61 protein-coding genes (2 of these 61 cut by a window edge) are annotated in these 56,588 nt (G+C 55.7%); 7 read left to right on the top strand and 54 right to left on the bottom strand.

The window, feature by feature from the left end:
- The 14 genes from ffh to WMW72_RS29280 form a co-directional block, all read right to left on the bottom strand.
- Positions 1 to 1,143, bottom strand: partial view of a signal recognition particle protein gene (gene ffh / locus WMW72_RS29345; RefSeq protein ID WP_341419143.1) — the 5' portion only. 225 nt of this gene lie to the left of the window's left edge; only the first 1,143 of its 1,368 coding nucleotides appear in the window; the start codon lies at positions 1,141 to 1,143; the stop codon falls past the left edge of the window.
- Positions 1,144 to 1,180: 37 nt separating this feature from the next.
- Positions 1,181 to 1,531 (bottom strand): putative DNA-binding protein, encoded by a 351-nt coding sequence (locus WMW72_RS29340; protein WP_341419142.1) that lies wholly within the window; start codon positions 1,529 to 1,531, stop codon positions 1,181 to 1,183.
- A 141-nt stretch (positions 1,532 to 1,672) separates the two neighbouring features.
- Entirely contained in the window at positions 1,673 to 2,668 is a 996-nt protein-coding gene (gene ftsY, locus WMW72_RS29335) for a signal recognition particle-docking protein FtsY (protein WP_341419141.1), read from the bottom strand.
- 105 nt (positions 2,669 to 2,773) lie between these two features.
- Complete coding sequence (smc, locus tag WMW72_RS29330; RefSeq protein ID WP_341419140.1) at positions 2,774 to 6,349, bottom strand: chromosome segregation protein SMC; 3,576 nt, start codon at positions 6,347 to 6,349, stop codon at positions 2,774 to 2,776.
- A gap of 129 nt (positions 6,350 to 6,478) precedes the next feature.
- Positions 6,479 to 7,183, bottom strand: a complete 705-nt coding sequence (rnc, locus tag WMW72_RS29325) for a ribonuclease III (RefSeq protein WP_341419164.1) — start codon at positions 7,181 to 7,183, stop codon at positions 6,479 to 6,481.
- Between the two features lie 110 nt (positions 7,184 to 7,293).
- Positions 7,294 to 8,532 carry a beta-ketoacyl-ACP synthase II gene (fabF, locus tag WMW72_RS29320; protein ID WP_341419139.1) on the bottom strand — a complete coding sequence of 413 codons (1,239 nt, stop codon included), beginning with the start codon at positions 8,530 to 8,532 and terminating at the stop codon, positions 7,294 to 7,296.
- A 153-nt stretch (positions 8,533 to 8,685) separates the two neighbouring features.
- Positions 8,686 to 8,919, bottom strand: a complete 234-nt coding sequence (gene acpP / locus WMW72_RS29315; protein ID WP_072334722.1) for an acyl carrier protein — start codon at positions 8,917 to 8,919, stop codon at positions 8,686 to 8,688.
- A gap of 172 nt (positions 8,920 to 9,091) precedes the next feature.
- Positions 9,092 to 9,832, bottom strand: coding sequence for a 3-oxoacyl-[acyl-carrier-protein] reductase (gene fabG, locus WMW72_RS29310; protein WP_341419138.1), 741 nt, complete (start codon positions 9,830 to 9,832; stop codon positions 9,092 to 9,094).
- Positions 9,833 to 9,904: 72 nt separating this feature from the next.
- The gene (fabD, locus tag WMW72_RS29305) at positions 9,905 to 10,846 is read right to left on the bottom strand and encodes an ACP S-malonyltransferase (protein ID WP_341419137.1); all 942 of its coding nucleotides are present in this window, start codon (positions 10,844 to 10,846) and stop codon (positions 9,905 to 9,907) included.
- A gap of 35 nt (positions 10,847 to 10,881) precedes the next feature.
- Complete coding sequence (locus tag WMW72_RS29300; RefSeq protein WP_341419163.1) at positions 10,882 to 11,868, bottom strand: beta-ketoacyl-ACP synthase III; 987 nt, start codon at positions 11,866 to 11,868, stop codon at positions 10,882 to 10,884.
- A gap of 2 nt (positions 11,869 to 11,870) precedes the next feature.
- Positions 11,871 to 12,872 carry a phosphate acyltransferase PlsX gene (gene plsX / locus WMW72_RS29295; RefSeq protein WP_341419136.1) on the bottom strand — a complete coding sequence of 334 codons (1,002 nt, stop codon included), beginning with the start codon at positions 12,870 to 12,872 and terminating at the stop codon, positions 11,871 to 11,873.
- Positions 12,856 to 13,473: a transcription factor FapR gene (gene fapR, locus WMW72_RS29290; RefSeq protein WP_341419135.1), complete on the bottom strand. Its 618-nt coding sequence runs from the start codon at positions 13,471 to 13,473 to the stop codon at positions 12,856 to 12,858. The genes plsX and fapR overlap by 17 nt, the downstream gene beginning before the upstream one ends.
- 175 nt (positions 13,474 to 13,648) lie before the next feature.
- On the bottom strand, positions 13,649 to 13,822 hold the full coding sequence (gene rpmF, locus WMW72_RS29285) for a 50S ribosomal protein L32 (protein WP_341419134.1): 174 nt from the start codon (positions 13,820 to 13,822) through the stop codon (positions 13,649 to 13,651).
- 44 nt (positions 13,823 to 13,866) lie between these two features.
- A complete protein-coding gene (locus WMW72_RS29280; protein ID WP_341419133.1) occupies positions 13,867 to 14,391 on the bottom strand; it encodes a YceD family protein in 525 nt (174 codons plus the stop codon).
- Positions 14,392 to 14,522: 131 nt separating this feature from the next.
- Between WMW72_RS29280 and WMW72_RS29275 the strand changes: the two genes are divergently transcribed.
- Complete coding sequence (locus WMW72_RS29275; protein ID WP_341419132.1) at positions 14,523 to 15,827, top strand: nucleotidyltransferase; 1,305 nt, start codon at positions 14,523 to 14,525, stop codon at positions 15,825 to 15,827.
- Here the strand turns inward: WMW72_RS29275 and WMW72_RS29270 are convergent.
- Entirely contained in the window at positions 15,794 to 16,882 is a 1,089-nt protein-coding gene (locus tag WMW72_RS29270) for a SepM family pheromone-processing serine protease (RefSeq protein ID WP_341419131.1), read from the bottom strand. The genes WMW72_RS29275 and WMW72_RS29270 overlap by 34 nt on opposite strands.
- A gap of 111 nt (positions 16,883 to 16,993) precedes the next feature.
- On the opposite strand from WMW72_RS29270, the gene WMW72_RS29265 reads away from it, so the two are divergent.
- Positions 16,994 to 18,274, top strand: a complete 1,281-nt coding sequence (locus WMW72_RS29265) for a nucleoside recognition domain-containing protein (protein ID WP_341419130.1) — start codon at positions 16,994 to 16,996, stop codon at positions 18,272 to 18,274.
- Between the two features lie 19 nt (positions 18,275 to 18,293).
- Here the strand turns inward: WMW72_RS29265 and coaD are convergent, their stop codons facing one another.
- From coaD to WMW72_RS29250, 3 genes are all read right to left on the bottom strand, one after another.
- Positions 18,294 to 18,815, bottom strand: coding sequence for a pantetheine-phosphate adenylyltransferase (gene coaD, locus WMW72_RS29260; protein WP_341419129.1), 522 nt, complete (start codon positions 18,813 to 18,815; stop codon positions 18,294 to 18,296).
- Positions 18,815 to 19,393, bottom strand: a complete 579-nt coding sequence (rsmD, locus tag WMW72_RS29255; protein ID WP_341419128.1) for a 16S rRNA (guanine(966)-N(2))-methyltransferase RsmD — start codon at positions 19,391 to 19,393, stop codon at positions 18,815 to 18,817. The genes coaD and rsmD overlap by 1 nt, the downstream gene beginning before the upstream one ends.
- Before the next feature lie 531 nt (positions 19,394 to 19,924).
- Positions 19,925 to 20,254 carry a DUF6262 family protein gene (locus tag WMW72_RS29250; RefSeq protein WP_341419127.1) on the bottom strand — a complete coding sequence of 110 codons (330 nt, stop codon included), beginning with the start codon at positions 20,252 to 20,254 and terminating at the stop codon, positions 19,925 to 19,927.
- 369 nt (positions 20,255 to 20,623) lie between these two features.
- Here WMW72_RS29250 and WMW72_RS29245 point away from each other — a divergent pair, with 369 nt between their 5' ends.
- Positions 20,624 to 21,370 (top strand): winged helix-turn-helix domain-containing protein, encoded by a 747-nt coding sequence (locus tag WMW72_RS29245; protein ID WP_341419126.1) that lies wholly within the window; start codon positions 20,624 to 20,626, stop codon positions 21,368 to 21,370.
- 283 nt (positions 21,371 to 21,653) lie between these two features.
- On the opposite strand, the gene WMW72_RS29240 is transcribed toward WMW72_RS29245, so the two are convergent.
- From WMW72_RS29240 to WMW72_RS29190, 11 genes are all read right to left on the bottom strand, one after another.
- Positions 21,654 to 22,661 (bottom strand): FecCD family ABC transporter permease, encoded by a 1,008-nt coding sequence (locus WMW72_RS29240; protein WP_341419125.1) that lies wholly within the window; start codon positions 22,659 to 22,661, stop codon positions 21,654 to 21,656.
- A complete protein-coding gene (locus tag WMW72_RS29235; RefSeq protein ID WP_341419162.1) occupies positions 22,658 to 23,626 on the bottom strand; it encodes an ABC transporter substrate-binding protein in 969 nt (322 codons plus the stop codon). Before WMW72_RS29235 ends, WMW72_RS29240 begins: the two co-directional genes overlap by 4 nt.
- A 70-nt stretch (positions 23,627 to 23,696) precedes the next feature.
- Positions 23,697 to 24,038 (bottom strand): c-type cytochrome, encoded by a 342-nt coding sequence (locus tag WMW72_RS29230; RefSeq protein WP_341419124.1) that lies wholly within the window; start codon positions 24,036 to 24,038, stop codon positions 23,697 to 23,699.
- Positions 24,039 to 24,130: 92 nt separating this feature from the next.
- Entirely contained in the window at positions 24,131 to 24,364 is a 234-nt protein-coding gene (locus tag WMW72_RS29225; protein WP_341419123.1) for a hypothetical protein, read from the bottom strand.
- 89 nt (positions 24,365 to 24,453) lie between these two features.
- The gene (locus WMW72_RS29220; RefSeq protein ID WP_341419122.1) at positions 24,454 to 26,724 is read right to left on the bottom strand and encodes a heavy metal translocating P-type ATPase; all 2,271 of its coding nucleotides are present in this window, start codon (positions 26,722 to 26,724) and stop codon (positions 24,454 to 24,456) included.
- Positions 26,725 to 26,953: 229 nt separating this feature from the next.
- Complete coding sequence (locus WMW72_RS29215) at positions 26,954 to 27,232, bottom strand: hypothetical protein (RefSeq protein WP_341419121.1); 279 nt, start codon at positions 27,230 to 27,232, stop codon at positions 26,954 to 26,956.
- A 28-nt stretch (positions 27,233 to 27,260) separates the two neighbouring features.
- Positions 27,261 to 28,340, bottom strand: a complete 1,080-nt coding sequence (locus WMW72_RS29210) for an ABC transporter substrate-binding protein (protein WP_423227615.1) — start codon at positions 28,338 to 28,340, stop codon at positions 27,261 to 27,263.
- A gap of 281 nt (positions 28,341 to 28,621) precedes the next feature.
- The gene (locus WMW72_RS29205; RefSeq protein WP_341419120.1) at positions 28,622 to 29,407 is read right to left on the bottom strand and encodes a glycoside hydrolase domain-containing protein; all 786 of its coding nucleotides are present in this window, start codon (positions 29,405 to 29,407) and stop codon (positions 28,622 to 28,624) included.
- 351 nt (positions 29,408 to 29,758) lie between these two features.
- Positions 29,759 to 30,034 (bottom strand): hypothetical protein, encoded by a 276-nt coding sequence (locus tag WMW72_RS29200; RefSeq protein WP_341419119.1) that lies wholly within the window; start codon positions 30,032 to 30,034, stop codon positions 29,759 to 29,761.
- A 17-nt stretch (positions 30,035 to 30,051) separates the two neighbouring features.
- Entirely contained in the window at positions 30,052 to 30,303 is a 252-nt protein-coding gene (locus tag WMW72_RS29195) for a YolD-like family protein (protein ID WP_341419118.1), read from the bottom strand.
- Between the two features lie 117 nt (positions 30,304 to 30,420).
- The gene (locus WMW72_RS29190) at positions 30,421 to 30,963 is read right to left on the bottom strand and encodes a hypothetical protein (protein ID WP_341419117.1); all 543 of its coding nucleotides are present in this window, start codon (positions 30,961 to 30,963) and stop codon (positions 30,421 to 30,423) included.
- Between the two features lie 271 nt (positions 30,964 to 31,234).
- Here WMW72_RS29190 and WMW72_RS29185 point away from each other — a divergent pair, with 271 nt between their 5' ends.
- Positions 31,235 to 31,456 (top strand): hypothetical protein, encoded by a 222-nt coding sequence (locus WMW72_RS29185; RefSeq protein ID WP_341419116.1) that lies wholly within the window; start codon positions 31,235 to 31,237, stop codon positions 31,454 to 31,456.
- Between the two features lie 77 nt (positions 31,457 to 31,533).
- On the opposite strand, the gene WMW72_RS29180 is transcribed toward WMW72_RS29185, so the two are convergent.
- Entirely contained in the window at positions 31,534 to 31,653 is a 120-nt protein-coding gene (locus WMW72_RS29180) for a YjcZ family sporulation protein (protein ID WP_341419115.1), read from the bottom strand.
- A 132-nt stretch (positions 31,654 to 31,785) separates the two neighbouring features.
- The gene (locus WMW72_RS29175; protein ID WP_341419114.1) at positions 31,786 to 32,751 is read right to left on the bottom strand and encodes a 3'-5' exoribonuclease YhaM family protein; all 966 of its coding nucleotides are present in this window, start codon (positions 32,749 to 32,751) and stop codon (positions 31,786 to 31,788) included.
- Positions 32,752 to 32,993: 242 nt separating this feature from the next.
- Between WMW72_RS29175 and WMW72_RS29170 the strand changes: the two genes are divergently transcribed.
- From WMW72_RS29170 to WMW72_RS29160, 3 genes are all read left to right on the top strand, one after another.
- Positions 32,994 to 33,761 (top strand): sulfite exporter TauE/SafE family protein, encoded by a 768-nt coding sequence (locus WMW72_RS29170; protein ID WP_341419160.1) that lies wholly within the window; start codon positions 32,994 to 32,996, stop codon positions 33,759 to 33,761.
- 222 nt (positions 33,762 to 33,983) lie between these two features.
- Entirely contained in the window at positions 33,984 to 34,826 is an 843-nt protein-coding gene (locus WMW72_RS29165; RefSeq protein ID WP_341419113.1) for a hypothetical protein, read from the top strand.
- Between the two features lie 94 nt (positions 34,827 to 34,920).
- Complete coding sequence (locus WMW72_RS29160) at positions 34,921 to 35,109, top strand: hypothetical protein (protein ID WP_341419112.1); 189 nt, start codon at positions 34,921 to 34,923, stop codon at positions 35,107 to 35,109.
- Positions 35,110 to 35,255: 146 nt separating this feature from the next.
- Here WMW72_RS29160 and WMW72_RS29155 read toward each other — a convergent pair whose 3' ends face one another.
- The 23 genes from WMW72_RS29155 to WMW72_RS29045 form a co-directional block, all read right to left on the bottom strand.
- Positions 35,256 to 36,047, bottom strand: coding sequence for a (2Fe-2S)-binding protein (locus tag WMW72_RS29155; RefSeq protein WP_341419111.1), 792 nt, complete (start codon positions 36,045 to 36,047; stop codon positions 35,256 to 35,258).
- 174 nt (positions 36,048 to 36,221) lie between these two features.
- Positions 36,222 to 36,353 (bottom strand): hypothetical protein, encoded by a 132-nt coding sequence (locus tag WMW72_RS29150; protein ID WP_341419110.1) that lies wholly within the window; start codon positions 36,351 to 36,353, stop codon positions 36,222 to 36,224.
- A gap of 287 nt (positions 36,354 to 36,640) precedes the next feature.
- Complete coding sequence (gene gloA2, locus WMW72_RS29145; protein ID WP_341419109.1) at positions 36,641 to 37,030, bottom strand: SMU1112c/YaeR family gloxylase I-like metalloprotein; 390 nt, start codon at positions 37,028 to 37,030, stop codon at positions 36,641 to 36,643.
- A gap of 19 nt (positions 37,031 to 37,049) precedes the next feature.
- Positions 37,050 to 37,484 (bottom strand): DUF350 domain-containing protein, encoded by a 435-nt coding sequence (locus WMW72_RS29140; RefSeq protein WP_341419108.1) that lies wholly within the window; start codon positions 37,482 to 37,484, stop codon positions 37,050 to 37,052.
- Positions 37,477 to 38,796 (bottom strand): glutathionylspermidine synthase family protein, encoded by a 1,320-nt coding sequence (locus WMW72_RS29135; protein WP_341419159.1) that lies wholly within the window; start codon positions 38,794 to 38,796, stop codon positions 37,477 to 37,479. The genes WMW72_RS29140 and WMW72_RS29135 overlap by 8 nt, the downstream gene beginning before the upstream one ends.
- 82 nt (positions 38,797 to 38,878) lie before the next feature.
- Complete coding sequence (locus WMW72_RS29130; RefSeq protein ID WP_341419107.1) at positions 38,879 to 39,157, bottom strand: hypothetical protein; 279 nt, start codon at positions 39,155 to 39,157, stop codon at positions 38,879 to 38,881.
- 36 nt (positions 39,158 to 39,193) lie between these two features.
- Entirely contained in the window at positions 39,194 to 39,643 is a 450-nt protein-coding gene (locus WMW72_RS29125) for a hypothetical protein (protein WP_341419106.1), read from the bottom strand.
- A gap of 194 nt (positions 39,644 to 39,837) precedes the next feature.
- Entirely contained in the window at positions 39,838 to 40,320 is a 483-nt protein-coding gene (locus tag WMW72_RS29120) for a YhjD family protein (RefSeq protein ID WP_341419105.1), read from the bottom strand.
- Positions 40,317 to 41,585: a DNA polymerase IV gene (locus tag WMW72_RS29115; protein ID WP_341419104.1), complete on the bottom strand. Its 1,269-nt coding sequence runs from the start codon at positions 41,583 to 41,585 to the stop codon at positions 40,317 to 40,319. The genes WMW72_RS29120 and WMW72_RS29115 overlap by 4 nt, the downstream gene beginning before the upstream one ends.
- Positions 41,582 to 41,947 (bottom strand): YhjD family protein, encoded by a 366-nt coding sequence (locus WMW72_RS29110; RefSeq protein WP_341419103.1) that lies wholly within the window; start codon positions 41,945 to 41,947, stop codon positions 41,582 to 41,584. The genes WMW72_RS29115 and WMW72_RS29110 overlap by 4 nt, the downstream gene beginning before the upstream one ends.
- 280 nt (positions 41,948 to 42,227) lie before the next feature.
- Positions 42,228 to 42,668, bottom strand: coding sequence for a hypothetical protein (locus WMW72_RS29105; protein WP_341419102.1), 441 nt, complete (start codon positions 42,666 to 42,668; stop codon positions 42,228 to 42,230).
- Between the two features lie 81 nt (positions 42,669 to 42,749).
- Positions 42,750 to 44,147, bottom strand: coding sequence for a sensor histidine kinase (locus tag WMW72_RS29100; RefSeq protein ID WP_341419101.1), 1,398 nt, complete (start codon positions 44,145 to 44,147; stop codon positions 42,750 to 42,752).
- Positions 44,144 to 44,824 (bottom strand): response regulator transcription factor, encoded by a 681-nt coding sequence (locus tag WMW72_RS29095; protein WP_341419100.1) that lies wholly within the window; start codon positions 44,822 to 44,824, stop codon positions 44,144 to 44,146. Before WMW72_RS29095 ends, WMW72_RS29100 begins: the two co-directional genes overlap by 4 nt.
- A 222-nt stretch (positions 44,825 to 45,046) precedes the next feature.
- Positions 45,047 to 46,381, bottom strand: coding sequence for a right-handed parallel beta-helix repeat-containing protein (locus WMW72_RS29090; protein ID WP_341419099.1), 1,335 nt, complete (start codon positions 46,379 to 46,381; stop codon positions 45,047 to 45,049).
- 157 nt (positions 46,382 to 46,538) lie between these two features.
- Entirely contained in the window at positions 46,539 to 46,796 is a 258-nt protein-coding gene (locus tag WMW72_RS29085; protein WP_341419097.1) for an AbrB/MazE/SpoVT family DNA-binding domain-containing protein, read from the bottom strand.
- A gap of 208 nt (positions 46,797 to 47,004) precedes the next feature.
- The gene (locus WMW72_RS29080) at positions 47,005 to 47,859 is read right to left on the bottom strand and encodes a carbohydrate ABC transporter permease (RefSeq protein ID WP_341419096.1); all 855 of its coding nucleotides are present in this window, start codon (positions 47,857 to 47,859) and stop codon (positions 47,005 to 47,007) included.
- On the bottom strand, positions 47,856 to 48,731 hold the full coding sequence (locus WMW72_RS29075) for a carbohydrate ABC transporter permease (protein WP_341419095.1): 876 nt from the start codon (positions 48,729 to 48,731) through the stop codon (positions 47,856 to 47,858). Before WMW72_RS29075 ends, WMW72_RS29080 begins: the two co-directional genes overlap by 4 nt.
- Before the next feature lie 68 nt (positions 48,732 to 48,799).
- Complete coding sequence (locus WMW72_RS29070; RefSeq protein WP_341419094.1) at positions 48,800 to 50,107, bottom strand: ABC transporter substrate-binding protein; 1,308 nt, start codon at positions 50,105 to 50,107, stop codon at positions 48,800 to 48,802.
- 91 nt (positions 50,108 to 50,198) lie between these two features.
- On the bottom strand, positions 50,199 to 51,779 hold the full coding sequence (locus WMW72_RS29065; RefSeq protein WP_341419093.1) for a response regulator: 1,581 nt from the start codon (positions 51,777 to 51,779) through the stop codon (positions 50,199 to 50,201).
- Positions 51,780 to 51,811: 32 nt separating this feature from the next.
- A complete protein-coding gene (locus tag WMW72_RS29060) occupies positions 51,812 to 53,623 on the bottom strand; it encodes a sensor histidine kinase (RefSeq protein ID WP_341419092.1) in 1,812 nt (603 codons plus the stop codon).
- A 215-nt stretch (positions 53,624 to 53,838) separates the two neighbouring features.
- Positions 53,839 to 54,126: a stage VI sporulation protein F gene (locus WMW72_RS29055; protein WP_341419091.1), complete on the bottom strand. Its 288-nt coding sequence runs from the start codon at positions 54,124 to 54,126 to the stop codon at positions 53,839 to 53,841.
- A gap of 113 nt (positions 54,127 to 54,239) precedes the next feature.
- Positions 54,240 to 56,294 (bottom strand): ATP-dependent DNA helicase RecG, encoded by a 2,055-nt coding sequence (gene recG, locus WMW72_RS29050; protein ID WP_341419090.1) that lies wholly within the window; start codon positions 56,292 to 56,294, stop codon positions 54,240 to 54,242.
- A 92-nt stretch (positions 56,295 to 56,386) separates the two neighbouring features.
- Positions 56,387 to 56,588: the end of a DegV family protein gene (locus WMW72_RS29045; RefSeq protein ID WP_341419089.1), read on the bottom strand. Its footprint extends 653 nt past the window's final position; 202 of the gene's 855 nt are visible here — the last part of the coding sequence; the start codon falls outside the window, past its right edge; it ends in the stop codon at positions 56,387 to 56,389.

The raw sequence follows: 56,588 nt of genomic DNA, 5'->3' as shown, positions 1-56,588 counted from the left end.
CGACTTGACGATCGCAGCTACGCGCGTCATCTGCTTATCGTCGACCTTGACGTCCTTCATGCCCTTGATCTTGCCCGCTCCCGGCAGCATATCCAGCAGTTGGTCGAGCGGTCCGAGCTTCTTGACCTGCTCCATCTGATCGAGGAAATCGTCGAAGGTGAACTCGGCTTGACGCAGCTTGCGCTCCATCTCTTTCGCCTTGTCCGCATCGATACCGGCCTGCGCCTTCTCGATCAGAGTCAGCATGTCGCCCATGCCGAGAATCCGGGAAGCCATCCGCTCCGGATGGAATGGCTCGAGCGCATCCATCTTCTCGCCCATCGCCGCGAACTTGATCGGGCAGCCGGTTACCGCCTTGACGGACAAGGCTGCACCGCCGCGCGTGTCGCCGTCTAGCTTCGTCAGCACGACACCCGTCAGCTCGAGCTGCTTGTGGAAGCTCTCCGCTACATTGACGGCATCCTGTCCGGTCATAGAGTCAACGACCAGCAGAATTTCATCCGGGGATACCGCTTCGACAATCTGCTTCAGCTCATCCATCAGATTTTCGTCGATATGTAAACGGCCCGCGGTATCAATGATCAGGTAGTCATGATTCTGATCCTTCGCCTGCTGCAGCGCCTGCTTCGCAATCTCGACCGGGCTGACCTGGTCACCCAGAGAGAACACCGGAACCTTGAGCTGCTCGCCGAGCACCTGCAATTGCTTGATTGCAGCCGGACGATAGATATCGGCGGCGGCCAGAAGCGGACGGTGATTCTGCTGCTGCAGCAGCTTGGCAAGCTTACCTGTAGTCGTCGTCTTACCTGCGCCCTGCAGTCCCGCCATCATGATGACTGTCGGCGGCTTATTCGCTTTCGCCAGCTTGCTGTTCGTACCGCCCATCAGCGCGGTCAGCTCTTTATTCACGATATCGATAACGACCATGCCCGGAGTGAAGCTTTGCAGCACTTCCTGGCCGATCGCACGTTCCTTCACCTTGGCTACGAATTCCTTGACGACTTTAAAGTTGACGTCCGCTTCAAGCAGTGCCAGACGCACTTCGCGGAGCGCTTCGTTAACGTCGTCCTCGGTCAGCTTCCCTTTGCCTCTCAGCTTGCTGAATACACTCTGAAGCCGGCTGGATAATCCTTCGAATGCCATCCGCGGTCACCACTTTCAAGGGAAATTTCTTTTTCCGTCAGTCGATTGCCTGCAGCCTGTCCACCAGCGTGACTAGTGCCTCGCTTTGCCCGCTGGGCAACTCGCCCGCCAGAGCAGTCAGGCTCTGCAGCAATGGCTGCCGCTTCTCATACTTGTCAAGCAGCCGGAGCTTCGACTCATATTCCTCAAGCACCGACTCGGCCCGCTTGATATGCTCATACACCGCCTGGCGGCTAATATTAAATTCCGATGCGATTTCGCCGAGCGAATAATCGTCGTGGAAGTAATGCTTCATAAAGGTCTGCTGCTTTTCCGTCAACAGCCGTTCATAGAAGTCAAACAGCAAATTGATCCGGTTTGTTTTCTGGAGGACGCCTTCTTCCGTCATCGCGCTACCCCCTCCGTTAAGGTAATTCCCTTGACACCCAAGCAACATCACCTATCATACTGAAATGAAGAGGGGATGTCAAGTCTTTCTCCTTGTCACCTTCAAACTTAGGATCTCGCTGCCCGGAGACACGTCTTTTCTTTACCCTTGCTCCTGCTTATCGGCCTCCGCCACCCACTTGTTGAACAGAGCATGCACAAATTGGTCGGAGTCGAATTGCTGCAGGTCGTCCATCTTCTCTCCCAGCCCAACGAACTTAACAGGCAGCTTGAGCTCCTGGCGGATGGCCACAACAATACCGCCTTTGGCCGTACCGTCGAGCTTGGTCAGCACCAAACCCGTCAGTCCGGATTTCTCATCGAACAGCTTCGCCTGCATCAGAGCATTCTGGCCTGTCGTTGCATCGAGCACAAGCAGCACCTCATGGGGAGCTTCCGGCACTTCCCGGCGAATGACGCGGAAGATTTTATTCAGCTCTTCCATCAGGTTCACTTTATTTTGCAGCCGACCTGCCGTGTCGCAGAGCAGTACATCTGCGCCTCTTGACTTGGCTGCCTGCAGCGCGTCGAACATGACGGCAGCCGGGTCAGAGCCTGCCTGCTGCTTGATCACGTCAACGCCTACCCGGCGGCCCCACTCCTCGAGCTGCTCAATCGCTCCGGCGCGGAAGGTGTCTCCGGCTGCCATCATGACCTTTTTCCCTTCGGATTTGAGCAGATGCGCCAGCTTGCCGATCGTCGTTGTCTTGCCGACGCCATTGACGCCTACGAAGAGAATAACGGTCAATCCGCTGTCCGCCATGCGCAGGCTCGTCTGCTCATCGCCTTTGAGCAGCGCAATGATCTTCTCCGACAGAATCGGCTGCAGCTCGCTTGGGCTTTCGATCTTGCGCTTGCGCACCTCGGCACGCAGCTCCTCGATCAGCTTAAGCACCGTGTTCACGCCTACATCGGCGCCGATCAGAATTTCCTCCAGCTCCTCGTAGAACTCCTCGTCAATCTTCTTGCGCCGGGAGAACAGATCGTCCACACGCTCAATGAAGACGTCTCGGGTCTTCGCAAGTCCTTCCTTGAACTTGCTCGTAACCGCCTCCGCTTTGGAGGATATGCTATCCTTCAGACGTTGAAAAAAACTCACTTCGCCATCATCCACTTTCTGCTCGTATTTAGCTTTACAACCCATAGGGCGATACGCCCGCTCCCAACGGTCGCGTACCGCCCGGGCTTTGTGTCCCTACGCCTGTTAGCCTGCTTCCATAACGGCCTCGTCCTCTTCCAGACGGACGGAGACAAGCTTGGACACGCCGCCCTCCTCCATCGTAACGCCATACAGCACATCCGCTTCCTCCATCGTGCCCTTTCGGTGCGTCACGACGATGAACTGCGTCTGCCCCGAGAACTCGCGCAAATATTCAGCAAAGCGCGTCACATTGGCTTCATCCAGTGCAGCCTCGACCTCGTCCAGCACGCAGAACGGCACCGGCTTGACGCGGATAATCGAGAACAGCAGCGCAATGGCAGTCAAAGCCCGCTCTCCTCCTGAGAGAAGCTGCAGGTTTTGCAGCTTCTTGCCTGGAGGCTGCGCGACAATCTCAATACCCGTATCGAGCAGATTATCCGGCTCGGATAAGATCAGATCGGCACGTCCGCCGCCGAACAGCTTGGCAAAGACGATGACAAAGTGCGAGCGGATCGCATCGAACGTAGTGCGGAAGCGCTTGGACATCTCCTCGTCCATCTCGCGGATGACGCCATACAGCGCCGTCTTCGCCTCCACCAGGTCATTCTTCTGCTCGGACAGGAACTGGAAGCGCTCATTCACCCGCTGGTACTCTTCGATCGCCCCCAGATTTACCTCACCCAGGATCGCAATCTCGCGCTTGAGATCACGCACCAGATTCTGTGCGCCCAAGACGTCCTCAGGCACCGGATAGCGTTCCTTGGCCCGCTCGTAGGTCAGCTCATATTCGTCCAGCAGCTTCTTGAGCAGGTTCTCCAGCTCGACATCAAGCCGGTTCACCTTGACCTCGGTTTGCCGCAGCTGTTCCTCGATGCTGCGAAGCTGATTGCGCTGGTCGCGGGTTTTGTTCTCCTCCGCTTCCAGCTTGGCATTCCACCCGGCTCGTTCGGCCCGCTTCAGCTCCAGATCATCGGCGGCCTGCTGCTTCTTCAGCTTCAGCTCGTTCAGCTGCTCTATCTGCCGGATCGTTTCCTGATCATGATGCTCCATATCATATTCCAGCTGGCGCAGCGACTCTCGGCTGGCTTCCAGCTCGGAGCGTACCCCGCCAAGCTCGCCAACCAGGCGGCGTTCCATCTCCTGTAGCGATTGCTTGGCCTGCGACTGCGAGGCAACCTGCACTTTCAGATCCGTCATCTGCGACTGCAGCTCTTCCTTGGCGGACTCACTTGCCTTGCGGCGGATTTCCGCCTCGCGGATCGCCTCCTGCAGAGCACCTTCCTCCGCCGCAAGCCGTTCCAGCGAAGCGAGAGCCGCTGCACGGCGGCGCTGAAGCTCACCGCGCTCGGCGCTCATCGACTCGTCGTCCGCGCCATAGAGGGCGAGCTGCTCCGCCACCTGCTTGGATTCGTTCGCAAGCGGCTCCAGCGAGGCGCGAATTTGCTGCTCCTCGATCCGGCGCGACTCGCCCAGCTCCCGAAGCTCATCCAGCTTCTTGCCGGCATCGCCGATCTCGCGGCGCATCAGTTCCGCCTTAGCCCGGCAAGCAGCGAGCTGCTCCTCGGAGACGACGATTTCCTTGTCCATCTCTTCGATCTGCCGCTGCCTACTGAGCAGGCTCGAGGACTTCCGCTGCTGGCTCCCCCCGCTCATCGATCCGCCGGGATTGACGACATCGCCCTCCAGCGTGACGACCCGGTACCGGTATTGGACCCGGGCCGCAATTTTATTGGCCACTTCAAGCGACTGCGCGATGATGACATTGCCGAGCAGGCTCCCGATAATCTGCCGGTACCGGTCTTCGAATTGGACCAGATCGACAGCGATGCCGACGAACCCCTCCATACTCTCAACGCCCCGCTGCTCACTGTCGGGAATCGAGCGAGCGCGGATGACATCGAGCGGCAGGAAGGTCGCCCTGCCGAGCTGGCGGCGCTTCAGAAATCCTATGGCTTCCCGGCCATGGGCTTCGTTCTGAACGACGATATGCTGCAGCGCTCCGCCGAGTGCGGTCTCTACCGCAGTCTCCACATGAGCAGGTACCTTGACCAGCTCGGCTACCGCCCCGTGAATGCCTCTGAGATCTGCACGGTCCTTAGCCTTCAGCACTTCCTTGACCCCGTGCATAAAGCCGTCGTAATCGTTCGCCATTTCATTCATCGTGTCACGCCGGGACACAAGCGCATCCAGCTTCTGCTCCCACTTGCGGACAGAGGCCTGCGCTTCCTCGGACATCGTCTGCTTCTCGCGAACGCCCTGACTGAGCTCCTGATACTGGCTGCGTGCCTCTTGAATACCGGCAACCGCCCTATCCAGCCTTTTCTCCAGCGCAGCCTTACGAGCTGCGATGCTTTCCTGCTGATCGCGCCACTTGCGGTTCTCGTCGCCCAAGCGGTCCAGCCTGCGTCCAAGTGCCTCGAGCTGCTGCTCCGTATAACGAGCTTCGTTGCGGGCATTGGCCGTCTGGTTGAGAATCTCGAGCAATTCTCCCTTCAACCGGTCCTCCTCCGCGCTGCTGATCCCGCCCGTCACGCCGAGCAGCCGGTCTTCCTCCGCCTTCAGCTGACCCTGCACGACAGCGAGACGCTCGGCTACCGCGCGCAGCTTCTCGCGCGCTTCGGCCAGCTCCGCTTCCTTGTCGGACATCCGGCCTTCCAATTGCCGTGAAGTGACCTCGAGCTGTGCCCGGTTGGCGGAATAGTTCTTTTTCCGCTCCTTCAACACCTCACCCTGGCCTTCGCACTTCTCGAAATCCTCGCTGATCAGCAGCAGCTTGCCCTGCAGGACTTCGATGGCTTCCTCCTTGCGGCGGAGTTCCCAACGGTCCGACTCCAACTGGGCGTCGTGCGCACTAACGAACCCGGACAGCTCGATTTGAGACGCCTTCAATTGATCCAGCCGCTTGTTCGTTTCATCCCAGGTCGAGTAAATCTGCTCAATCTGGTACACATACATGGCGATTTCGCTGGACTTGAGCTCCTCCTTCAATTCCTTGAAGCGGATCGCCTTCTCCGATTGGGCGCGAAGCGGATCGAGCTGATCCTCCAGCTCCGATATCAGATCGTGAATCCGCAGCAGATTCTGCTCTGTCTCCTGCAGCTTCTTTTCCGTTTCCTTCTTGCGTGATTTATATTTGACGATGCCCGACGCTTCTTCGAAGATGCCCCGGCGCTCCTCGGATTTGGTGCTCAGAATTTCTTCGATCCGGCCTTGTCCGATAATGGAGTAGGCTTCCTTCCCGATTCCCGTATCCATGAACAGCTCCGTGATATCCTTCAGACGGCAGGGCTGCTTATTGATCAAGTATTCGCTTTCTCCGCTGCGGTGCACCCTACGGGTCACCGTAACCTCCTGGTACTCGAGCGGCAGCGACTGGCTCGCATTGTCCAGTGTCAGCGACACTTCCCCATAGTTGACTGCTTTCCGCGCATCGCTTCCCGCGAAGATGACATCCTGCATATTGCCGCCGCGCAAGCTTCTCGCGCTCTGCTCCCCCAGCACCCAGCGGATGCCGTCGGAGATATTGCTTTTGCCGCTGCCGTTCGGACCCACAACCGCTGTAATACCCTGGACAAATTCAAGCTCCGTGCGGTCTGCGAACGACTTGAAACCCGACAGCTCAATACGCTTTAAAAACAAGTTACCTCACCTCTTACCGCTATTGTATCATATCCTCCGCCCTGCGTAGAGCGTGCTTTGGTCCCCCTGCCTGTCTTGGCAAAAGGCCAAAAAGAAGCGGCGACCGATGGCCACCGCCTGTTTCACTTGCTATGATCTTGGCGTCCGTACCTTGAGCGTCTCCAGTGCTCCAGCCGCCGCATGCTGCTCAGCCTCTTTCTTGGAGCGCCCAGCGCCCTGTCCGAGCCTTTGCTCATACAGATGCACCTCGGCGATAAACTCACGTTCATGCGCAGGTCCCCGCTCGTCTACAATCTTGTACTCGAGGGGGCCCATGTTGTGCTGCTGCGTATACTCCTGCAGCAGCGTCTTGAAGTCCGCCGTAAGGAGCCTTCCCTGCTCCGGCAAGCGGGGAAACATGTGCTTGCCAAGGAACGTCCTCACGACCTCCAGGCCCTGGTCCAAATACAGGGCGCCGATAAACGATTCGAATACGTCGGCCAGCAGTGCCGGCCGCGTCCGGCCGCCTGTCAGCTCCTCGCCTTTGCCTAGCAGCACGTACAAGCCGAATTGGAGCTGCTCGGCAAAACCGACAAGCGACGGCTCGCAAACGATCGAGGCTCTCAGCTTGGTGAGTTCCCCTTCGGAACGATCCGGGTATTTATGATACAGAAACTCGGATACGGTCAGCTCCAGGACGGCATCACCCAGAAACTCGAGCCGCTCATTATCCTTATGATGGCCCATTCGATGCTCATTGACATAAGACGAATGGGTAAATGCTTGCCTAAGCAGCTCCGGATTACGGAACGGAATGGACAAGTCGGCCTGCAATTGCTTTAGATTCCGATGCATGACGATCACCTTCGTGTGGGCTGATGGTCGCAGGGGCACTCGAGGTCCCCCTGCAACAGGGGTACATCCAAAAAACTTCTATCGATGCTCTGTAAGGAGCTTCCATTCCATTATGCTTCGTACTTCTTCAGAATAACCGTCGCATTATGCCCGCCGAAGCCGAACGAGTTCGACATGACGATATTGAGATTCGCCTGGCGCGGTGTATTCGGCACATAATCCAGATCACACTCGGGGTCTTGATTCTCCAGATTAACCGTTGGAGGAATCATGCCGTGCTTCAAGGCAAGCGCACAGATCAGCGCTTCAACGCCGCCAGCGGCTCCGAGCAAGTGGCCCGTCATCGACTTGGTCGAGCTCACCGCCAGTTTGTAAGCGTGATCTCCGAAAGCCTTCTTAATAGCCGTCGTCTCCGACCTGTCGCCCACCGGAGTCGATGTGCCGTGCGCGTTGATATAATCGATCGCTTCGAATGGGATAGCTGCGTCCTTGACAGCCTTCACCATACAGCGCGCAGCGCCATCCGGGTCCGGATCCGTCATATGATGCGCATCGCCGCTCATGCCGTAGCCTATGACTTCGCCATAAATACGGGCTCCGCGCTTCTGAGCATGCTCCAGCGACTCCAGAATCAGAATGCCGGCTCCCTCGCCCATGATAAAGCCATCCCGGCCCGTATCGAACGGCCGACTTGCCTTCTCGGGCTCGTCGTTGCGCGTAGACATCGCGCGCAGCGCGCAGAAACCGGCTACGCCCGTAGGGCTGATCGTCGCTTCGGCGCCGCCACAGATCATGACATCCGCATCGCCGTGGACGATGGTTTTGAAAGCGTCCCCGATGGAATGCGTACCTGTTGCACAAGCGGTGACAGCGGTGCTGTTCGGCCCCTTGGCTCCGGTAATCATCGAGATCTGTCCGGCTCCCATATTGGCGATCATCATCGGGATGAAAAACGGGCTGACGCGTTTAGGTCCCTTCTCCAGCAAAATCTTGTGCTGCTCTTCCCAAGTCGACAATCCGCCGATGCCTGAGCCTACATACACGCCCACACGCTCAGGATCCGTCTGCTCGCGGATGTCGAGCTGCGCATCCTTCAGCGCGTTCAGTGTAGCCGCAACGGCGAACTGGACAAAGCGGTCCATCCGGCGTGCTTCCTTCTTGTCCACATAATCCTCTACCTGAAAATCCTTGATCTCAGCGGCGATGCGCGTCGGATATTCGCTTACATCGAAGGACTCGATGTTGCTTACTCCTGACTTTCCTGCAAGCAAATTGGACCAGAATGTGTCAACATCCTGACCAAGGGCGGACATCACGCCAAGACCGGTAATCACAACTCTCTGCTTCACTTGGTATCCACCTCTATAAATACGGTTCAGCGGCCGCCGACTCCATGCCGGAGGGCCGGTTTCACCAGAATGTACTTCTTTGGGGTACTGCTCAAGAACACCGGATATGGAGATAAGTCCCGTCACAGAACAGCATAACGGGACTTATACGGCTTACGTATGAGATTTTATGTACTCAACTACTTGACCTACAGTAGCGATTTTCTCTGCGTCTTCATCAGAGATTTCCATATCAAACTCATCTTCCAATTCCATAACCAATTCCACAACATCGAGAGAATCGGCACCTAAATCATCTTTAAACGATGCTTCCAGGGTCACTTCCGCCTCATCGACGCCAAGACGGTCTACTACGATCCGCTTTACGCGATCTACAACGTCGGACATCCGGTTCACCTCCTCTTTGGTATTATACTGAACTTATGGACAAAATGCCATAGCTAGTCTGCCAAGCGGGCAAAATTGTGTCAGCAGCGCTCCCGGACAAACATGGGGACGCGCTTCCAAGGGGGGACCTTGCGACCAAGAGCCCCCCGCAAATGGGCCCGTGAGCAGGCTGCTACATATACATGCCGCCATCGATATGAATCGTCTGACCGGTCATGTAGGAGGCATCCTCGGATACGAGAAAGCGCACAGCCTTGGCGATATCGCCGGGCTGACCGAGCCGGGCCAGCGGAATCTGCTTCAGCAGCCCTTCGCGCAGCTCTGCCGACAGCTTGTCGGTCATATCCGTCTCGATGAAGCCGGGAGCTACACAGTTGACAGTGATACCGCGAGAAGACAGTTCCTTCGCCGCTGCCTTGGTCATGCCGATCACTCCGGCCTTCGCAGCTACGTAGTTCGCCTGTCCCGGATTGCCCAGGGCGCCGACGACCGACGAGATATTCACGATGCGCCCTGAGCGCTGCTTCATCATCGGACGCGTGGCCGCTTTTACGCAGTTGAACACGCCCTTCAGATTCGTTTCGATGACTTCATCGAACTCTTCTTCCTTCATGCGCATGATCAGATTATCGCGGGTAATCCCCGCGTTGTTGACTAGAATGTCGATGCGGCCGAAGGCCTCCAGCACCTGCTTGAACATGTCCTCGACTTCCTGCACGGAACCGACATTCGCCTTTACCTTGAATGAACGGCGGCCGAGCGCTTCGATCTGCGCTACCGTCTCAGCTGCAGCGCCTTCACTGCCCGCATAGTTCACAACAACGTCGGCACCGGCTTCCGCCAGCGTGACCGCGATAGCGCGCCCGATGCCGCGCGATGCGCCTGTAACCAGCGCTACTTTCCCCGTAAGCATATGTTTACCTCCCCGATTGGCGGTCAGCCTGACGGGCAGTTCCCCACAGACTGCGCCCGATTGAATCGTTGATTACGCCGTTGTCAGCTGGAATTGCTCCAGCGCCTCCAGGCTGTTGATGGAATAAACCTTCACGCTGCGGTCGATCTTCTTGATCAAGCCGGCCAGCACGCTCCCGCTGCCGAACTCGATGAACGTATCGACGCCCTGGGCGATCAACCAAGCTACGCTATCCTCCCAGAGTACAGACGCATGCACCTGTTCGACAAGCAGCTGGCGGATCTCCTCAGGCTCCTGCACCGGCTTTGCGCTGGCATTGGCCACAACCGGCACAGCAGCCCGGTTCATCGCAACGCCCTCCAGCACGGCCGCAAGCCGCTCGGAGGCCGGACGCATCAGCGAGGAGTGGAACGGTCCGCTCACTTCGAGAGGAATAACACGCTTGGCTCCTGCCGCTTCCTTCCCCTGCTCGACGACAGCCTGTACGCCCGCTACACTTCCCGAGATCACAATCTGCCCCGGACAGTTCAGGTTAGCCAGCTCAACCGGATGACCGCCTGCGCTGATGGATTCGCATAGTGTCTGCAGCGCCTCGCGCTCTGCGCCGAGTACGGCCGCCATCGCACCTTGTCCGCTCGGCACGGCCGCCTCCATGAACTCCCCGCGCGCTCTTACCGTGCTGACTGCTTCCGCAAAGCTGAGCACGCCCGCTGCGACCAAAGCGCTGTATTCGCCGAGGCTATGCCCGGCTACATAATCAGGCTGCAGCCCGTGGATGGACTGGAACCGCTCCAGGTACACGATGCTTGCAGTCAGCAGCGCCGGCTGCGTGTTGGCCGTAGCCTTCAGCTCCGCCTCCGGACCTTCCAGAATAATGCGGCTAAGCGCAAACCCGAGCGCTTCATCCGCCTCTTCGTAGCGGCGTCTGGCCGCTGCGTCCGTCTCTACCAGGTCTTTGCCCATGCCGATGGCCTGTGCCCCTTGACCTGGAAACACGAATGCTATTTTACCCATATGATGTCAACCTCCTGCTAGCTGTAAGTTCTCCGTTACCATACGAGGGCGGAAGCGCCCCACGTCAGACCGCCGCCGAAGCCGACGAGGACCAGCGAATCGCCTTCCTTGACACGGCCCTGCTCGACGGCTTCGGCCAGCGCAACCGGGATAGAGGCTGCCGACATATTCCCGTACTTGTCCACATTGATCATACACTTCTCCGCCGGCAGCTCCAAACGCTGCAGCGAAGACTGAATGATCCGGATGTTCGCCTGATGCGGCACGAGCAAGTCGATATCCGACTTGTCCATCCCTGCCTTGCGCAGCGCTTCCTCCGCCGCATTGCCCATGATGCGCACGGCGAATTTGAACACCTCGGAGCCTGCCATATAAATATAATGGCCCTTGCCTGCAAGCGTCTCGGGTGTAGCCGGGCAACGCGAGCCGCCGGCCGCTACCTGCAGCAGCGAACCGCCGGAGCCGTCAGCCCCCAGCTCGAAGGATTTGAAGCCGCGTCCTTCCCCTACCTCACCCAGCACGACGGCACCCGCGCCATCGCCGAACAAGATGCATGTGTTGCGGTCTGTGTAATCCGTTATCCTCGACAGACACTCGGCGCCGACGACAAGCACATGCTTGTACACGCCCGTCGCGATAAAATTCGAACCGTTCGCCAGCCCATAAATGAAGCCAGAGCAGGCTGCGGACAGATCGAAGGCTGCCGCTTTCTTGGCTCCAAGCCGATGCTGCAGCAGGCAGGACACGGACGGGAACGCCATATCCGGCGTAATCGTCGCCACGATAATCAGGTCCAGCTCCTCCGGGCTTACCCCGGCAGCCTCCAGTGCACGGATCGAAGCCTCATACGCCAGATCCGAGGTAGCCTGCTCGCTAGAGGCGAGCCTGCGTTCCCGGATACCGGTGCGCGTCACGATCCACTCATCATTCGTCTCTACCATGCTTTCCAGTTCTCTATTGGTTAACACCCGATCCGGCACATATTTACCGGTGCCGATAATGCCTACAGGCCGAACATTCATCATTAAGACCTCTCGCTTCCGTTGCTGATTTCTGCACGAATGCCGCCGATCAGATCACTCTGGACGGCAATGCGCGCCTGTCTGACCGCGTTCTTGACCGCCAGTGCGCTGGAGGAGCCGTGGCTCTTCAGCATCAGCCCGTCCACACCGAGAAGCGGCGCGGCGCCGTGCTCGTTATAATCCATCTTCTTCCGAAAATTGCCCAGCCCTTTCTTTACCACGGCTGCGGCTATCTTCGTATACCAGGTACGCGTAAATTCTGTCTTCAGCGCGGAGAAAATGACTGAGGCCGCTCCCTCCAGCGACTTCAGCATAATATTGCCTGCGAAGCCGTCGCAAACGAGCACATCGCATGGCTTATTCAGCACATCCCGCGATTCCACATTGCCTATGAAATGCACGGGCGCCTGCTCCAGCAGCGGGTAGGCTGCCTTCGTCAGCTCATTGCCCTTCATCGCTTCCGTGCCGACATTCAGCAGGCCTACCTTGGGCTGTTGGATGCCGTGCACCTTGCTGCGGTAGATGCTGCCCATAATCGCGTACTGGACGAGCTGCTCTGGCGTAGCGTCCATATTGGCACCGAGATCCAGCGCAAGCACGCCCCCTTCCGTCATCGACGGAAGCATCGGAGCAAGCGCCGGGCGCTCGATGCCCTTCATCCGGCCGACGACCAGCAGTCCAGTCGTCATCAGGGCTCCGGTATTCCCAGCCGAGATCATCCCATCCACGGCACGCTCCTTGAGCATACGCCCCGCCACTACCATCGAAGCGTCCTTCTTGCGGCGGACGGCCTTGACCGGCTCGTCCTCCGCCTCGATCACCTCCGACGCGTGGACGATCTCCACGTTCGCCGGCTTCCTGCCCTGAAGCAGCGGCTCGATTCGGGCGTTGTCGCCCACTAGCACAATGGTCGTCTCCGGCCATTCGGCCGCCGCCAGCAGTGCACCTTCCACTGTGGCCTGCGGCGCATGGTCTCCGCCCATTGCGTCAATCGCTATCCGCATGCAGGTCTCCTCCTTCAGAGCGGTCTTTGCTCGCATGATAAATAATGAAGTTCCCTTGAAACACCACTTCGTCGCCAACGTATGTAAAGACCTCTACCTTGGCCTTTCCCTTCGAGATCGACCGGACATACGCCTTGGCGATGCACTTCTCCGCAAGCCGGACCGAGCGTACAAAACGAATGTCCGCCGCCGCCGTCAGCGCTACCGAATCGTTGATCAGAGCAACCGCCAGTGAATTGGCTTGAGAAAAAATATGATGACCGCGGGCAATTTTCGTCCGGGAGAACACATGCTCTTCTTTGATCTCGAACATGGAAATACCGCTCTTGTCGAGCTGGAGGTCGATGACGTCCCCGATGACCTCGTGAAGCGGCAGCGAACGGACCTGATCATAGGACTGCTCTGCCATCAGCTTCATGCGCTCGCGAAGCTCCGGGATCCCCAGCTCCAGCCGGTCCAGACGTATGGTCTGTATACTGACCTGAAAATGCTTGGTCAGCTCCTCATCCGTAATAAACGGATTTTCTTCTATCGCTTTGGCCAACTGCTGTTGGCGTTGACGTTTGGGAAGGCGTTCGATCGCGAGCACCACCTTTTTCATTTCAAACTTTCCGGCCCCAGGAGCCGCATGTTAGACAATCTATGAACTGACACTTTATCTTATGACCAAGTAACATAACGAAAAGTATACTGGATTCCCGATGAAAAGGGAAGCGGGCAAAAAAAATAGCACTCAAGCCGAAAGGCGAGCACTATCTCTTTGACATTGTATGAAATTACTGGTTGATGATCTCTCTGTTCTTGTACGTGCCGCAAGATTTGCACACGCGGTGAGCCAATTTCAATTCGCCGCAATGGCTGCATTTCACCATACCCGGTACTTCCAATTTAAAGTGAGTCCGACGCTTGTCACGGCGTGTTTTGGACGTTCTTCTTTGAGGTACTGCCATATTTCCCACCTCCTTCAACAAATTCACGCGTACGGCGCCCCGTTCTACTCGTTCTTGAATAAATCTGCAAGACCTGCCAGACGCGGGTCGATCTTGTCCGTTCTGCAGCCACACTCCCGCTCGTTCCGGTCGGTACCGCAGGAGGGGCACAAGCCTTTGCAATCTTCTTTGCATAGAGGAATGTACGGAAGCGAGAACGTCACGCTCTCGGCCAAAAATGGCGCAAGCTCAATGCGGTCCCCAGACACATAAAGAACGTCATCTTCTTCCTCGTCCTCTTCGTCCGAGTCGTCAGCCGCATTCTCTTCGCCCTTCACGAACGTTTCATGAAAAGGAATCTCCACATGCTCCTGAATAGCTGTCAGACAGCGTGAACAGGAAAGCTCTACGTCGATTTCCAGGTTGCCTTCGACGACTGCAGCGCCTTCGACATCGCGCGCTTCAAGATGAACGTGAAGCGGTCCGTACCCGGTAAGGCTGCCATCGGTAGGGAGAATGCCTGTCAGATCTTCTTGACCCTCCAGTTTCAGCAAGCCCTTCGATGCCAAATCCTTCCAATGTATAAACATGATTATCACCCCAAACAAACAAAGATTATTATATCGATTAGTCTTACCTTTTGTCAACATTTTCACTTCGTGATATAGTGATGAATCATAGGACATTCACTCAGAATTGTCAATAGCCGGAGGAATCATCCATGCGGACCGTCGGTCTCATCGTCGAATATAATCCTTTACATAATGGTCATCTCTACCATTTCCGCGAGTCCCAGCAGGCTGCCCGCGCTGACGCCGCAGTCTGCGTGATGAGCGGCCACTTCCTGCAGCGCGGAGAGCCCGCGCTGGCGGGCAAGTGGGCACGGGCCGAGATGGCCCTTGCCATGGGCGCCGATCTGGTGCTTGAGCTGCCGGTCGCCTATGCGTCTCAGCCGGCCGAATGGTTCGCTTACGGCGCCGTCGCGACGCTTGAGGCGACCGGCGTCGTCGACAGCCTCTGCTTCGGCAGCGAGAGCGGCTCGCTGGACGGACTGTCCACAGCCGCCGACCTGCTGGTCGACGAGCCGCCCGCCTTCCGGGCGGCTCTTGCCGCAGAATTGGAGCGCGGCCAGCCGTATCCGGCTGCCTACAGCGCCGCCGTCGCCGGGCTGCTGCCCGGCATGGACAAAGCCGAGCTGGCTAAGCCTAACAATACGCTGGGCCTGCATTATCTGATCGCGCTGCGCCGTCTGCAGAGCGCCATCCGGCCGCTGACGATCCGCCGCACGAAGGCCGAGTATAGCCAGTCCGACGTGACGGACGCGCGGATCGCCAGCGCAACGGCGCTGCGCAAGCTGCTGCTGGAGCAAGGCTCGCTCGACGAGATCCGGCCCTACGTGCCAGAGTCGACCGCACGGATTCTGGAGCGGGAGTGGCATGCCGGCAGAGCGCCCGTACACTGGGAGCTGCTCGCCCAGCCGCTGCTTCAGCGGCTGTTGACGCAATCGCCTGCACAGCTGGCCGCCATGGCCGAGGTCAGCGAAGGCCTCGAGCACCGTATCCACAGCGCCTTGGCCCGCTGCCAGCAGCCCGGCGGGTCAGCAGTCGAAGCCTTGCTGGCGCAGCTCAAGACGAGACGCTATACCCGCACCAAGCTGCAGAGGATGCTGCTGCGCATTCTGCTGGGCCACACCAAAGAGGAGCTTAGCGCAGACCGGCTGGCCCACGGCATCTCTTATATCCGTGTGCTGGGCTTCAGCGCGCGCGGGCGGGAGCTGCTCAAGCAGATGAAAAAAAAGGCGAAGGTTCCTGTCGTCACCAAGGTCACGACGTCGCCTTCGCCCTTCCTGGAGCTGGATATCCGCGCCACTGCCGTACATAGTCTTGCTTACCGCGAAGCTACGGCACGCGATTGGCTGCGGGATTACTATGAGCCGCCGGTCCGCCTAGAATCACCGGCTGCTCTTCATCCCGCAACCGATGAAGATCAAGACTATGAGGACTTGGGTTTTAACTCGGCCAAGTAACGAAGCGCATCGTCCACGGTGCCGACCGGTACGATCTTCATGCTCGTCCCGATCTCCTGCGCACGCTTAACCGCGTCAGAGTAATTCGGTATCGTTGCGCCATTGGCAGCCTGAATATCTTTGGGCGCGAAGAAAATTTCCGCGCCCGCCCGGTCGGCCGCCACCACCTTATGCATGATGCCGCCGATCACGCCTACCTTGCCTTCCGGCGTAATTTCTCCCGTTCCGGCAATCCGGTGTCCCTTCGTCAGATCCTCGGGACTGAGCCGGTTCATAATCTCCAGTGAGAACATCAAGCCCGCCGAAGGGCCTCCGATCTCCCCAGCCTGAATCGACACCTGATCCTCCGGCCGGTCGGCCTGTACGCTGTGAACCTCCGCAGGCACAATGCCCAATCCGACACGTCTGGCGGACATCTCTACCTTCTCCTGATCGGGCAGAACCGCTAGAGCAATATCACGCGTTCGAAGGACATCTCCGCGCTTGTAACCAACCTTGGCGGATTCCCCGGCCTTCTTGTCCTGAAGTGCTGCCCGCATATCGTCATAGGTCTGGATCGGCTTACCCTCCAGCTCTACGATATAGTCTCCTGCCTGCAGCACCTCATTGGCCGGAAATTCCGGGAATACCTGCTGGACCACGACACCGTCCTTGCGGATGTGATAGGGAATCTTCAACTTGTTGTAGGCAGCCTGAATCGCATCCGCCTGCGACGTATGCATCACAATCTCCTGCCGCTGAGAATACTCCTGACGGGTTTCATTGTTTTTCAACAGATCCTTCTTCAGCCGAAGCTCCTGATAAGGCGTGACGAAGGACATCAGATACGCAGCAATATTAACTTCGGTCAGTTGGACCGTCGTCAGCATAAATTGCCCCTTGTCCTCGCCCGCCTGCTCCTTGACCTGTACCATGGGAGCGAGTACTTCAGCCGTTCCCGGCTTGAAAATGTAATAAGGCAGCGGAACAAAATAAACTACAAATACGAGCAAGATCGCCGCGAACACCGAAAATACGATGCGCGACGCTTGTTTTACATGTCCGGAATCTTCCATCTCTCTCCCACCTCTGTCTCTACCCTGCCTTGTCTATCGTACGCGCCTCTGGTCTATTCCATGCAAAGGACGCGTAAACATGTACCAATCTGACAAGCCGGAGGGATTCGGATGCCCCGATTATCCGCCCTGATTGCCCCCAGGCTGACCACGTTCCTGCTCGGCGCCGGAGCCCTTGCCTTCGTGGTTAGTATTATTGTATTTCCCGACCAAGCCTTCCAATCCTCGCTGCAAGGGCTCCAGCTCTGGTGGAAGCTTGTCTTCCCGGCCCTGCTGCCGTTCCTCATTCTGACGGAGCTGCTGCGCGGCCTTGGTCTGCTGCACGGCATCGGCATTCTGTTCGAGCCGTTATTCCGTGTGCTGCTGCGCATTCCCGGCATCGGCGGCTTTATCATGGCGATTGGCTTCACGGCCGGTATGCCCGCCGGAGCCGCTGCCGTCAGCCGGCTGCGCAACGGCGGCCAGCTGACGCGTGACGAAGCCGAGCGGCTGATGGCCGCCTCTCATTTGCTTAGTCCGGTAATTCTGGTCAGCGTAGTCGGCGTCGGCTTTCTCCAAAGCGCTGCTGCAGGTCTGACACTTGCCGTCCTTCATTATGGCTCGGCCTTGATTCTCGCTATGATTCATCGTCTGCGGATCTCCCCGGATGCGGAGCAGACCCCCTATCTGCGGGATGGAAAAGGCATCGTTACGCGATTCTTCTCCACCCTGGAGGAGTCCCGGGCACAGGATGGCCGAACGTTCGGCAAGCTGCTCGGCGACGCAGTATCCTCGGGCGTGCAGCAGCTCTTTGTCATCGGAGGCTGCATGATGATGTTTTCCGTGCTGCTGCAGGCGGTTTATTCAACAGGCTTTACCGACGCTGCAGCTCTCGTCCTTCAGCACTGGGCCTCGAGCCTCCCGGCAGACGATCTGAGCGCCTTCCTGTCTGCATCGGTGGCTGGAATTCTCGAGCCGCATCTCGGAGCCTTCGCCATCACGGAGCAGCTGGACGACGTATACAGCAGCGGCATCCCCTGGGGCTTCGCTGCGCTGAGTGCGCTGCTCGCCTGGGGAGGACTTTCCTCGCACGCCCAGGTCCGCAGCTTCACAGCAGCTACGGACCTTCGCTTCTCGCGCTTCATGCTGGCTCGCCTGCAGCACGGAGGCATCGCTTATGTCGCCACGCTGTTCGCCTGGCATCCGCTATATGCTTACTTCGGCAAGGACGCAACCGTGGCAGCCTGGGCGCCAGCCTTGTCGCGGAATAGCAGCTGGCTGATGGAACAGGACCGCTGGTGGCCGTTCATCAGCCCGATGATGCTGCAGCTCGGCAGCACCCTGCTCGTCATGCTCGTCCTGTCCATCTTCGCCGCCTTCTTGTTTTACCGAGGCCGTCATTCCTCCAAGTAGCCGCCGGAGCTTTAGACGCCTACTTGTGCTCTTGGCTGAACTTCACCCGCAGCGCCTGCTCTACGACCGGTGGCACCAGATCGGTAACCGGACCGTGGAAGCGGGCGATTTCTTTGACGATGCTTGAGCTTAGGTACGAATATTGCGGGGATGATGTCATAAAAAACGTCTCGATATCCTCACACAGCTTACGGTTCGTAGACGCCAATTGCAGCTCATACTCAAAATCCGATACCGCCCTGAGCCCTCTGACGATCAAATGGGCATCCTTTTGCTTCATATAATTAATGAGCAGATCCCGGAAGCTGTCGATCTCCACATTCGGCAGATCCGCTGTTGCCTGCCGGAGCAGCTCCGTCCGCTCCTCTACGGAAAACAACGGATTTTTGCTGGAGTTGTTCAGCACCGCTACAACCAGCTTATCGAACACATTTGCCGCACGGCGGATAATGTCCATATGCCCATGCGTTACCGGATCGAAGCTGCCCGGATATACCGCTACCGTATAACGCCGTTCAGCCTGCTTAGTCGTTGCTTCCATCAGATCGTCATCTCCTTGTCAGGTTGTCCGGCCATCCGGAAAACCGTAATGGCAGTAGCTCCGTATTCAGCCCGGCGCACCGGCTCCAAATCACCGATCGGCTCATCATAGCGATCGTCTGTATCATGCTCCACGACCACCCTGGCTCCGCCGTTCAGCAGAGCTTCGTCGGTTAACTCCTCCAGTAGCTTCTGTATAACCTTCAACTTATATGGGGGGTCCAGAAATACCAAATCGAACTTCAAGTCCCGCTTCGCCAGCGCCTTCAACGCCCTCTGCGCATCGGTGCGGTATATTTCGGCCCGGCTTTCGAAGCCGGTGGCCTGCAAGTTCAGGCGGATCGTATCGATCGCCTTCTTATCCATGTCCGTCAGCACGGCCCGGTCCATCCCGCGGCTCAGCGCTTCAATACTTAGTCCACCTGTTCCTCCGAACAGGTCCAGCACCAGCCCCCCGTCGAAATACGGGCCGATCATACTGAAGACCGCTTCCTTCACTTTATCCGTGGTGGGTCTTGTCCCCATCCCCGGCACCGCTTTGAGCGTTCTGCCTTTGGCGCTGCCCGAAATTACCCTCATGCGCTTGCATCCTTCTTTCTCTCGCTGAATTACCGTTATCGTACCATAAAGAGGAAACCTAGCACAAAGCAATGCTTGAAAATTTTGCGCAGCCCATGTATAAGAAGCCGCCATTCCGGCAATCCTTGAATTATCGACATCCGAAAATGTCGTAGATAACCGCGGAGAAGACTTACGTTCCCCATAAGCTCTTCGTCCGGTTTCTCCTCTCCCATGAAAGGGCTTCGTCGCGAGACGGGGCCCGATTTTTTTATGTCTACAGAAGGATAGAAGCCGCAAAGCGGTCTACTGTAAATTTCAGGTAAATATACAAGATTGTGAGGTTGGCCGAACAGAGAACGCCTGACCCCTTCCAGACTCCCATTGCTCCGGATGGAATAGGAAATTTCAAAACCAACATGTACTTTCTGTCCAAAAAAATCATCCTTGCTTGAAAACAAGGATGATTTTATCTAAGCCGTGTCGGCTCAGAATGAACCGTAATCGCTAATATTTTGTCTTTTCATTAAATCTTCTGTTTACTTTAAATATTTAAGCATCTCTCAAGTTTTGAATCATTCTCTCTAACTTGCTAATCTTTCTCTTCAGTCTCTCATTCTCACGCTCCAACGCATAGCCTCGCTCCGATGCCAGCTCTCCCCAGCGCTCCGTCTGGATACGCAGCTCCTCAATCCGGCTTCTCAGTTCCGGCTGAGTGTACAGAAAGGGCTTGGATACGCCCGCTTCCAGCGATACCGTATTGAAGTTCACCTTCAGCTTCCGGTTAAGCAGACTCTCGATCGCCTGCTCAGCCTTTCTCGTAGCCGTATTCGTCTTAAGCTTGCTGAACCTCATGATGCCCTCTACGTTTCGCTGCTGCATGCTGATCTCCTCCTTATGGCTGCTCCTAACTCTTATTATAAAACTTTTGCCAGCGGGGCCAATGACTCGGAGGAGTCAATTGTAAGTCCATTTATGAATACTGTGTGAGCATGTACGGAAGAACAGAACGGGTCGAGCAACGGATATAACCCCTCCGAGTCATAGGTGCGGCTCTCCGGTCATGTTACAAATAAGCTGGATATTCTACCGATACCCTGCTCTGCACGGCCTTAAAACAGCACCTTAGGGTTAATTTTTGTTCACGAGGCAGTCAACAATTGGACACGAATTTGACGTTGAAATAACCCTTACGAGGCATGCGTTTCTTTACCGGACCAAGCTACAATGAAGAGGAAAGGGGTTGATTCCATGCGCTCTCCGTCTTACCGTCTATTGATCGCCGACGAGGAGGACCGGGTTCGTCGTCTGATCAAGCTGTACGCGAACGGCCATGATGCGGCGACAGAGGAAGCTGTTCATGGCGAGCAGGCTCTGACCATGGCGCTAGAGAGACCGTACGATATCATCCTGCTCGACGTCAAGCTGAGAGATATTTCCGGCCCGGAGGTATGCCGGCTGCTGAAAAGCATGAAATCCACGCCCGTCATTCTGCTCAGCCGCCAAGGGGATGAATCGGACAAACTGCTCGGCTTCGAAGCCGGAGCCGACGACTATGTCGCCAAGCCGTTCAGCCCACGCGAGCTGATGCACCGGATAAACGCCATTCTACGACGAACAAGGCCAATGCTGGGTCCGGAGCGGCCTATACACACGGCTGAGACTGCCGTGCCTCAATTGCTGATCGACCATCGTGCCAGACGCATCGTATTTCATGGGCAAGAGCTGTCCCTGACGCTCAAGGAATACGATCTGCTAAGGCAGCTGGCGCTTCACGAAGGCATTACCTTTACCCGGGAAGCCCTGGTCCGCAGAGTATGGAAACACCAGACGGACGGCTCCTGCCGGACGGTCGATTCTCATATTAAGCGCATTCGGGGAAAGCTTGACGCCATACGTCCCTATGCTTCCAGCATCATCCGTACCGTGTGGGGGGTGGGCTACAGACTCGACGCCTCGGCCACAGAGGACAACCGGGCATCTATCGACAGACGATGACCAGTTGATCTTCGATTGCGCCGCCCTGACTTCTAGCGCCTCAATCTTCAAGCCCCGACTGCGTCTATATAGGCAGCGGGGCTTGAGGGTTGAGGGCAGCTAAATCAGCTTCTCATATATGGATGGATCAAGCCGTGCAGTCGTTATGGACAACACCGCCTTCTTAGTTAAGATGCTAGTTCTTCATATGTATGCACGCCTCCGACTTGGGACATCAGCATACGGCCTTCCTAAACCCTCAGTATGGCTCCTAAGAGCTATTATCGCTACGAAAGCTGAAAATCTAGCCAGCGGGCTTGCGCCGCCGAAGCAAGAGTAAGAAAAAAGGTCCCCCGACCGCTCCCATCACGATGCCCGCAGCCAGCTCCACCGGCGCAAAGAGCAAGCGCCCCGCCAGATCGGCCAGAGACAGCACGGCTATCCCCAGCAATCCGGTTGCCGGCAATAGCAGGCGATAGTCCTGTCCGACCAACAATCGGGCCGCATGAGGAACGATCAGTCCGACAAAACCCATCATGCCGATGATACTGACAGCACTTGCCGCAAGTAAGGAGGCTACAGCAAGGCAGATGAAGCGTGTCAGCTCAACTTGCATGCCAAGTCCGCGAGCGACCTCGTCTCCAAGCGAGAGAACATTCATGCGGGAGGAAAGCAGCATACAGACTACAATACCACAGGCTGTATACGGCCAGAGAATGTTTACATGCTCCCAGCTTCGGGCCGACAAACTCCCAATCAAGAAAGACAGCGCCCCCTCCACACGCTCGCTATAGAATGTTAGCAAGCCTGAAATGCCCGAATTCAAAAACGCCGAGACAGCTACACCCGATAGCACAATTCGCACAGGCGAGGCGCCTCTCTTCCAAGCCAATGCATACACCAGCATGGCGGCCGCCAGCGCACCGATGAAAGCCGCTGGCACGACAAGCTGCGTTGCTGCAGGGTAGACAAGGATCATAAGAATGCCGAGCAAGCCTGCGCCTGACGATACACCGATTAGATGAGGATCGGCCATGGAGTTGCGCATGGCCCCCTGAAGCAACAGGCCCGCAACGGCCAACTGGAAACCGCATAACGCCGCCACCAGCGCACGTGGCAGGCGAATATTCCAAATAATTGAAGCATGCGCCGACTGCTCACCCAGGAACAAGATGCCAAGCATTTCGCGCATACCCACCTCCACCGCTCCATACCTCAAAGAAAGCAAGATACTCAAGAAGGCAACTAGACCCATGCTCAGAAGCAGCAGCAGTCTGAATGTTAACGTGACCTTCCTTCCTTTTCTATTCATGGCTTGCCACCAAAGCTTTCTGGATACACAATTTGGGCAAGATAGGCATAGGACTTGTCCAGCTCAAAGCCTGGATTGTTGACGAACCACCGCGAGGGAAGCATATAAAACTTCCCCTCCTTCACCGGCTTGATGGACGACCAGGCCGGGTTGCCTTCCAGCTGCTTCTTGATCGTCTCCAGCCCGCTGTCCTCCGTTCCATGAACGGTCCAGAACAGATAATCGGGATTCAGCTCGGCTAGCTTCTCCATGCTGAAAGGGACGGCTCCCATCGGTCCTACCTGCAGGCCTTCGGCCACATTCTTCATATGCAGCCCGGCGGCTACATCAAGAGCAATCGACGAGCCTTTCTGAATCGACGGTGAGTTGCCCATGACCGTCAGCATAGCGAAGGTCGGCTCCTTCCCCTGCGGCAGCTTACCGATCATGGTTTTGATCTGCTCTTCCATTCGCTGAAGGGAAGCCGTTACAGCTTCTTCCTTGTCGGCCAGTTGCCCCATGAGCTTGCCGTTGCTGCTGATGTCTTGCGCAGACTTCACAGTAAGCACGGAAAAAGGAATGTTAGCTTCCTGGAACTGCGTTCTCAGCTTGGCATGAAACAAGGGCTGGCCGATCACCAGGTCCGGCTTGAGGTTGAAAATCTCCTCCATGTTGACACTATTGATCTGACCGACTTCCTGGACGCCTCGCGCAGCCTCCGGGGGCGTATAGCCAGGGGCAGTGGAGCGTCCGACAGCGGCGCCTCCTGCCTGGTACAACAGATCCAGCAGCTCTGTATTCAGCATGACGATCCGCTCGGGCTTGCGATCCAGCTTGATTTCTTGACCTGAGGCGTCGCGGAAGGTCAGAAAAGGCGTCTGGCCACTCGCGAGCTGTGACTCGGAAGCTAGGGAGCTTCCCGTATGGCCGGCATGCCCGCTCGAGCCGCAGGCTGCCAGCGCGCAGGTCAGAACGATGGCTAGCATCGATTTCACAATGGGTTTGAAAGCAGGTTGCATCCGTATAATCTCCATTCTAAGCGTCTTGGATATTTCGTTATTTGTTCTCGGCAAGCCAAGCCGCCAAGGCTTGAATCTCCTCTGGCTTCAGCTTGGAGGTATAGGCGGGCATGCCGCCCCCGCCGTTTTGAACTTTGGCGGTGATTTGTTCCGCGCTCAGCTTGGCCCCCACCTTTTGCAGCTTGGGTCCCATGCCTCCCTGCAGCTGATCTCCATGACAGGCCAAGCAATTGGACTTGTACAGCGCTTGCGCGTTTGTCGTCCCTGCGGCCGTTCCTTGTCCCTGTCCTTCTCCACCGCCTGCACCCTTGCTGCCGCAGCCGGCAAGCGCCAGCGCCAGCGAAACCGCCCCTACTACCAGCATCCATGACCGTTTCATATCGCATCCCTCATTTCGCTAAAAATCTAGGATGAATTCATCCTGTTTCATACGCGTATCTCATCAATGGCACCCGGTTTTCCAAGTGAAGCTTATGGCCAATAGGCTTCCAATGATTGTGATCGTATGCTCGAGATATCCAGCTCGTCCGAGATTTCCTTGTCGGACCTCTCCCAGGCCACACATTCCAACACTTCCTTCGGGAGGTGAGCCGGAGACTTCTTCGGCCCGGTGGCCTTCACCGTCGTGAACACTTGCAGCTGACAGACATGCTCCCATAAACCGATGGTCAGGGTTGTTGGAATAATCAGAATCAGACTTTTCAAATGCCGGTATACAAAGTGAGTCTTACTCCATCCCTACGCTCCCTTAATCAAATCATAAGGAAACAGTGGCTGGCTATGACTCGAAAGAGTCATTTGTGCTTCCCCATTTGGATAACAAGTGACATTTCGCCCCTCTCCGTGTTGGAGCGCGGAGTGCGGAGCCTGGCGTGCAGACGGAGCGCATTCAACGTAACCGTCAGCGAGCTGGCCGTCATAGCCGCTCCAGCGGCCCAAGGCTCGATATGACCTGCGACGGCTAGCGGCAGGATCAGTGCATTGTAAGCAAATGCCCAGCCCAGATTTTGCTTAATGTTGCGGACCGTCTGCCGGCTGATGTCGACCGCCTCGCGAACGGCGTCGAAATCAGCCCTCAGCACGTGCACATCAGCTGCTTCCCTGGCCGCTTCCGTCGCATTGACGACCGCGATGGAGCTATGTGCGGCAGCCATCGCCGCCGCATCGTTCAGGCCGTCCCCGACCATAACTACCCGGTGCCCCCGCTCGCCCCATTCACGGACAATGGCCAGCTTATCAGCCGGCAAGCAGTTCGAGCGGATGTCGCCGATCCCGGCAAGCCGGGCGGCATGCCAAGCGGCCCGACTGCCGTCACCCGTCGCGAGAACCGTCCGCAGCCCCGATTTCCTCAGCCTGCGCAGGGCTGACGCCGCATCTGTGCGCAACGCATCCGCCATGGCTGCTGCCCCGACCCACGCTCCTTCCACAGCGATATGCATCACCGTCCGGCCCTGCTCCTCCCACTGCCGCAGCAGATCGCTCTCAGGGCAACGGATACCCAACTGGCTCATCAGCCTGCCGGAGCCGACCACGACACGGCGCTCTCCCACCCGGCCCTGCACGCCCAATCCAGGCAGCTCCTCCACCTCCGAAGCCGGTAGCAGCACGATCCCCTGCTTACCCGCCTCGCGCACGAACGCGCCTGCGATCGGATGCTCGCAGCGTTGCTCGACTGAAGCCACGAGACGCAACAGATCGCCTGGTGCATGAGGCCCACGGAGCCAGCCCGTGACGACCGGAATGCCCTGCGTGAGCGTGCCGGTCTTGTCCAGCACCATCGTATCGACACGCTGCAAAGCTTCCATCGCCGCCCCGCTGCGAAACAAAATTCCCCGTTCCGCTGCCCTGCGCGAGCCGATGAACACCGACAACGGGGCTGCCATGCCTACCGCGCAGGGGCATGCGCACACTAGCACAGCGATGCCGACACGAAGGGCATATCCTGCGTCGCCGGGGCGGCCCAGGACATACCACGCTAACGCGGAAGCGGCAGCAAGGCCCAGTACGATCGGCACAAACCAGGCGGCCGCCCGGTCGGCATGAGCCTGAAGGCTCAGCTTCAACCCCTGTGCCTCCTCCAGCGCACGAATCACCTTCCCGAGCGAGCTCTGCGCTCCGGCCTGCTCTACTCTGGCCTTGAGCATCCCGGACGTCACGCGTGCGCCTGCCCACACCCGGTCCCCTTCGCGAAGCTCCCGGGGAAGGCTCTCACCGTTCAGAGAAGCCTCATCGGCCAGCCCCCCTCCCTCCACGACAAGCGCGTCTGCCGGTACCGTATCGCCTGCCGACAGCACGATCACATCGCCCTTGCGAAGCAGCGCAGATGCGATCTCCTCCTCCTCACCGTTCACTTCCTTGCAGGCGGAAGCAGGCAGCAGCGACCGCTTGTGCTGCATGGAAGCTTGGGCGCGCTGCCTGGAGTGGGCCTCCAGCCATTTGCCCAGCCATACCACGGTGATCAGCACCGCCGAGGTTTCAAAGTATAACGCCGGATGCCCTTCTACCGGGGGACGAAATACGAGATAATGGCTGTACAAATAAGCGGCTGTCGTTCCGATGGCGATCAGCACCTCCATGTTGGCCGCTCCGCGACGCAGCGACCTCCAGGCTCCCTCTAGGAAAGGAAGCCCCCAGACGAGCTGGATGATCGTGGCCAATGCCAGCTGGGTCCAGGGGAGAGCCACCCAGCTCGGCACCCACCAGTCCGCTGTCCACGGTACATGCTGCAGCATCGGCCACAGCAGCGGAAGCGTCAGCAGCAGTGAGCCGAGGAACCGGTTTCGGCAGTCCGCCGCCCCGCCCTGCTTGGCCGGCAGTTCACCGGAACGGCCCTCTTCCGAGAGAGCAACGGCAAAGCCCAGCTGTCTGATTCGCTCCGTAATCTGCGCCACCTCTATCTGCGAAGAGTTGTAGCGCAAGTAAGCCGCCTCCAGCGGAAGATTGACGAAGGCGGAGGCAACGCCCGGCAGCTTGGACAGCCCGTTTTCAATCCTCGTCGCGCAGGCGGAGCAGGTCATGCCCTGGATGCGCAGCGTCGCCTTCTCATGAGGCAGGTCAGCGTTCATGTCCACACGTCCTTTTATCCAGTATGGGGTTTCCCCTGATATGTATGGACACGCCAGGGAAAATATTAAGAAAATTTCGCGCAAACAGCCCCTGTCTCCTAAGGCTTAAGAAGACAGGGGCTGGGTTTTCTATTCCATATAACTCCGCGCTGACAAGAGATACCTTCAAGCCGCTCAGGCTCCTGACCTGCTCGCCCGGCTGCATATTCAGTGTGACCCGGTCATGAACCTAGAACTGCAGGGGAGAACTGATCTCCCAGATCCCGTCCTCCGAGCGTCGCCCACTCCAGATCACGGGGATTTTCCTCAGCACATATCCAGGTCCATAATGCGAGAGCGTGAACCCTGCGGTGTCCTGGATGCTAAGATACGCGAGCTTGGCGATAGGCAGCACGAAGAATACAGCCCGTGCGATAGTCGCCAGCACGAGCAGGGCGGGCATTCCCAGTCGCCGGACAACAAAAAGGAGGGCGGGAATGCCCCCGTCCCCCTCCTTCGCATATTTCACCTGTTGCCAGCTTCGTTGGAATCCATCCTCATTGGCCAAATTCTTGCGAGAATTGCTTCTTATCCGCTTCGCGTGCCTCGGCCAGCTTGCCGATATCCGAAGAGAGAACTTTAAATTCCGACAAGCCCTTCAAACCTTTGGGAGGTGCTACACCTTCACGGATCGGGGTATACCCGATGCTGGAGGCCAGTTTTTGGCCATCCTCGGAGAGCACGAAGTCCACGAACGCCTGGGCAGCTTTCTCATTAGCTGAATTTTTCAAAATTCCGATCGGCTCCGTGATCACAGGTACGCCTTCCGACGGATAGACCAGCTCAATCGGAGAGCCCTTCGCTTTCTCTCGGGCCACCAGATAATCGACGACCATCCCGTAAGGCTTCTCTCCTGCTGCCACAGCATTCAATACGGCTCCGTTGCCCTTCACAACAGATATATGGTTGGTCTTCAGACCCTTGAAGTAGTCCCAGCCAAATCCGTCCGTACGGGTGAATACACCCAGGTTATAGGCCGCTGCACCCGAGTATAGAGGGCTCGGCATGATAACGGAGTCCTTGCCTTCGGCAGCAGTCAGCGTCTTCCAGGAAGTCGGCAATGTCTTGACCTTACCCGTATTCACAGCGAGCACTGTAGCCATGACCTTCGTACCGGCATAGGCGCCGTCCGCGTCTACGAGGTCTTTCGGAATTTTCGTCAGCTCCGGCGATTTGTAAGAGGCCAGCAAGCCCTGCTTCTTCAGTCCTTCGAAGGTAACGGCGTCGGCCAACAGCAGCACATCTGCCTGTACCTTGCCTGCTTGTTTCTCGGCTTGAAGCTTGGCTGTAACTTCTTCCGTGCCGGAGCGGAAATCTTCAACCTTCACGTCCGGATATTTCTTATTGAAAGCTGCTACCAGCTTGGTCACATCGTCTTCGGGCTGGGAAGTATAGAAGGACAGCTTGCCAGAAATAGCGGCAGCAGGCTCAGTCTTCGGCGCTTCTTGCTTGGCCGGCTCCTGCTTAGGTGTCTGCGATCCTTGTGTAGAGGGGGCTTGTCCGCTTGTACCGCAGCCGCTAACGATGAGCAGCGCCGTTAAACTCACCATGATCGATCCTTTTTTCAACAAGAGTATTCTCTCCCTGCGTTAAGTGATGGTATAGGTCCTACTCTGTATAATAATAAAGTCAGATGCCTGTTAATTGAACTGCTCTCCTTTGTAAACATCTGCAATAATCTCGGCACACTGTCTCTCCCGTATCGGCCGAAGTGCGTTATCCCTTGTCCTCCACAGCCCGGTGCTCACGCATCGAAAGCCCGCTTCAGCAGGCGGCTAAGCTGTTCTTATGTAGGCAGCGAGCGAATCGCTGCATGAGTTCCCGCAAGCCGAGGCCAGCGGCACTAAAGATGACTTCGTTATTCACGCGGCAGTCCCGCCGCATCCCTCAGCGCATTCGCGAGCTGGTTATAATACTTCTGCTGGTCTGTCAGCGCCTGGACCGTTGCCGAGTCAGCCCCTTTCTTGGCGGCTTCCGCATCCGCCCATGATTTCTTGATCCAGGTGTTGATGACTGTCTGCGCGACGCCCGGGTCCAGACACGGCTGCTGTATGATAGCCATCCCTACCTTCCACCCCCCTGCGTTCCCATTGGATTCGTTATAGTCAATCCCAATCCCGTTGACGATCACATCGTTCTTATACTGATAAATGCTGATAGCATCATACTTCAATCCTCTGCTCCAGGCATAGGTCTGCATCAGCTTGGCCGTCACGCCCCGCTCATGCATCGCTTTGACAACATAATAAGAGCCGTAGACTCCGGCTTCGTACCCCGTAATTTGGGCATCGAATGCCCGGATATACGCCTCGATCGCATTAAAGTCACCTGCCGGCGCATCATAGTCCACTGCCGCATAAATGGTCGATCCGACCGGCTGGCCCACTTCCTGTGCGTAGCGAAGCGCCAGCTTGCCATCGGCCGTACCAGCGGCCGCTCCTTCGCGAACCCGGTTGGCATAGCGTTCGAAGAATGAGACGATGTACAAGCCAGCGTCAGATATTAGCTTGGCCTCTGCGGGAGATAGCCGCTTCCATGACCCCGCTTCGGCCAGATACCTGCCTACGAAGGTGAAGCCCTGACTGGCAAATTGCTTGACCAGCGATGCAGTAAGCGGAGTCGCACAATCAAACCCTTTCGCCATGGTTCCCATCTCCTTTCCGTGCAGCTGCTCGGGCCAAGGGCTGGTTATCCCTTGCTAGAATTACTATATTCCGCATGCTGCCCGTCCGTGTGGGCCAACTCTATGTTCCAGGCAGGGTTTCATACACAAATACTGTATTCTCCTATACAATAGACGTGCCCGAACTCTCATCCAGCTGAACGAGACCTTCTAAGTGATTCCTGGCTGATTAAATCTTATGGATCCAGCCTAGACTATACGTTGCCATAATAGCGAAAACTCGGTTGCCTGAATAAAAAACATGCAGCCCATTCCCTGAGAGAATGGACTGCATGTTTGAATGCTCCATATTGGCTGCCAATGGCTTTGAATCTAGCGCCACTTACGTCCTAGCGAATCGCCCTTCCATACCAGAAGTGCAGACACAATCAGCGGCAGCAGATGTGCAGAACCTAACGGCTGGGCGTAATAAAGCCTTTGCACCGTCAAGGCGGCAACCGCCAGCCCGATAAGTAATCCCATAAGCTGAACCGGAGTAACGTCACGTCTGAGGGCTTTTTTAGTGATCACCTTTACCAATAGCACAGCAGCTGCCGTATAGAATAGAAGCATGAACAGCAGAGCCGCCATGACAACCCACAATCTCATCGCCACCTTCTTCGGACTTAGTCTCTTGGATAATCCATTCTCATAATATCCATGAAAGGCACCTTCGTGACTTCATCCTGACACTGAAGATGGACGAGCTTGGTACGCGAATCCATATGTACGATCCGCCCTCTTACCTGTTCTTCCCATCCCCACACCGTCAGCACAATTTCGGAATCTTCATTTTTGGCCTCGACCAGTTGATTACCCAGTTCCTCCAGTTCGAATTCATCCCGTGTTGGTCGCTTCGCCACCTTTGCTTTCGCCATGCCGCTTCCCCCTTCATCAACAAGACCGTCCGCTCATTATATCGTGATCTGGCACGGATGTCATGTCTACTTCCTATCCGGAAGCTCCAAGACGGCGATGCAGCCCCATGCTGTACGTCACGTCCGGATTTCTTCTTGGTAGGCCAAATACATGAGCCCTGCCAAAACGGGGAGCCCCGTGTAGACGACGACATCCAAACCCCTGCCACCGTATTGAATGACCAAGAACATCGTGCTCAATACAATCAGAACAGCAAGAATGTGGACCACGACAGCCAGCTTGTCTCCCGGAGACTGCGACCGATGCCGATTACAAGCAGGAACGGTTACGTAAGAGAAGCCCAGGCGAAGCTTATAGAGGGTATACGCGATCCCAAACCCGACGATGTGGCACGACACTTGCAAGGTAAACAAATCAATACCTATGTTCTCGTAGATAATGTTCATACTCACAATGCCAAGCGCTTCCAAGCCCTTCAGTACGAGACCCTGAATGATCATAAAAGCCAGAAGACCGCTGACGGTTAATGTCAGTGCATGATGCAGCCTGACCTTGAGCATATACTTCAGACCGAGCAGAAGAGTTAAACCTTGTACAGCAATATCCCATTGCGGGATTTCGTATTCGATTCTGAAATAATAGGATTCGACCGAGCTCAACACAGATATGAGAAGAATCCCTTTCCAATAACGGAAGTATGGCCACCGGAAGAGCTGGAATAACAAAGCCAAAACAACCAAGAGATCAAGCATACCCAAGAAGAGGTACATGATAGTCACTTTGCCACCCCCGCATTACAACTTTCTCTGGACTTCTCCCCAATATACGTTATGCATAACGGTTATGGCAATGCTAAATTGGGGTATCAGCCCTCCTGCAGTTGGGTAATCTAGGGTATGCCCACATGTCACAGAAGAGGATGGATGCCCGATGGACAAGCATAAAAGAGAACCCGATGTATCAGGTACCTTCGCAGGAATTCCAACGCCGATGGATCAGCAGGATATGGCCGCCACAGATAAAATCAGCAACTATGTCGAAGCCTTAATGGACCGGCTGGCAGGCATCGATCACGAGCACCCGGATTCCGGCCACAGCAAAGAAGCTCAGGCAATCAAGCATCCCGTTAAACCGGATAACCGCAAGCACTGACCGGCCGGGCGATTCAGAACCAAGTCAGGAAAACAAAATAGGGCTGCATCAACATGCAGCCCCTCCCCGCTACTCTCCTACCAAACAAAAGCACGGCTGATGATAACCAGCAAAATGAAGAGTACCAGAATTGCACCTGTGGAAGTAAATCCGCCGTAGCCAGCGCAGCTTGCACCAATACCGCCAACATAACCCATTGAGAAAAACCTCCCTTTTGAATATAATCCATCATATTGCGTGACAGTTGCCGGTGACTGTGCGTTTGACTAGTTCGGACTCTTTCTACACATTCTTTTCTCAAAATTCCAGAGCTACTGGGCTCCGAACGATCAACTGCCAATGTTTCTCATCCGATAAATAGGTTTGTTCTCCAGCACTCTTACCGGAGCCGACCATTCATCTGTATCGTTCATCGAGAAAAGCGCATCCTCGACAGCCTGAAGCTTCGCATCAAGCTGGTCGATATGATGCAGGGCTACGGCTTCTGGGAGCTGGGGCTGGACCGGGCTTCCCCATTCGCCGAGATTATGATGGGACAGTACCAGATGCTGGAGAGCTACGACATTCTCCGCACCCGTATTCAGGCCCAGTGTGATCGCCGCTTCGGTGATCCAGCTCGCGGCAATGGAGATATGGCCGAGCAGCCTGCCAGTCAAGCTGTATTCCTTCACGACACCGAGCTCTGCCGTGAGCTCCTCCGTCTTCGCAATATCATGGAGAATAATTCCGGCCTTCAGCAGATCCGCATTCAGGAACGGCCGCTGGCCCGCGATAAACTCCCCGATTTCCAGCATACGCGACGTGTGGTAGGCGAGTCCTCCATAATAGGCGTGATGCATCCCTTTGGCTGCCGGGTAATCCAGCAGCTTGTCGCCCGCCTTGGCGATGCAGAAATCGACGATGGAGCGAAGCTCCTTGTCCTGTATGCTCGAAGCCGCTCCGGCAATCGCTGCGACCAGCGTCTCGGCCTCCACTGGCGCAGTGCGGATGAAGTCCTTGATCGAGCAATCATCCTCCGGCGTTACTTTACGGATGCGCGCAATCTTCAGCTGCAGCCTGTCTCGGTATAATTGCACAACACCATGTACTTTCACCAGCATCATGGAGAAAAATGTTTCCCTATCCGTGCTGGATATATCCCACAGCTTGGCGGAAATTTCGCCGCTGCTGTCCGCTAAGATCAGATCGAAATACGCCTTGGGCGGCGTCGCGTTCGTTTGCTTGACTTCGGCCAGCTTCAACAAATAATACCCCGTAACTTCTTCTCCGTCGACAAAGCTTTTGATTGCTTTCATAACAAGCTTCTTCCCCTCTCGTACGCCTGGCTCTTTCGTCAATATGCTGGAGCCTGTTCCCATGTTTCCGCTATTTAACTGTAAAGCATGAGCTTTCGTAGATCAAGACTTCCTGACAAATTGCCGCATAGGTACGGCTCCCGATCTCTTGTTAACTCGGTCGAAATCGCAGACAAGTCATGTTCCCTTCAATTCTGCATAGTGTTATACAGATACCAAGCTTGGACAAGGGGGAATGAGCTATCGAACTCGAGCTTATTGCAATTGGAGCATTTGTCGGTATACTCATCGGCTTGACAGGCGTAGGCGGTGCTTCGCTGCTCACACCACTGCTGGTGACCGCGGGCATCCAGCCCATGACAGCCGTCGCCACAGACCTGGTCTACAACTCGGTCACCAAGCTGTTCGGCAGCGTACAGCATCTGCGCCAACGAACCGTTAACCTGGCACTGGCCCGTCAATTCGCACTGGGCAGCCTTCCCGGGGCCGCTGCCTCGATCCTGCTGCTCAAGAGCTTTCCCCCGCTGCACGGCTATCAGGATCTGATCATCCGGCATGCGCTCGGGTTCATGCTGGTCATCGTGGCCCTGCTTAATCTGGTCCAGCTCGGCTTGAAATCCCGGCATGCCTCTTCCCTACAGGACATGCCTCTGGAGCGCAAGCTTCCGCTTACGATCGCCATCGGCTTTGTGCTGGGCTTCCTGGTCGGCTTCACCTCGATCGGGTCCGGTTCCCTATTTGCCCTGGCGATGATGATCTTCTACCGGCTGTCCTCCGCCGAGCTGGTGGGCACGGATATCGCCCATGCCTTCCTGCTGGTCACTGCGGCAGGACTGCTGCATCTCAGTCTCGGCCATGTCAATCTTGGACTTGCCTTTCAGCTGCTGATCGGGTCTGTTCCCGGCGTTCTGCTCGGCAGCAAATGGTCGGCGCGCATGCCCGCCAAGCCGCTCCGCATCGCCATCGCGCTGCTCATCCTGTTCAGCGGATTGAAGCTCATTTTTCGCTGATTGTCCCACTGACCGCCCCCTGTTGGTCAACAGGGGTTAAATTCGCTTGACTTGATACATATCGTAACATATATTTACATATAAGCGACTATTCCTCCATTCGCTTCTTAACGCATCCGCCGATCTTTTACCGACCATCACAAACTAAAAAGAGATGCGGTCGTCAATCGACAACCCAGATACGTATCGTATCGATCCCATAACCCTTGAAGGGGGATGCCCATGTCCTATTTACTGGAACTTACCATAGCGGAGCATCGTCTGGCCGTTGAGTTTCCATCCGATAGCCTGTGCGCCTGGGCCATGCGTACATTCAGCGCCGTACCGGCCACCAGCTATACCTTCGCTTCGCCGCTCGACATGACGATCAGCGTCAATATGGGCTATGGCACTGCTCAGGACTCCCGCCTGCCGCAGATCATTTTTACGGCAGACCGTGTCCGCTACTCACGCAGCGATCTGCTAATTGCGGCCTCGAGAGACTATTCGGAGGCCTTCATTGAAGCTTATGACGAGCGGGCGCTCGAGCATGCGCTGATTCTGCTGTATAATGCGCTGATTACGCAACGGGAATGGGGCTTGATTGTGAGCGCCTCGTCCGTGGTGGAGGAGAACAAAGCCTATCTGTTCATGCTGTCTTCGGGCCTGCAAGGCCAGAGCTTTTCCCCGCCTCCTGCCGCTTCGGCGCTTTTATCCGATCAGGCTGCCATTCTCAAGATATCAGGCGGACAAGTAAGGGCTTTCAGTTCGCCTTTCCGTAAGGGAATCTGCCGGAGTCCGCAGAGCATTCATCTGACTTATGAAGTCGGCGCCTATTATGCCCAACATCCTTCGCCGATGATCCATCACGCGCCCGTCAGCCGGAAGGAGGCCGTACAGCAATTGCACGGCTCGCTGTACTTAAAGCCTCTGGAGCCGAGCGATTCCTCTATCACGAAGGCCCTGTGCCGCAAAGCCATCGACAAGGTGCCCTTCTATGAGCTGTATGCCCCCTCGGACGACCTGTTCTGGCGTGAATGGACAGAGAAGGGCCGCAGACGGACGGGCCATCTTCAGCACGGTTGATTCTTCCCCTGCAGTCTGATCTTGATCTGGGTCCGACGCTTTCCCGCTTGCCGAATTTCTGGTAAGATCATGGGGACGAAAGGATGTGCAGCCATTGAGAACCGATAATCAGATCAAACGCAAGCTAAACGAGCTGCTGATCCAGCGTAAGACGCTGGAGGCTCAGGCAGCCGGCGATACGCCGCAAGCAACCGCAGCCAGCGAACGGATCGAGCGGCTGGACGAGCAGATCGTCCTGCTCGAATGGGTGCTGAACGAGCCGATCGGCAGCTACCACGCTTAGGCAACGCGTCTTCACATGTAGAGGAAGTTCTTGATAGCCGCTCAGACTAGCCAGTATAGGCGAAATACAAATGGATAGAGGCTTCAGCATAGAGCTGAATCTCTATCCATTTCATTTGCTGTTGGTCCCAAGCCTCGGAACCGAGGCTAGACCGTAGCAGCTCGGGCCTGCTCGCGGCGCTTGGCCCGCTCTTCTTCCTTCATTCTCGGACAGGAATAGCAGTACTGGCCCCCTTCTGTCCGGTAGTACAGGCAGCAGGCGTTCTTCATCCGCATCTGCTTGCCGGGTTCCTTGAGCGACTCGATCATCCGTACCTTCACATCAAGCGGATTTTTCTTCCGTCCGAATACTTCAGCCGGAAGCTCCTGGCGCAAATACCGGTAATCCTCCTGGATCCGTTCCTTCAGCTCGGCCGGGCTATCACCGCTCGTCAAGTAATCGATGTAATAGTTAAACTTGGTCGGAAATTGCCCCCAGAGCTGCCCGATCTCCACGCCGCTCGCTTCCGCTATAGCTGCCAGAAGCGGACGCAGCGTACAGCCGTACAGTGCTTCCAGCGTAGCTCCCAGCCAGCCTTCTCTGGCGGATAACTCCTCTGGAGCCGAGCCCTCGGGGCCCTCCCCGAGCTTGAAGGAGACGAGCGTGTAGCTATCCTTCTCGTAGAGCTGGATCACCAGGTTGTCCAGGGACATATCCAGACAACGGTTATGGGCAGACAGCACGTATTGCTGGCCCAGTGCCAAAAATCCGAGCCAGCTGCCCATATACACAGCTGCCGCCGCAGGCTCCAGCGCCTTGATGCGCTGACCGTACAGCTCCAGGAAGCTGTTCATGACTCCGGGCTGCAGCAGCTCGGCCGCAGGACTTGACCAGAGCAGCTGCTCCGGATCCTCTTGACGAATATAGAATGTATCCTGTAAAAATTGACTATTGATCATGATTTATCGCCTTCCTTCAAGCATCAACCGGTGACTGCCGATTGAGTATGATAACGATTTTCATTTTCAATTATAGTCGATCTTCCGTTATTTTTCCATCTCATTGTCTAAGAAATCTGTTCTTCGGCTGGTGCTTTGTGCAGGCTTCTCATTCATGTAGAAGCGCAGGAGTGCCTAACTCAGATGTCCGGTGATGACGGCCGCACCCCATGCAGCCAGCCACCGCATCCAACCGATCAGTGATATCCATAGCGGAACGCTGAACAACAGCCCGAACACAAGCCCCCTCGTTAGCCGATTCTCCATCCCCGCATCCCCCTTGACCAAGCCGCCCACCGTTGCGGGGCAGTTTCTTCTGGTAAGGCAAGCATACCAAAGCTTTGTTGGAAATCTGTTAGCGCAGCGTTAGATTTCGGTCAGTCCGGTCAGGAAGCTCCGGATAATGGAAGCGCCGTTGTCTCCTATGTTCTCTGGCCTAGCCGTTCTCGTAAGGTCTGTATTCGTTTATCTTCAGCACGCAGCAAAAAGGCTGCGGCAGCAACGATCTCTGCCCCAGCCTTTCACCTTCTTTCTCCCAGCAGCATAAGCTCCTGTTAAGCTTCGTACAACTCCAGCGGCAGCCCGTCCGGGTCCGCGAAAAAGGTGAACCGCTTGCCCGATGTTTCATCCGTCCGGATCGCTTCTACAACCACTCCCTGGTTGGACAGCCAAGCGCTACCTGCTTCGACGTCCTCAACCTCGAAGGCCAGATGGCGCAGGCCGCGCGCTTCCGGATAACTCGTACGCGCCGGGGCGTCCGGGAACGAGAACAGCTCGATCTGGTAGCGGTCTCCGACTTTCAGATCCAGCTTATAGGATTGGCGCTCGGCCCGATACGTTTCATTCACGACTTCCAGACCCAACACCTCTACATAAAATCGCTTGGACCTTTCGTAATCCGAGCAGATGATGGCGGCATGATGGATACGCTTGATAGCGAGCATGGCTGTATTCTCCTTAGATTTAGTAGCTGATGAGCGATGCCATCAACAGACCCGAGGCGACGCTCAGACAGAAGGAAAAAATACCGACCGATACATTGCCCTTCGGAATCTCCTTGGTGACCCGGAACGGCGTCAGCAGTTCGAATATGTAAAATACGATGATCTGGAAGGCGATGCCGAGCAAGCCCCAGATGATCAGATCCAGCAGACCGACCGAGTGATAGACCGCCGAGGCGAGTACCGCCACCTGCCCGATCATCTTGCCGCCCAGATCGTAAGCAGCCGATTTGCCGGCAGCCGCCTTCACCGGATCCGTCACATCTCCAGCATCACGTATCAGCTTGAATTCATTGTACGGCGTCACGAGATTAAAAAATAAAATACCCAGGCCCATCAAGGGCACGGTTATCGCCAGGTAAATCAAAAAGCTTACAATATTATTAACCTCACTCATTCTCGCGTCCTCCCGTTCCACTCCCGCCTTGCGCTTCCTTCAGCGCACAAGGCAAATAATACGACATATTGCTCGTAATGTTCCCGCCGACCCTCGCAATAACGGCCGAGCCGACCCCATCGATCAGGAAGCAGCCCCACAGCAGCTTTCCCTCAAACGGACCATTCAGCGTCTCCACCCGAATGCCCGGGAGCCGGGCGAACTGCTGATACACCATCGGCTGGTCCGCATAATCCAGCTCCCCGCTGCTCTCGAGAGGCTCGCCATTGCCGTCATAAATCGTGACGCTGCTGCCTTCACGGCCCAGGATCGGCTTGCCTACATAAGAGATGCCCTCTTCCAGACAAGGCTCCATATAGGTCGGCAGCATGTACCGGCGGATCGCTTCATGCTCCTCATCCGTGTAAAATTGTCCCGCTTCATGCAAGCTCCAGATCAGAGCCTGCAGAGCCTTCGTCTGGGCCGCAAAGCCTGACGGCGGGTTAATGATCGCCAGACGGCCCGCCCCAATCAGCTCCAGCGCGTGGACACCTGTCGGGTAGCCGTCCGTGTCCCGGTCCTCTGCCAGCTTCTCCAATGCATGCAGCCTGTAGAGCACATCGACCGGCGCCATCGCCGGGGACGCAGGATTGGCAGGATCGTCTCCTTCTTCCATGAGAAGAGGCGCGAGCAGCCGATCCTCCTGAACGCGAAGCTCCTCCAGCGGCGTGAAGACCGCATTCGGCAGCTCCGAGCGGCTGAGCAAATACCGGGTCGTTCCCGCATCCTCTTCATGCCATCCCAGCGCGCTGAAGACGATGCGTTCCGTCGCATAGCCGGCCTCGCGGTATAACTCCAGCATCCGGCCGAACGCCCGGGGCAGCTGCTCCGCGCAGCCTTCGTTGGGATCGGCCTCGCCGTAAGCGGCGCAAATCCGGCCATTGGCATAGAATGCCTCCACGATCCCAGTCGGCGTATCGCTGTTGAACTCCAGCATCTTCCACCCGTCCCCGGTGCGGGCAAAGTCGAATCGGCCGATCAGCGTCGGCACGGATTCATCGGTGATGAGCTGCAGCGTGCCGAACGCCGCTTCCGGCAACCCCAGCTCCGTCCACAGCTCCGGTCCGCCCTGCTGGACGATACGCACGGTCCTCGCATAGATCCGGCCGAGCGCCTCGGCGGCTGTGCGCATATCCGCCAGCTCATCACGGCCGAGCGGATGCAGCCCGGCCAGCGCATATTCCTCGCCGTACATCCGGTCCCAGGTAAACACGCCCTCCTGGCGCAGCGGCTCATATAGGGCCTCACGCCGCATGGCATAATCTTCGGACATGCGGTGGTCCGTGCGTCCCTTATTCGTGTGCAAGCTAACACCTCCGTGAGTCTCTTACTTCCGTTAGAGGGTTCGGCTTGCTCTAGGAGCTGGAGCTCCCGCTGCTGCCGATTCCTCCTTTACTGATCCCTGACGATACCCCGCCCGTGTCTCCGCTGTTCAGCTTACTTCCGCTTCCGCTTGAGCCGCCTCCGTAATAGGTGCCTGAACGGCCTCCTCCCCCATTGTCGCAGTACCCGTCCTGATTGCGGTCGATGCAGTTATTGTCCGCGCACCCTGCGGTTCCCGCAGCTACCAGAGCTGATGCGACGAAAAGGGACAGGAGGCGCTTCGTCCGCGTGCCGCTCTTCGATTGGTCCATCTTGCATTTCTCCTCTCCGTTCACAGCAGCCGGCTGTTATACAGGCGAAGCATAGAAGACATACGTCTCGCGGTCCTCATCGACCTCGGTGCTTGTTCGCTCCCATTCCCGATCCTCGGCATACAAATAATTGGCCTGCATATGCAGCATCAGATCCAGCGTATCGGCGAACCGCAGCGTCTCCACCAGCCTGTAATCCGCCGTGCCCTCCCGGTACTCTCTGAGCTCCATATAAATACCGCGCGGCCCTTCCGCATCCGGCCTCCGCCATGACATGGTGCGCTCATCTTCCGCTTGTATGACGTAGATGACATAAGCGTCCGATTCTACGGCGCAGGACGTTTTTTCATAAACCTGCCCGTCCTTGACGAAGTAATCGCAAGCGAACCGGAGCGCCGCTTCATCCCGTCCGAGCCTGTCGTACTGATAGAGTACGGGGAATGTCTCATTTCCTTCTGTGTACAAACGATATTCCAAGCGTGCCATTCTTTCTCCTCCTTTCCCGAAGCTGTCTTTCTCCCGGCCTATTCCTGCTATACGCATAAAGCATGAGCCGGATTCGTTTTTCTGTATGTATCCGTTTGTTTCCTCTGGCTTAGACGCACCGGGGCAGGGGAAAGTTGCGAGGGATTGCCGTTTCGGATGCCCCTGCGCCAGCGGCCTCCAGGTGATCTCGTGGTCTACTTGCGGCTCATGGCCTGCTGCAGCGTCGTGACAAGGCTGCTCGCGTACCGTCCGATTGTCAGACTGACCTCCTGGCGCATAAATTCCTTGGTCATCTCCAGCCGGCCCTGGATTCCCCGGCACACATAGCGGTAACAAATAACCGCCTCATCCTTGCTGTCCTCCGTGAGCCGGATCTGGCTCTCGACCAGCGCTTTTTTCGATTTTTGCAAGTCCTCCCGCATTTGGCGAATCATGACTTTGGCTGCGGCTGCATAGACGGGCCTTAGCGTCTGCGACGACAGCTCCATGTCCCTGCTGTTTTTCTCCACGATGCGCAGCGCGACAGGCAAGATAATGGAGCGGCGCATCAGCTCCGTTTCCTTGGAGGTGGGCGGCGTCTTCTCTGCCTGCCGGGCCAGCATCGACTGCTCCTTATGCTGGGGAAGCATCATGCGGCTGGACTCCCACAAGCCATTGCCTTCAAGTTTTTTACTCATTTATAATGCCCTCCGATCTTCTGCGCTCTCTCCAGCGCCTGCCCGGACTTCGTCTTCGAGGAAGCCCGTATGATCGCCCCGCTGCCATAGCGGTCCTTGATGGAATCAATCACCTGATCCAGCGCCCTCGTCTTGATCTGGTCCTCGAACAACGTGAGCTGATACGTGCCGTCATCCGTAAGACCGCTCAGCGTTACTCCCAGACGGCGCACCGGCATCGCATCCCAGTGGCGGTAAAACAATACTTTGGCCGCCTCATAGACAGCATTCGTATGATGGGTGGGGTCCGGCAGCTTCATCTGTCTCGAGAAGCCCGTCGGTGTCTCATACGGACTGCACATGCAGCTTACGGTGACAACCCCGCCCATGTAACCCTTGTGCCGGCAATCGCGGCATACCTCCTCCGCCAGCTCCAGCAGAATCGTTTCGATCTCATCGCGCCGGGTATAGTCTCTAGGCAGCGTCATCATATGGCCGATGGATTTCGGCGGCGTATCGAACGTGCCCGGTGTAACGGGGGAATCGTCCAAGCCGTTCGCCGTTCTCCACATCACCTCGGCATGAATATCGCTTTGCTTGCCGAACCGGAGCCGGAACTTCTCCTTGAGCCGCGGCAGCGGCGTTCTCGCCACATCGCCGATGGTTAGCATGCCGAGCCGGGCAAAATGCTTCGTCATCCGCGATCCGACTCCGAACATCTTGCCTACCGGCTCCCGCCAGAGCTTCTCCTCGATCTCTGAGGCAGGCAGGACAAAGATGCCGCTCTCGTTCTTCTTCGCCCAGATATCGGTGGCCGCCTTCGCCAATATTTTATTGGGGCCGATCCCGATCCTGACCCGCACGCCGGTTTGCTGCATCACCTTCTGCTGGATCGACCGGGCTATGCCGACAGGGTCACCCAGCCGGTGGAGGCTGCCCGACACATCGATGAACTGCTCGTCGATGGAAAAAACTTCGACAAGATCGCTATATTCCTTGTAGATATCGCTGATCAGCAGAGACACATCGATGTAATGCTGCATCCGCGGACGCATCACAACAAGATCCGGGCATTTCTGAAGCGCTGCGCCTAACCGCTCGGCGGTAGTGACCCCGAAGCGCTTGGCCAGCGGACAGGCCGCCAGAATAATGCCCGAACGGCGTCTCGGATCGCCTGCGACCGCGACCGGCTTATCCCGGCATTCTGGGTGATCCGCCTTCTCGATGCTGGCATAGAAGCTCTCGCAGTCCGCCAGAAAAATCGTTCTCTCGCTCCCTGTAGTCATGGAGTCCGCCCCCGGAGGCCTGTCAGCATCGTCATCAGCTCGGCCTTGATCAAACTTCGGAGCATGCTAAAGCGGTGGATATACCCGCGCACCTTGTACTCCACCTGGATGCCCTGCGCGTTCCTGTTGGCTGTCAGTATCTGGATGTCCTGCTTCCTCATCCTCGCCTTGATCGCCTGCAGCTCAGCATGAATGAGGCCTTCCACCTGCTGGAGATACAAAATAACATGACTGTAAACAATCTTATCCTCGTACAGCTTGAGCTCCTCCATATCCCTGACCAGCATATCCAGTAAAATCGGCAGCAAAATGAAATCCTTGATGATATGAAGATCTTCCTCTTGTTCAATTCTTGGATTCATATTGGCATTCACCACCCCGGTATACGAACATTCATTCCCATTCATTATATACCGAACACACGTTCCTTATGCAAATGAATTTTCTGGAAGTCCCCCATGCATCCAAAGCCCCCGCAATAGGTTAACGGACAGGCTGCACTTGCACCGTGCAAGACATAGAAACTGGTTGACCTGATCATACAAAAAAACCAGAGCAGCTGTGGCTCCGGTTTTGAATAATCTATCTTCTAATGAATTTGCTTGCTTAACGTCCCGATCTCGGACTCGGACAAGCCAGCCCTTATATTTTAATACTCACCACGAGCATTACGGAGGCAATCAGGACCAGGAAGACGGAAACTGCGGCCACGTAACGGGACGGACGAACTCCGCTCTGTCTACCCTCGGCCAGCCGCTTCATTAGTCGGCTTCCCATCATGCCGAGCACGACAAGCGCCAGCAGAATCACCGTGCCCCCGCCCTTCTCCATCACTTCCAGCCACAACGGCTTATTTTTGCCGAGGTCCATACTAATGATCATCACCACTCCGCTGACCAGCAAGGCAACGGCGCCCGTATGGCCAATTCCTTGGAACACGCGAATCAGACGCACACCTGCCGCGCGAAGCTCCGGAGAACCTGCTTGCTTGCCGCCCACAGACAAAGTCACCGCTGCCGCGAGTAAAGCACCAAACCAAGCTGCCAGCCCTGCAAAGTGCAGAAATAACATCAAACCGAACATAAGATAGCCTCCCTTTCACCTTCTGGTTTCTTTCACCCCTCCATTGTAAAAGTATTATATAAACGGACAGTAAACAGCGCATTACATATCCGCTTCGGACCTCAACGGCAGCCTGACGACAAAGACAGCGCCCTGCCCCGGCACGCTGTATGCTTCGATCGTGCCGTTGTGCAGAGAGACGATCCGCGAAGCGATCGCCAGTCCCAGTCCGCTGCCGGATGCGGCGCTGCGGCTCCGGTTCTTGTCCGCCTTGTAGAAGCGCTCGAAAATATGCGGCAGATCCGCTGCCGGAATGCCGCTGCCGCTATCGCGAACGGTCACGATGGCCTGCCCACGCTCAGCAGCGAGACGGATCCCCAGCCATCCCCCCTCCGGGGAAAACTTGATCGCGTTCGTGATCAGGTTGATCCATACCTGGAACAGCAGCTGAGCATCGGCGGCCAGTGTGACCTCCTCCAGTTCGGGGTCGAGGGATAGCCCCTTCTCCGACCACTGCCATTCCGTGACGATCAGCGCCTGCCGGATCTGCTCGTCCAATCGGAACATAGACGACTTCAGCATACCCGCCTCCTTATCGAGTGCGGCCAGCGTCAGCAGTTGTTTGCCCAGTGAAGACAGACGCCTGCTTTCCTCCTCGATCAGCGCCAGGTACCGCTGACCCTCCTCTGGCGTTGCCTCTCCGGATCGCATCGCCTGGGCAAAGCCTTGAATGGTCGTCAGCGGAGACTGAATCTCGTGGGAGACGTTCGCTACGAACTCCTGCCGCATGTCATCCAGTTGCTTGAGCGAATCGGCCATTCGGGAAAAATGCCGCGTCAGATCACCCAGCTCGTCCTGACGGTTCACATCCACGGAGAAGCTATAATTGCCGGCAGCCAGCGCTGTCGTGGCCTTCGTAAGCTGCTTCACCGGCTTGACGATAAAGCGTGTGCAGACCATCATGAATACCATGCTCAGCACAAAGGTCAGCCCCAGCAGCACTCCGAGCAGACGGCGCACCTCCCCGATCTGCTGCTGCATATCCGGGCGAACGAACAGCGCATACGCCTCGCCCTGCCAGAGCACGCGCAGCCCCACTGTATTGGCTAGACTATTTTCGAAAAAACCGTTGACCATCAGCAGACGGCGCTCCTCCAGCAAGCCTTGGTACGTCTGTCCTGCCAATACCCGGCGGATCGATTCCTCGCCTAATGCCGTATCCTTGAACGGTGCACCGTAATAAGCTCCGTTCAGCTGTTCGTCAACGGCGTAGAGCTGAAAGCCCAATCTCCCCATATGCGACAAATATACCGGCAGCTCTGCACCGGGTAGCTCTTCGTATAACGCTCTCAGCTCACTCGCCACATGCAGCGCCTTCTGCTCGCTGGATGCCCTCAGCGCATCGAGATAATACCAATTCGTCAGAAGCAGCGCCAGCAGCCCGCTGATCATCGCGATCCCCACATAGGTCAGCACAATCCGGATGTACAGCGTCTTCATCCTCCATGCACCTCAAGCTTATAGCCCAGACCGCGCATCGTGGTGATGATAAAATCCCCTGTCCGATGCTGGAATCGTTCCCGCAGCCGGTTAATATGCACATCCACGGTCCGGCTGCCACCTTCGTAGTCCGCCCCCCAGATCAGCCGCAGCAGCTGCTCGCGGGTGAAAATACGTCCGGGATGCGCGGCCAGCTGGGCCAGCAGCTCAAACTCCTTCAGCGGCATAGGAACGGGCTCGCCGTCGATGCTCACCTCGTAGCTGCCCCGGTTAATCACCGTCTGGTTCAGCCGGATCTTCTCCGAGGACACCACCTGATACCGGCGCAGCAGCGCCCGGATGCGAAACAGCAGCTCCTTCGGCTCAAACGGCTTGACCATATAATCATCCGTGCCGGACAGAAATCCCTGCTCCTTGTCCCCCAGCTCTCCCCTCGCCGTCAGCAGAATCACTGGGATGTCGTAATGCTCGCGGATATGACGGCACAGCTCCCAGCCATTGCGGGCCGGCATCATCACGTCTACAACCGCCAGATGCACGGAATTTGTCTCCAGCAAGTGCACCGCCTGTTCCCCGTCTTCCGCCTCGATGACCAGATAACCTTCCTTTTGGAGCACAAGCCGCAGCAGCTCCCGAATAGGAGGATCATCATCCGCGACTAATAGACGGATTCTCATCTCCATCCCACTCCTCTCTCTAACCATTCGCTTCGCTCTTATCCTACCTCTCCCTAGTATGCCCGTTCCCGGCGCTCCGCGCAAAATCCCCCCACAAAGGGGGACTTAGCTGCGATGCTAATTCCAGCGCCGCTTGGCCAGACCCCCGACATGCTACACATCCTGTCCGCACCAAAAAGCCCGGCTGGTCAGCCGGGCCCTCAAGCCTTTCTGTATACATGCCTAGAAACCGCTGCGGACCGTATCCTGCCCGCTGTCGGCTACAGCTTCACCATTGCCTGAACCCCCATTGCCGAATACGCCGGTAGACTGACAGCGCTTGGAGGCAATCCGGATGCCGGCTTCGGAGCAGCGGAACAGTGCGTTGCCCGTCACCACATTATCAAGGCAGAACGAGCCGTCCTTCTCACCCAGTACCGATAGACTGATCCCCGTCTTCGCCCGGCGTACGTCATTGCCGGTCACCGTATTGGCATCGCTGTTGACCAACGTGACCCCTGCCGGGCAATCAACAATCTGATTGCCGGTGATCAGATTGCCGGTCGGGCGCTCCGTTTTGGCAGCAGCATCGCCTTCTAGGGCAATACCGGCCTCGGCCGCGCGCGCTACCATATTGCCTGCGATCACGTTGTCCGTACAGTAGCCCCGCAGCACAATGCCTTGACGACAGCTCGTATCCCCTTTGGACAGCCCGGCGGCGGTTACCTGATTGCCCTCGATCCGCAGACGAGAGCAAGGCTGGATCGGTGAGGAGACCGTAATCAGGGAAGCTTTGCAGGAGGAAGCAACATTATTCACAATCGAAGAGTAAGAACTGCCGGCCGTAATATAAATACAAGGCTTGTCCAGTTGGGTGAAGCGGTTGTTAGCTACGATATGCCGCTCCCCACCTTCCAGAAAAATCCCGTAGCCCTGGGAGGCAGCCTCCACCGGAACCATCGTATCGAACGAGCAATGCTCAATCGTTACCCCGCGACTCGTCCTCACCCCAATCCCGTTCACGATCCAATAGAAGGAACAATTTCGTACGACGACCTGTTCGCAATCCTTCAGGTCAACACCACGCTCCACCAGCTCTCCGCCCGGAACCAAGCCGTGACCCTCCAGACTCAGATGCTCGATGGTCGCCATCTTCACCTGATTGCCAAGCAGCAGCGGGATGCCCGAACGGATGGACTTGATCGTGGAAGCGCCGATTCCGTCCCCTACTAGACGGACTTTGGACAAAAGTACCAGACTGGAGTCGATCATATAGGTCCCCGCAGGGAAATACACCGTACCGCCGAAGCGTCCTCTCCCGGCCACCTCCATGGCCGCCCGGATCGCAGACGCATCATTTTCGTGGGCAAAGCCGTTGCCCTTCGCTCCGTAATCCTTCACGTTCACCCAACCGGGCGCGTTGCCGAAACTAGGCTGCCCCGGCGGGGAGACAGGTGCCGCAGCTGCCGATTTCAGGCCTCCGCCGAGCATAAGTCCCGCCGCAGTTGTCCCCATCGCAGCAATCAGCTTGCGGCGCGACCAGGTCTTCTCCCGCGGTGATTCCGATTCCGTTGACATGCCGATCACCTCACCAGCCAAATTCTAGTTATCTATAGAAATTATAGCTTTCCTCGCATCCTTTTACAAATGCAAGTTTCCCTTGATAGAATCGGCGGAATCCAGGCAAAACCGGCGGTAGCGGGAACGGATGGGGAATGCTTTTCGGCCCTGGAACTCAGAACTTAGGACGAAGTGACTCTACCATTTCTTCCATACAATCCCGGCTGATCAGCTTGCCTTTGAAGTAAACGAGATTTTCCGTATTCCCCGTAAAGATGCAGGCCGGTTCGTATTTGCGCAAAATCACACGGTCCCCGTCCACAAAAATTTCCAAAGCCTCCTTCTCGGCAATGCCGAGTGTACGGCGCAGCTCGATCGGAAGAACAACCCTTCCGAGTTCATCGACTTTTCTAACGATACCTGTTGCTTTCATCTGCTTGTCCTCCAGCCTCAACGATTGTATGTTGCTTTAATGAGTAATTATTACGTTTAATGAAAGTGTAAGGCCACTTACTTGCCTTGTCAACTTATTTCGACAAATATTCGACAAGGTTTGACTAGGACCTCTGTTTGTACAAATGGAAAAGAAGCCGCCTCCTCGTAGGTAACACCTACTTTGGAGACAGCCTCTTCGCTATGTCCTACCCTTTGATCGAACCGCTTGCGATTCCTTTGATAATATGCTTTTGCATCAATAAATAAAAGATGAACATCGGCAATATGCCCAGTACCAGCATCGGGAACATTTGGGTCCAGTCCGTAGAGAATTGTCCGACGTTGCGGTAAACCTCTAGCAGAATGGTGCCCTTTTCCCGAGACTGCAGGAAGAGCAGCGGGAATACAAAATCATTCCATATATTCAAGCTGACCAAAATGATGATGGTCGCCGTAGCGGGACGAAGCAGTGGGAAGGTGATCCGCCAAAAAATTTTCCCGACCCCGCATCCGTCGATACGAGCGGCTTCTTCCAGCTCGATCGGAATCGTCTTGATAAAGCCGTGAAAAATAAACGTTGCCATCGGCATGAATACGAACGAATAAATCAAGATAACCCCGACCTGGCTGTCAATCAAATGCATGGCTTTAATGAGCCGGTACAGAGGAATAATCGCCATTTGATAAGGAATCATGATGCCTGACAAAATCAGAAAAAAAATCGTTTTGTTGAGCTTATGGGGCCTGCGCGCCAGCGGGAAGGCCGCCATCGCACTGATGATGACGACGAGTGCAACCGAGGTCACCGTAATGATCAGATTATTGGTCAACACGTTCAAATAATTCATCGCGTTCCAGGCTTCCACATATTGTTGAAAGCTAAAATGTGTCGGAATGCTTAGCGGATGAGCGGCCGCTTCCTGCGGGCTTTTAAAAGTCGTCACAAATAAATAATAAATCGGAACGGCTACCAGAGCCGCCAAAGCTATCATCAAGATCTCAAGAACAACATGGAAAACATGATCCGATTTTCTCTGCTTGCGAGCGGTAGAGCTCATCATCCCAGCCTCTCCTCCCTATGCTGAAGATACTTGAGCAGGACAAAGGATATGGCTGCTGTTATAGCTAGAAACATGACCGCAATCGCCGAGCCGTATCCATAACGATATTCAGAAAAGGCCCGCTTAATTAAGATCGTCGTAATCGTCTCCGAGGAAGAACCGGGCCCCCCCTGCGTCATGGACATGACAATATCGAACACCTTGAGGCTTCCGACCATGGAATTGACTACGTTAATCGTCAGCGCTGGGGCCAGCAGTGGAAACGTAACATGGATGAACTGCTTCCATCGGCCTGCTCCGTCCATGTTGGCCGCCTCATAATAGTCCTGGGATATGCCTTGCAGATTGGCGAGATAAATTACCGCCGCCCAGCCGGTGAACTGCCAGACCGAAACAAACACGAGCGAATACATGACAATCTGCGGATTGCCCAGAAAGTTAATCTGCAACCCCATATTCCAGAACAGCCCTGTTTGCGGAGACATCATATAAGACCATAGAAAGCCGACGATCAACGGGCTTAACACCGCCGGAGCGAAAAAGACGAGCCGCAGAAACTGCTTCGTACGCAGCTTCGAATCAAGCGCAACGGCCAGAGGCACAGCCAGCAGGTTTTGCAGCAGCGTCATGAGAAACGCATACAGCAGCGTATGCTTGACGGCATCCACCATCACTTTATCCTTAAATAAGCTGATGTAATTTTTGATCCCGACAAATTGAAATTGCGGATTGAGCCCGGTCCAATTCGTCATGCTATAATAAACGCTTGATAACACCGGCCAAACAAAAAACAGCAGCAAGCCGCTCAGCGCAGGGATTAAAAATACTTGATATCTCCACTCCAGCCTGAATCGGCTCCAGGTTTCTCTCATCACTCGAATCACCCCGCAATAGCAGAGGCAACAGATGACTCCATTGCCTCCGTTCTTTAGTTTATAGCTTACTTGGGCATCGTTTCATACATCTCGTCGCGCTTCTGATCGGCAGACTTCTGCACGTCCGTCACAGACTTCCTGCCCCCTGCCAGATAATCCTGCATGGCTTTGCCATACTCGACAATGATAGCCTGCGCTCCGTACCATTCGTTCCAAGGCGCGAAGATTCTGCCCTCGGCCAAAGCCTCCTTGGCCCCATCCATAGCCGGATCCAGCGAAGCCTCCGTACCTTTGAGGAACAAGCCCCCGCCATACGTTTTTTGCGCCGCCAGCTGCGCTTCCGGTGTAGCCCAGAATTCCAGGAACGTTTTGGCTGCTTCCACATTTTTGGACGTTTTGCTGACAGCCCATGCAGCTCCAGGACCTCCCATCAGCCACGGCTTGCCTTCAATCGCGGGAATCGGGAAGAATCCGAGATTCAGATTCGCATTCTTTTTCTTCATACTCTCAATCGCCCAGTTGCCGGATTCCCACATCGCAGCTTTGCCTGTCGCAAACTCGTCCAAGGCCTGGTCGTAATCCATGCCGAGCATATCCGGCGTTAAGTAGCCCTGCTTCACGATCTCGGACCACTTCTCCAAGTACTTGTCGAACGTGCCGTTCATATTGACCTGCTTATTGCTGAATTTATCGCCCCACCCTTTGCTCGCCGGGTCGGAGAAGAAGCCTGCGTTAACCAGAGCCAGCGTCTGCTTCATCATTGGCTCCCAAGATTTCGCGCCCATAGCCTGCGGTTTAATTCCCGCCTGCTTCAGCTTGGCGTGAGCCTGCAGGAATTCATCCCAAGTCGTCGGTACCTGAGTAATCCCGGCTTTCTGAAACAAATCCTTGTTGTAGAAGATGCCTTCTACCCACGACATCCAAGGGATGCCGTAATTATGGCCTTTGTAAGTAAAGCTGGATAGTCCGGTTTCCTGAAACTTCTTCGTGAACGGTTCGTTCGTTAGATCGAGAGCAAACCCGGCTGCGGCGAGGTTACGGATCTGCGCCCCGACCTCAAACAAATCGGGACCTTCCCCAGAGGCCAATTTGGTATTGAGAATGTTATCGTACTGTTTATTATCCGTAAAATTAACATCGAGCTTAATTTCAGGATGCTTTTGCTGGAACAAATCGAAGGCTCCCTTGAGCTGTTCCTCTTTATCCCAAATCATGAGCTTCAGGACGGTTTGTTTCTTTGCTGCCGAGGTGTCAGCCGGTTGGGCTTTGCCGTTTCCCCCTGTGGCAGCCTGTTGATTGTCGCTTGCGCAGCCTGTGAGAATGGCCGTCGTACCCATAAGCAGCACGATACCGGATGCCAATACTTTTTTCATCTTCATCCCCCTGAACTGGATAGATATTATTGAGAACGATTTCATTGTAAGTGTTTTCATACAAGGATTGAAGAAACGAAGTTATGATTTTCTAATCCGATGTTACGCTCTTTTCGTACAAGATTCTCCGGTATTCGGATGGCGTCATCCCGACCGTTTTTTTGAATACCTTGCTCAAATAGCTGGCGTTCTCATAACCGACCGTGAGCGCGATCTCATAATTTTTCATCTCCGAGCTGAGCAGATCCTTCGCTCGATCCACTCGAAGATTCGTTAAGTAATCCCAGAACGTCAGCGATGTTTCTTCCTTGAACAAATTGCAGAAATAATTTTTGCTTAAATTCACGTATTCCGAAACTTCCTCCAGGGAAATCGGGCGGTTCAAGTGCTGTTTCGCATACGCTTTGGCTTTATCCACAATCGATTTATCGACATGAATGCACTTGGCTTCCGCAATCAGCTGTTCGCTTACGGAAACGCCCAGACAAATCAATTCCGTCAGGCTCCGGCATTCCCGGAAAGCTTCGGGATGCAATCCGTTCAAGCTGTGCAGTGCAGCCCCATGCTCCTCCCAGAAGTAAGCCTTTACATAAACGAATAGTTCGTGGAAAGCATCCGCCACCTGCTCCGGATCCATGGACGGGCTCCGCCGCAGTTCCTCGATCCATGTCCGAAATTCCTCGATGTCATCAAGCCTGATCCGTCTATATAGCTTCTCGGAGATTTTCTGCTTCCCTTGGATCCCGCTCCACTCGGGAGGCGGGGCGGACAATGGAACGTTGACTGCTTGAATCACCTTCACCTGCTCCTCGTAAAAATGAATCCGATCTGCACGCAATGTGCTTTGAATCGATGCTTGCAGCGGCTCCAATCTGGTGGCAGAAGCTCCGACTGTCATCGAGATCGTGCAGCCCAAGCAATCCCGGGCAAATCGTTCCACGCACTCCGGGAAAGCAGCGGGCGGATTCAGACCGTCGTCCACTGCCAATAAAACGTGGCCTTCCCGAATGACGAACAAGGCAAAATCAAATGTACCTTCAAAATAAGTATGCAGCAGCTCCAACCAATCCGCCTGAAGCTTGCCATGCTCCCCAGCCTGTCTCCCCGGCCGGAAGCCTATCATAACGGGCCTCAGCACAGGCTTCTGCGATTTCAAGCCGAAATTCCGAAGAATATCCGCAGCTTCAGCAGGACCGGTAGAAGGGTCCAGAAGCTGAATGAGCCATGGTTTATGAGACATGGAGATGGAATCCCTCACCGATTCCAGCAGCAGCTTGCGCTTGCGTTCTTGCTCTTCCCGTTTCAATTCGATTGAAGCATCCTGCAGCATCTTCTCCAGTTCCATTTCATCGAGAGGCTTGAGCAAATAACCGTAGCCCCCATATCTCATCAGCTCCTGAGCGTAGGAAAATTCTGAATAGGCGCTAAGCGCAATAACCTTCGGTTTTATCCCGGCTTCCTTCATATGCCGGATGAGCTGAAGGCCATCCATTCTTGGCATTCGGATGTCTGTCAGTACCACATCCGCACCATGCTCCAAGATATGCTGCAGCGCTTCTTCGCCGTCGTAAAACCGGCCGGTCACGCGAAATCCGTAATTTTTCCAAGGAATTCCATACTCCAGTGCCTCAACGATTGTCGGGATATCATCAATCAATACAACCGAAAACATCCGTAATTCCTCCTCATAAGCTTTACTTGCATCTAGGATTGTAGGATTGGGAGAGCAAGCCTGACCCGCGTCCAGGAGCCTTCCTGGCTTTCTACAGACAACCCGTACGCCTGGCCGAACTTTAACACGAATCTCCGCTGCACATTCAACAAAGCGATATGGTCCCCCTGATCGTTCGCAAGTGTATCCAGATTGGCCCGAAGCTCCGCCAGCGCTGCGTTCGAGATTCCCGTCCCGTTGTCCCAAATTTCAAGAATCGCTTGCTTATCACGGATATAGCCCGTTATGCGAATAGATCCGCTTCGCTTCAGGCCAGCAAAGGCATGGGCAAAGCAATTTTCAACGATCGGTTGAATGGACAATCTGGGGATTTGGCAGGCCAGCAAGCGGTCGTCGATATGAATCTCATATTCACATGGAGTCCTCAGCCATTTAATCTGAATTTCGAGATAATGCTTGAGATGGCTGATTTCATCTTCCACCGTCACCATATAATCTTCTTTGCCGATGGTATACCGGAATTGATGGCCGAGCAAAGTCACCAGCCTGCTGATATCTGAAGTATTTCCAAGCATCGCAAGCGACTTGATCGTCTGCAGGGTGTTGTACAGAAAATGCGGATTGATCCTAGCTTGCAGCGCCCGAAGCTGCGAATCCTTCTGCTCCAGCTCCAGCCGGTAAGCCTGATTGATCAGGTCATTGATTCGGTGTACCATCAGATCAAAACGGCTGCTCAATACATCAATTTCAACATAGCTCTGATTCAACGGCTCAACCTTCCATGTCCCCTGACCGATCCATTTTTCGATGCTGGTCATGCGGCTCATGAGCTTTTTGATCGGAGAGGTGATCCGGTTGGAGATCACATAAGCAATGAGCCAGACCATAGGCAGGATCAGCAGAAAAAGAAGGATGATGATCAACCGGAATTCCCTGATTTTCTTGGTCACTTCCGCAATCGGTACTCCGAGAACGATGCTCCAATTATTGATTTTCGATTGCGCGTATACGTAAAGGGTATGGTTCGTCCCTGTCCCCTCCATGTAGTAACCGCTTTCACCAGAGGGGCTAAATGCCTCTAAGAACGAAGCAGGGGCCGTATTCGAATTGCTGAATACCAGCTGCTGATGGTTGTCCAGCAAATAAACGTGATAGCCGGGACTGATCTCCAGCCGCTCAAGAATCGCCGATATTTTACTCATGTTCAAGTTGACGATGATCGCGCCGATGTTGTTGTGGTTCATGTAAATATCCCTAATCGGTGCTATGGCCGAAACGGTCAATGTATTTACGGCATCGGAGTCGTAATAGTAATCTTGCTTATGGGGACCTACAAAAATGCTCTGGCTCTTCATCGCGGTGAGCTCCGGAAACCACTCCGCCTGGTCGAACGCATAAGTCGGACGAACGGATTTTTTGGCTGAGTCAAAGCTTTTACCATCCATTTTCGTAATGATGATATCGTCAATATCCGGCTTGAAGGCAGTCAAATCATTCAAATACCTCTGAACCTCCCGAATATTGTCCAAGTAAAACTTCATCCCCGTTGCGGTCCCGCTAGTACCGCTAGTGCCCCTCACCCCGACCTGAATCGAAGAACTGACCGAAGCGTCCAGCAGAGTCTCCTGCACTTCATTGAAGTAATAATCGATATTGGCCATGACTTCTTTCGTAATCGTAAGCGAAGTTATCCGTGATTGTTCAATAAAGTAATTGGAAAAAAAGACATAAGAGGCATACAAAATTGCTATAAGCAAAATGAAGATAATCACGAAAAAATGAAGCATGAAGGCCGTCTTGATAGAATGCTTTCGCTTCCATACAGGAATAAAAGATAGGTTCATTAACATTCCCCTCAGACCAAGATAATAGCTTATGGAACCATATAGTGAGTAGATTAAGCGCTTACCCTAACATTGGAAAGCAGTCGAGTTCAAGTGCAGGTCACTGAACTCGACCTTTTCATCATGATGACGGAACAATAGCCCGCTTGTTTTTTACGCATGCCCCGCCTCTGCCCAAATTTCCCCTTCAGGAAGGGCTTCATGAGTTCAAGCGATCAGCGGAACATGGACCACAATTTAATCAGATGGAACGTATTGTTCGGATCGATTTTCTGCGAAATGACGAAGCTTACCAAATGCTCGGCCTGCTGATCGCTCACTCGCTCCCCGAGCGCCTTGGTCAGCATGCCCACGAACCGGCGGACCTTCGTTCGATCCTGCAGATCGGCTTTCGTCACGCCATGCAGAATCATTTTCACCCGTTCCTTCGTTTCCGGATGCTTCATCTTCTGCTTAATCCGCTCGATCTGTACGGGATCAAAACCGTGTTTGGTATAACTCACGGCGCGCACCTCCGTTTCCTTCTGACTTTGTCATCCGACCCTACAAAGTAAGTCTATGACGGAGGGCTTGACCATGTGTACCGTTTTATGATGAGAAGCCGATCACCTGCCGCCTAGTCCAGCAGATCGCTGTCGAAGATATGCTCGCGCTGGAGGAAAGCCCTCAGCGGAAGGTAAGGAGCGCCGGTCCAGAAGTCGGCGAGACGGACCAGCTCTGCCGCATCGTCGCGCGCCTGCTCCATCGTCTCGAAGTCGACGACCATATCCGCAAGACGGAAATCCGGCACGCCACTCTGCTTCGTGCCGAAGAAATCGCCGGGACCGCGCAGCTCCAGATCGCGCCGGGCGATCTCGAAGCCGTCGTTCGTATCCGTCATCGCCTTCATGCGTTCCTTGCCCACCTCATTCTTCGGGTCGGCGATCAATACGCAATAGGACTGATGCTCGCCCCGTCCGACGCGTCCGCGCAGCTGATGGAGCTGCGACAGGCCGAACCGGTCGGCGTCGTAGACGATCATCAGCGTCGAATTCGGCACGTCGACACCGACCTCGATAACGGTCGTCGACACCAGCACATGCACGCGCCCTTCGCTGAATTCGCGCATGATCTCATCCTTCTCGGACGGATTCATCCGCCCATGCAGCAGACCGACGCGGTAGGCAGGAAATGCGAACTGCAGCTGCGCGTGAATATCGATCGCATTCTGCACGTCCAACTTCTCGGATTCCTCGATCAGCGGGCAAATGACATAAGCCTGGCGCCCTGCCTCCACCTCCCGGCTAATAAAGCCCAGCACGCGTTCCAGCAGCGAATGCGGAACCGAGTAGGTCAGAATCGGCTTGCGTCCCTTCGGCAGCTCGCGCAGCGTTGAGACATCCAGATCGCCGAATGCCGTAATCGCCAGCGTCCGCGGAATCGGCGTCGCCGTCATCGACAGGACGTCGGGATTCATCCCCTTACGCCGCAGCACGCTGCGCTGATTGACCCCGAAGCGATGCTGCTCATCAGTGACCACAAGCCCCAGTGCCCGGAAGAAGACATCCTCCTGGATCAGCGCATGGGTGCCAACGACGATATCGACCAGCCCCATCTGCATCGAAGCAAGTACCTCCCGCCGCTGCTTGGCGGTCAAACTGCCGGTCAGCAGCGCTGTCTGGATGCCGTATGGCTCGAATAGCCGGTCCAGCGAGCGCTTGTGCTGCTCCGCGAGGATCTCCGTCGGGACCATCAGCGCGCCCTGATAACCTGCCTTGACAACGGCAAATAGCGAGATAGCCGCGACTACCGTTTTCCCTGCACCTACATCGCCCTGGAGGAGCCGGTTCATACAGTACGGCTGCTGCAGGTCATCCAGAATCTCGGCGGTTACTTTCTTCTGCGAATCCGTCAGCGTGAACGGCAGCGAGCGGACAAAGGTGCGGACGGCAGGCAGATCGACCGGGTGGGCCACTCCATCCGCCCGCTTATGGTTCAGTGCCCGGTAAGCCTGCATCTTGAGCTGGAACAGGAACAGCTCCTCGTACACCATACGCCTCCGCGCCCTTTGCCCGCGTGCCAGATCGCCCGGCATATGCAGCAGGCTGACCGCCGTCTTGCGGGGGAGCAGGTCATACCTGCGCAGCAGCTCAGCCGGCAATACCTCCGGGATCAGCTCAGCGAACTGGAGCAGCGCCTGCCGGGTGATCTGCCTGAACCACTTCTGCGTCAGGGCCGCCGTCAGCGAATAGACCGGCTGCAGCGTTCCGGTCTGCGAATTGCCTTGCCCTGGGATTTCGGCCTCCGTCACGGTCAGCTGAGACCGCTTCTGGTCCCACTTGCCAGTAAGTACCAGCTCCGCTCCGCTCGCCAGCTTGTCCTTCATAAAATGCCTGTTGAACCAGACCGTTGTCACAAACCACGTGTCAACCATCACCTTGCAGGTCATGCGGGATTTGGTGCGGCCGTACATCTGCAATTGCGGGATGCCGACAATCTTGGCTTGCACCGTAATCTTGTCTCCATCCTTTACCTCGGTCAAATCACGCAGCGTGTAGTCTTCGTAGCGAAAGGGATAATAATCAAGAAGCTGCCCCACGCTGGAGATTCCCAGTGTGTGCAGCTCCTCTAGCTTCTTGCCCTTCACACCGACGACTTGACTGACCGGAAGGCCATACAAATCTATCGACATGGTCAATCACTCCTGGTAAAAGTTGTTCCGCTCGTTCTCCTCATTCCTGCAGCCAGCTTTCTGATGCAGAATGTTGACTCGGGAAACTTGCCCTAATAAGCGGGAAAAGCGAACACGGCAATCGTCCCCGGTCCAGTATGTGTCCCGATCACAGAGCCGATCTGGGTATAAGAGATGCTTTCAATCTGAAGCAAAGGCTTCAGCTGGGATTCGAGCTCCTTCACATTTTCCTGGCCCTTGGAATAAGCGAGAGACAGGTGGACCGGACGGTCTCCAAAGTCTGTTTGCAGCATG

The organism is Paenibacillus filicis, assembly GCF_038070315.1.
GTDB classification, from domain to species: domain Bacteria; phylum Bacillota; class Bacilli; order Paenibacillales; family NBRC-103111; genus Paenibacillus_G; species Paenibacillus_G filicis.
This window is presented reverse-complemented; position numbering and strand designations above follow the sequence as displayed.

Bases quoted from the DNA above. Each gene is read 5' to 3' on its own strand.
- WMW72_RS29340 (WP_341419142.1), bottom strand. From the start codon at position 1,531: ATGACGGAAGAAGGCGTCCTCCAGAAAACAAACCGGATCAATTTGCTG.
- rnc (WP_341419164.1), bottom strand. From the start codon at position 7,183: ATGCATCGGAATCTAAAGCAATTGCAGGCCGACTTGTCCATTCCGTTC.
- acpP (WP_072334722.1), bottom strand. From the start codon at position 8,919: ATGTCCGACGTTGTAGATCGCGTAAAGCGGATCGTAGTAGACCGTCTT.
- fabG (WP_341419138.1), bottom strand. From the start codon at position 9,832: ATGCTTACGGGGAAAGTAGCGCTGGTTACAGGCGCATCGCGCGGCATC.
- fabD (WP_341419137.1), bottom strand. From the start codon at position 10,846: ATGGGTAAAATAGCATTCGTGTTTCCAGGTCAAGGGGCACAGGCCATC.
- WMW72_RS29300 (WP_341419163.1), bottom strand. From the start codon at position 11,868: ATGAATGTTCGGCCTGTAGGCATTATCGGCACCGGTAAATATGTGCCG.
- plsX (WP_341419136.1), bottom strand. From the start codon at position 12,872: ATGCGGATAGCGATTGACGCAATGGGCGGAGACCATGCGCCGCAGGCC.
- fapR (WP_341419135.1), bottom strand. From the start codon at position 13,473: ATGAAAAAGGTGGTGCTCGCGATCGAACGCCTTCCCAAACGTCAACGC.
- rpmF (WP_341419134.1), bottom strand. From the start codon at position 13,822: ATGGCAGTACCTCAAAGAAGAACGTCCAAAACACGCCGTGACAAGCGT.
- WMW72_RS29280 (WP_341419133.1), bottom strand. From the start codon at position 14,391: ATGTTTATACATTGGAAGGATTTGGCATCGAAGGGCTTGCTGAAACTG.
- WMW72_RS29275 (WP_341419132.1), top strand. From the start codon at position 14,523: ATGCGGACCGTCGGTCTCATCGTCGAATATAATCCTTTACATAATGGT.
- WMW72_RS29270 (WP_341419131.1), bottom strand. From the start codon at position 16,882: ATGGAAGATTCCGGACATGTAAAACAAGCGTCGCGCATCGTATTTTCG.
- WMW72_RS29265 (WP_341419130.1), top strand. From the start codon at position 16,994: ATGCCCCGATTATCCGCCCTGATTGCCCCCAGGCTGACCACGTTCCTG.
- coaD (WP_341419129.1), bottom strand. From the start codon at position 18,815: ATGGAAGCAACGACTAAGCAGGCTGAACGGCGTTATACGGTAGCGGTA.
- rsmD (WP_341419128.1), bottom strand. From the start codon at position 19,393: ATGAGGGTAATTTCGGGCAGCGCCAAAGGCAGAACGCTCAAAGCGGTG.
- WMW72_RS29250 (WP_341419127.1), bottom strand. From the start codon at position 20,254: ATGCAGCAGCGAAACGTAGAGGGCATCATGAGGTTCAGCAAGCTTAAG.
- WMW72_RS29245 (WP_341419126.1), top strand. From the start codon at position 20,624: ATGCGCTCTCCGTCTTACCGTCTATTGATCGCCGACGAGGAGGACCGG.
- WMW72_RS29240 (WP_341419125.1), bottom strand. From the start codon at position 22,661: ATGAATAGAAAAGGAAGGAAGGTCACGTTAACATTCAGACTGCTGCTG.
- WMW72_RS29235 (WP_341419162.1), bottom strand. From the start codon at position 23,626: ATGCTAGCCATCGTTCTGACCTGCGCGCTGGCAGCCTGCGGCTCGAGC.
- WMW72_RS29230 (WP_341419124.1), bottom strand. From the start codon at position 24,038: ATGAAACGGTCATGGATGCTGGTAGTAGGGGCGGTTTCGCTGGCGCTG.
- WMW72_RS29220 (WP_341419122.1), bottom strand. From the start codon at position 26,724: ATGAACGCTGACCTGCCTCATGAGAAGGCGACGCTGCGCATCCAGGGC.
- WMW72_RS29205 (WP_341419120.1), bottom strand. From the start codon at position 29,407: ATGGCGAAAGGGTTTGATTGTGCGACTCCGCTTACTGCATCGCTGGTC.
- WMW72_RS29200 (WP_341419119.1), bottom strand. From the start codon at position 30,034: ATGAGATTGTGGGTTGTCATGGCGGCTCTGCTGTTCATGCTTCTATTC.
- WMW72_RS29195 (WP_341419118.1), bottom strand. From the start codon at position 30,303: ATGGCGAAAGCAAAGGTGGCGAAGCGACCAACACGGGATGAATTCGAA.
- WMW72_RS29185 (WP_341419116.1), top strand. From the start codon at position 31,235: ATGGACAAGCATAAAAGAGAACCCGATGTATCAGGTACCTTCGCAGGA.
- WMW72_RS29180 (WP_341419115.1), bottom strand. From the start codon at position 31,653: ATGGGTTATGTTGGCGGTATTGGTGCAAGCTGCGCTGGCTACGGCGGA.
- WMW72_RS29175 (WP_341419114.1), bottom strand. From the start codon at position 32,751: ATGAAAGCAATCAAAAGCTTTGTCGACGGAGAAGAAGTTACGGGGTAT.
- WMW72_RS29165 (WP_341419113.1), top strand. From the start codon at position 33,984: ATGTCCTATTTACTGGAACTTACCATAGCGGAGCATCGTCTGGCCGTT.
- WMW72_RS29155 (WP_341419111.1), bottom strand. From the start codon at position 36,047: ATGATCAATAGTCAATTTTTACAGGATACATTCTATATTCGTCAAGAG.
- WMW72_RS29150 (WP_341419110.1), bottom strand. From the start codon at position 36,353: ATGGAGAATCGGCTAACGAGGGGGCTTGTGTTCGGGCTGTTGTTCAGC.
- gloA2 (WP_341419109.1), bottom strand. From the start codon at position 37,030: ATGCTCGCTATCAAGCGTATCCATCATGCCGCCATCATCTGCTCGGAT.
- WMW72_RS29140 (WP_341419108.1), bottom strand. From the start codon at position 37,484: ATGAGTGAGGTTAATAATATTGTAAGCTTTTTGATTTACCTGGCGATA.
- WMW72_RS29135 (WP_341419159.1), bottom strand. From the start codon at position 38,796: ATGTCCGAAGATTATGCCATGCGGCGTGAGGCCCTATATGAGCCGCTG.
- WMW72_RS29130 (WP_341419107.1), bottom strand. From the start codon at position 39,157: ATGGACCAATCGAAGAGCGGCACGCGGACGAAGCGCCTCCTGTCCCTT.
- WMW72_RS29125 (WP_341419106.1), bottom strand. From the start codon at position 39,643: ATGGCACGCTTGGAATATCGTTTGTACACAGAAGGAAATGAGACATTC.
- WMW72_RS29120 (WP_341419105.1), bottom strand. From the start codon at position 40,320: ATGAGTAAAAAACTTGAAGGCAATGGCTTGTGGGAGTCCAGCCGCATG.
- WMW72_RS29115 (WP_341419104.1), bottom strand. From the start codon at position 41,585: ATGACTACAGGGAGCGAGAGAACGATTTTTCTGGCGGACTGCGAGAGC.
- WMW72_RS29110 (WP_341419103.1), bottom strand. From the start codon at position 41,947: ATGAATCCAAGAATTGAACAAGAGGAAGATCTTCATATCATCAAGGAT.
- WMW72_RS29105 (WP_341419102.1), bottom strand. From the start codon at position 42,668: ATGTTCGGTTTGATGTTATTTCTGCACTTTGCAGGGCTGGCAGCTTGG.
- WMW72_RS29100 (WP_341419101.1), bottom strand. From the start codon at position 44,147: ATGAAGACGCTGTACATCCGGATTGTGCTGACCTATGTGGGGATCGCG.
- WMW72_RS29095 (WP_341419100.1), bottom strand. From the start codon at position 44,824: ATGAGAATCCGTCTATTAGTCGCGGATGATGATCCTCCTATTCGGGAG.
- WMW72_RS29090 (WP_341419099.1), bottom strand. From the start codon at position 46,381: ATGTCAACGGAATCGGAATCACCGCGGGAGAAGACCTGGTCGCGCCGC.
- WMW72_RS29085 (WP_341419097.1), bottom strand. From the start codon at position 46,796: ATGAAAGCAACAGGTATCGTTAGAAAAGTCGATGAACTCGGAAGGGTT.
- WMW72_RS29080 (WP_341419096.1), bottom strand. From the start codon at position 47,859: ATGATGAGCTCTACCGCTCGCAAGCAGAGAAAATCGGATCATGTTTTC.
- WMW72_RS29075 (WP_341419095.1), bottom strand. From the start codon at position 48,731: ATGAGAGAAACCTGGAGCCGATTCAGGCTGGAGTGGAGATATCAAGTA.
- WMW72_RS29070 (WP_341419094.1), bottom strand. From the start codon at position 50,107: ATGAAAAAAGTATTGGCATCCGGTATCGTGCTGCTTATGGGTACGACG.
- WMW72_RS29065 (WP_341419093.1), bottom strand. From the start codon at position 51,779: ATGTTTTCGGTTGTATTGATTGATGATATCCCGACAATCGTTGAGGCA.
- WMW72_RS29060 (WP_341419092.1), bottom strand. From the start codon at position 53,623: ATGAACCTATCTTTTATTCCTGTATGGAAGCGAAAGCATTCTATCAAG.
- recG (WP_341419090.1), bottom strand. From the start codon at position 56,294: ATGTCGATAGATTTGTATGGCCTTCCGGTCAGTCAAGTCGTCGGTGTG.